This window comes from Salmonella sp. SAL-020, from assembly GCF_017372215.1.
Classification (GTDB): Bacteria; Pseudomonadota; Gammaproteobacteria; order Enterobacterales; family Enterobacteriaceae; genus Salmonella; species Salmonella enterica.
In genome coordinates this window covers 403,700-457,786 of sequence record NZ_CP071690.1, presented here as the reverse complement: position 1 = coordinate 457,786, position 54,087 = coordinate 403,700, and the positions used below count along the sequence as shown (strand labels likewise).

70 protein-coding genes (2 of these 70 only partly in view) are annotated in these 54,087 nt (G+C 52.6%); 17 read left to right on the top strand and 53 right to left on the bottom strand.

The window, feature by feature from the left end; genetic code table 11:
• Positions 1-869, top strand: partial view of a Trk system potassium transporter TrkA gene (gene trkA, locus J1G48_RS02150; protein ID WP_000691374.1) — the 3' portion only. Its footprint begins 508 nt before the window's first position; 869 of the gene's 1,377 nt are visible here — the last part of the coding sequence; the start codon falls outside the window, past its left edge; the stop codon is at positions 867-869.
• A 141-nt stretch (positions 870-1,010) separates the two neighbouring features.
• Positions 1,011-1,424: a large-conductance mechanosensitive channel protein MscL gene (mscL, locus tag J1G48_RS02145; RefSeq protein WP_000008119.1), complete on the top strand. Its 414-nt coding sequence runs from the start codon at positions 1,011-1,013 to the stop codon at positions 1,422-1,424.
• On the opposite strand, the gene J1G48_RS02140 is transcribed toward mscL, so the two are convergent.
• The 31 genes from J1G48_RS02140 to rpsJ all read right to left on the bottom strand — a co-directional run bounded on the left by J1G48_RS02140 (position 1,360) and on the right by rpsJ (position 16,252).
• The gene (locus J1G48_RS02140) at positions 1,360-1,629 is read right to left on the bottom strand and encodes an alternative ribosome-rescue factor A (protein WP_001576530.1); all 270 of its coding nucleotides are present in this window, start codon (positions 1,627-1,629) and stop codon (positions 1,360-1,362) included. The two genes, mscL and J1G48_RS02140, sit on opposite strands and share 65 nt — an antisense overlap.
• A gap of 57 nt (positions 1,630-1,686) precedes the next feature.
• Complete coding sequence (gene zntR / locus J1G48_RS02135; protein WP_000285590.1) at positions 1,687-2,112, bottom strand: Zn(2+)-responsive transcriptional regulator; 426 nt, start codon at positions 2,110-2,112, stop codon at positions 1,687-1,689.
• A gap of 10 nt (positions 2,113-2,122) precedes the next feature.
• Positions 2,123-2,491, bottom strand: coding sequence for a DUF1992 domain-containing protein (locus tag J1G48_RS02130; protein WP_000266515.1), 369 nt, complete (start codon positions 2,489-2,491; stop codon positions 2,123-2,125).
• Positions 2,492-2,598: 107 nt separating this feature from the next.
• Complete coding sequence (gene rplQ, locus J1G48_RS02125; RefSeq protein WP_001216370.1) at positions 2,599-2,982, bottom strand: 50S ribosomal protein L17; 384 nt, start codon at positions 2,980-2,982, stop codon at positions 2,599-2,601.
• A gap of 40 nt (positions 2,983-3,022) precedes the next feature.
• Entirely contained in the window at positions 3,023-4,012 is a 990-nt protein-coding gene (gene rpoA, locus J1G48_RS02120) for a DNA-directed RNA polymerase subunit alpha (protein ID WP_001162094.1), read from the bottom strand.
• A gap of 25 nt (positions 4,013-4,037) precedes the next feature.
• Complete coding sequence (gene rpsD, locus J1G48_RS02115) at positions 4,038-4,658, bottom strand: 30S ribosomal protein S4 (RefSeq protein ID WP_000135226.1); 621 nt, start codon at positions 4,656-4,658, stop codon at positions 4,038-4,040.
• 33 nt (positions 4,659-4,691) lie between these two features.
• Entirely contained in the window at positions 4,692-5,081 is a 390-nt protein-coding gene (gene rpsK / locus J1G48_RS02110) for a 30S ribosomal protein S11 (RefSeq protein ID WP_001029758.1), read from the bottom strand.
• Positions 5,082-5,097: 16 nt separating this feature from the next.
• A complete protein-coding gene (gene rpsM, locus J1G48_RS02105; RefSeq protein WP_000090780.1) occupies positions 5,098-5,454 on the bottom strand; it encodes a 30S ribosomal protein S13 in 357 nt (118 codons plus the stop codon).
• 146 nt (positions 5,455-5,600) lie between these two features.
• Positions 5,601-5,717, bottom strand: coding sequence for a 50S ribosomal protein L36 (gene rpmJ, locus J1G48_RS02100; RefSeq protein WP_000868187.1), 117 nt, complete (start codon positions 5,715-5,717; stop codon positions 5,601-5,603).
• Between the two features lie 31 nt (positions 5,718-5,748).
• A complete protein-coding gene (secY, locus tag J1G48_RS02095; RefSeq protein ID WP_001118864.1) occupies positions 5,749-7,080 on the bottom strand; it encodes a preprotein translocase subunit SecY in 1,332 nt (443 codons plus the stop codon).
• 7 nt (positions 7,081-7,087) lie between these two features.
• Complete coding sequence (gene rplO / locus J1G48_RS02090) at positions 7,088-7,522, bottom strand: 50S ribosomal protein L15 (protein WP_001238917.1); 435 nt, start codon at positions 7,520-7,522, stop codon at positions 7,088-7,090.
• 3 nt (positions 7,523-7,525) lie between these two features.
• On the bottom strand, positions 7,526-7,705 hold the full coding sequence (gene rpmD, locus J1G48_RS02085; protein WP_001140434.1) for a 50S ribosomal protein L30: 180 nt from the start codon (positions 7,703-7,705) through the stop codon (positions 7,526-7,528).
• A 3-nt stretch (positions 7,706-7,708) separates the two neighbouring features.
• Positions 7,709-8,212 carry a 30S ribosomal protein S5 gene (gene rpsE / locus J1G48_RS02080; protein ID WP_000940121.1) on the bottom strand — a complete coding sequence of 168 codons (504 nt, stop codon included), beginning with the start codon at positions 8,210-8,212 and terminating at the stop codon, positions 7,709-7,711.
• Positions 8,213-8,226: 14 nt separating this feature from the next.
• Positions 8,227-8,580, bottom strand: coding sequence for a 50S ribosomal protein L18 (rplR, locus tag J1G48_RS02075; protein ID WP_000358956.1), 354 nt, complete (start codon positions 8,578-8,580; stop codon positions 8,227-8,229).
• Between the two features lie 9 nt (positions 8,581-8,589).
• The gene (gene rplF, locus J1G48_RS02070; protein WP_000091939.1) at positions 8,590-9,123 is read right to left on the bottom strand and encodes a 50S ribosomal protein L6; all 534 of its coding nucleotides are present in this window, start codon (positions 9,121-9,123) and stop codon (positions 8,590-8,592) included.
• Positions 9,124-9,135: 12 nt separating this feature from the next.
• A complete protein-coding gene (rpsH, locus tag J1G48_RS02065; RefSeq protein ID WP_000062611.1) occupies positions 9,136-9,528 on the bottom strand; it encodes a 30S ribosomal protein S8 in 393 nt (130 codons plus the stop codon).
• A gap of 33 nt (positions 9,529-9,561) precedes the next feature.
• Positions 9,562-9,867, bottom strand: a complete 306-nt coding sequence (rpsN, locus tag J1G48_RS02060; RefSeq protein WP_001118932.1) for a 30S ribosomal protein S14 — start codon at positions 9,865-9,867, stop codon at positions 9,562-9,564.
• A gap of 14 nt (positions 9,868-9,881) precedes the next feature.
• Positions 9,882-10,421: a 50S ribosomal protein L5 gene (rplE, locus tag J1G48_RS02055; protein WP_001096206.1), complete on the bottom strand. Its 540-nt coding sequence runs from the start codon at positions 10,419-10,421 to the stop codon at positions 9,882-9,884.
• A 14-nt stretch (positions 10,422-10,435) separates the two neighbouring features.
• The gene (rplX, locus tag J1G48_RS02050) at positions 10,436-10,750 is read right to left on the bottom strand and encodes a 50S ribosomal protein L24 (protein WP_000729185.1); all 315 of its coding nucleotides are present in this window, start codon (positions 10,748-10,750) and stop codon (positions 10,436-10,438) included.
• Positions 10,751-10,760: 10 nt separating this feature from the next.
• The gene (gene rplN, locus J1G48_RS02045; RefSeq protein ID WP_000613954.1) at positions 10,761-11,132 is read right to left on the bottom strand and encodes a 50S ribosomal protein L14; all 372 of its coding nucleotides are present in this window, start codon (positions 11,130-11,132) and stop codon (positions 10,761-10,763) included.
• A gap of 163 nt (positions 11,133-11,295) precedes the next feature.
• Entirely contained in the window at positions 11,296-11,550 is a 255-nt protein-coding gene (rpsQ, locus tag J1G48_RS02040; RefSeq protein WP_000130101.1) for a 30S ribosomal protein S17, read from the bottom strand.
• Positions 11,550-11,741, bottom strand: a complete 192-nt coding sequence (gene rpmC / locus J1G48_RS02035) for a 50S ribosomal protein L29 (RefSeq protein ID WP_000644742.1) — start codon at positions 11,739-11,741, stop codon at positions 11,550-11,552. The genes rpsQ and rpmC overlap by 1 nt, the downstream gene beginning before the upstream one ends.
• Positions 11,741-12,151: a 50S ribosomal protein L16 gene (rplP, locus tag J1G48_RS02030; protein ID WP_000941208.1), complete on the bottom strand. Its 411-nt coding sequence runs from the start codon at positions 12,149-12,151 to the stop codon at positions 11,741-11,743. The genes rpmC and rplP overlap by 1 nt, the downstream gene beginning before the upstream one ends.
• 12 nt (positions 12,152-12,163) lie before the next feature.
• Positions 12,164-12,865, bottom strand: a complete 702-nt coding sequence (gene rpsC, locus J1G48_RS02025) for a 30S ribosomal protein S3 (protein ID WP_000529945.1) — start codon at positions 12,863-12,865, stop codon at positions 12,164-12,166.
• Between the two features lie 17 nt (positions 12,866-12,882).
• Positions 12,883-13,215, bottom strand: a complete 333-nt coding sequence (gene rplV / locus J1G48_RS02020; protein WP_000447529.1) for a 50S ribosomal protein L22 — start codon at positions 13,213-13,215, stop codon at positions 12,883-12,885.
• 14 nt (positions 13,216-13,229) lie between these two features.
• Positions 13,230-13,508 carry a 30S ribosomal protein S19 gene (rpsS, locus tag J1G48_RS02015; RefSeq protein ID WP_001138115.1) on the bottom strand — a complete coding sequence of 93 codons (279 nt, stop codon included), beginning with the start codon at positions 13,506-13,508 and terminating at the stop codon, positions 13,230-13,232.
• A gap of 16 nt (positions 13,509-13,524) precedes the next feature.
• A complete protein-coding gene (rplB, locus tag J1G48_RS02010) occupies positions 13,525-14,346 on the bottom strand; it encodes a 50S ribosomal protein L2 (protein WP_000301869.1) in 822 nt (273 codons plus the stop codon).
• Positions 14,347-14,363: 17 nt separating this feature from the next.
• Complete coding sequence (gene rplW / locus J1G48_RS02005; protein WP_000617546.1) at positions 14,364-14,666, bottom strand: 50S ribosomal protein L23; 303 nt, start codon at positions 14,664-14,666, stop codon at positions 14,364-14,366.
• The gene (rplD, locus tag J1G48_RS02000; RefSeq protein ID WP_000424395.1) at positions 14,663-15,268 is read right to left on the bottom strand and encodes a 50S ribosomal protein L4; all 606 of its coding nucleotides are present in this window, start codon (positions 15,266-15,268) and stop codon (positions 14,663-14,665) included. Before rplD ends, rplW begins: the two co-directional genes overlap by 4 nt.
• Before the next feature lie 10 nt (positions 15,269-15,278).
• Entirely contained in the window at positions 15,279-15,908 is a 630-nt protein-coding gene (gene rplC, locus J1G48_RS01995; RefSeq protein WP_000579838.1) for a 50S ribosomal protein L3, read from the bottom strand.
• A 32-nt stretch (positions 15,909-15,940) separates the two neighbouring features.
• Positions 15,941-16,252, bottom strand: coding sequence for a 30S ribosomal protein S10 (gene rpsJ / locus J1G48_RS01990; RefSeq protein WP_001181005.1), 312 nt, complete (start codon positions 16,250-16,252; stop codon positions 15,941-15,943).
• 379 nt (positions 16,253-16,631) lie between these two features.
• Here rpsJ and hopD point away from each other — a divergent pair, with 379 nt between their 5' ends.
• A complete protein-coding gene (hopD, locus tag J1G48_RS01985; RefSeq protein WP_000495848.1) occupies positions 16,632-17,099 on the top strand; it encodes an A24 family peptidase in 468 nt (155 codons plus the stop codon).
• Here hopD and bfr read toward each other — a convergent pair.
• The 11 genes from bfr to fkpA all read right to left on the bottom strand — a co-directional run bounded on the left by bfr (position 17,096) and on the right by fkpA (position 25,410).
• Positions 17,096-17,572: a bacterioferritin gene (bfr, locus tag J1G48_RS01980; protein ID WP_000675530.1), complete on the bottom strand. Its 477-nt coding sequence runs from the start codon at positions 17,570-17,572 to the stop codon at positions 17,096-17,098. The two genes, hopD and bfr, sit on opposite strands and share 4 nt — an antisense overlap.
• 72 nt (positions 17,573-17,644) lie before the next feature.
• Complete coding sequence (gene bfd / locus J1G48_RS01975) at positions 17,645-17,839, bottom strand: bacterioferritin-associated ferredoxin (protein WP_000289082.1); 195 nt, start codon at positions 17,837-17,839, stop codon at positions 17,645-17,647.
• A 184-nt stretch (positions 17,840-18,023) separates the two neighbouring features.
• On the bottom strand, positions 18,024-19,208 hold the full coding sequence (gene tuf, locus J1G48_RS01970; RefSeq protein ID WP_000031748.1) for an elongation factor Tu: 1,185 nt from the start codon (positions 19,206-19,208) through the stop codon (positions 18,024-18,026).
• A gap of 71 nt (positions 19,209-19,279) precedes the next feature.
• A complete protein-coding gene (gene fusA, locus J1G48_RS01965; protein ID WP_000124693.1) occupies positions 19,280-21,394 on the bottom strand; it encodes an elongation factor G in 2,115 nt (704 codons plus the stop codon).
• Between the two features lie 96 nt (positions 21,395-21,490).
• Complete coding sequence (gene rpsG / locus J1G48_RS01960; RefSeq protein ID WP_001138043.1) at positions 21,491-21,961, bottom strand: 30S ribosomal protein S7; 471 nt, start codon at positions 21,959-21,961, stop codon at positions 21,491-21,493.
• 95 nt (positions 21,962-22,056) lie between these two features.
• Positions 22,057-22,431, bottom strand: a complete 375-nt coding sequence (rpsL, locus tag J1G48_RS01955) for a 30S ribosomal protein S12 (RefSeq protein WP_000246815.1) — start codon at positions 22,429-22,431, stop codon at positions 22,057-22,059.
• A 125-nt stretch (positions 22,432-22,556) separates the two neighbouring features.
• Positions 22,557-22,844, bottom strand: a complete 288-nt coding sequence (gene tusB, locus J1G48_RS01950; protein WP_000903399.1) for a sulfurtransferase complex subunit TusB — start codon at positions 22,842-22,844, stop codon at positions 22,557-22,559.
• A gap of 7 nt (positions 22,845-22,851) precedes the next feature.
• The gene (gene tusC / locus J1G48_RS01945; RefSeq protein ID WP_000820705.1) at positions 22,852-23,208 is read right to left on the bottom strand and encodes a sulfurtransferase complex subunit TusC; all 357 of its coding nucleotides are present in this window, start codon (positions 23,206-23,208) and stop codon (positions 22,852-22,854) included.
• Positions 23,208-23,594 (bottom strand): sulfurtransferase complex subunit TusD, encoded by a 387-nt coding sequence (tusD, locus tag J1G48_RS01940; RefSeq protein WP_001268011.1) that lies wholly within the window; start codon positions 23,592-23,594, stop codon positions 23,208-23,210. Before tusD ends, tusC begins: the two co-directional genes overlap by 1 nt.
• Positions 23,594-24,316 carry a transcriptional regulator gene (locus J1G48_RS01935; protein WP_000091471.1) on the bottom strand — a complete coding sequence of 241 codons (723 nt, stop codon included), beginning with the start codon at positions 24,314-24,316 and terminating at the stop codon, positions 23,594-23,596. The genes tusD and J1G48_RS01935 overlap by 1 nt, the downstream gene beginning before the upstream one ends.
• A 275-nt stretch (positions 24,317-24,591) precedes the next feature.
• Positions 24,592-25,410 carry an FKBP-type peptidyl-prolyl cis-trans isomerase gene (fkpA, locus tag J1G48_RS01930; protein WP_000838225.1) on the bottom strand — a complete coding sequence of 273 codons (819 nt, stop codon included), beginning with the start codon at positions 25,408-25,410 and terminating at the stop codon, positions 24,592-24,594.
• A 219-nt stretch (positions 25,411-25,629) separates the two neighbouring features.
• Between fkpA and J1G48_RS01925 the strand changes: the two genes are divergently transcribed.
• Positions 25,630-25,848 (top strand): protein SlyX, encoded by a 219-nt coding sequence (locus tag J1G48_RS01925; protein WP_001152701.1) that lies wholly within the window; start codon positions 25,630-25,632, stop codon positions 25,846-25,848.
• Positions 25,849-26,036: 188 nt separating this feature from the next.
• On the opposite strand, the gene slyD is transcribed toward J1G48_RS01925, so the two are convergent.
• The 4 genes from slyD to kefG all read right to left on the bottom strand — a co-directional run bounded on the left by slyD (position 26,037) and on the right by kefG (position 29,288).
• Positions 26,037-26,627 (bottom strand): peptidylprolyl isomerase, encoded by a 591-nt coding sequence (gene slyD / locus J1G48_RS01920; RefSeq protein ID WP_000861341.1) that lies wholly within the window; start codon positions 26,625-26,627, stop codon positions 26,037-26,039.
• 94 nt (positions 26,628-26,721) lie between these two features.
• Positions 26,722-26,922, bottom strand: coding sequence for a YheV family putative zinc ribbon protein (locus J1G48_RS01915; protein WP_001007735.1), 201 nt, complete (start codon positions 26,920-26,922; stop codon positions 26,722-26,724).
• A 9-nt stretch (positions 26,923-26,931) separates the two neighbouring features.
• Positions 26,932-28,737: a glutathione-regulated potassium-efflux system protein KefB gene (gene kefB / locus J1G48_RS01910; RefSeq protein ID WP_000398135.1), complete on the bottom strand. Its 1,806-nt coding sequence runs from the start codon at positions 28,735-28,737 to the stop codon at positions 26,932-26,934.
• The gene (kefG, locus tag J1G48_RS01905) at positions 28,737-29,288 is read right to left on the bottom strand and encodes a glutathione-regulated potassium-efflux system ancillary protein KefG (RefSeq protein WP_000081820.1); all 552 of its coding nucleotides are present in this window, start codon (positions 29,286-29,288) and stop codon (positions 28,737-28,739) included. Before kefG ends, kefB begins: the two co-directional genes overlap by 1 nt.
• Positions 29,289-29,553: 265 nt before the next feature.
• On the opposite strand from kefG, the gene J1G48_RS01900 reads away from it, so the two are divergent.
• Together J1G48_RS01900 and J1G48_RS01895 are read left to right on the top strand one after the other, a co-directional pair.
• A complete protein-coding gene (locus J1G48_RS01900) occupies positions 29,554-31,461 on the top strand; it encodes an ABC transporter ATP-binding protein (RefSeq protein WP_000634748.1) in 1,908 nt (635 codons plus the stop codon).
• Positions 31,462-31,623: 162 nt separating this feature from the next.
• Positions 31,624-31,845 carry a hypothetical protein gene (locus tag J1G48_RS01895; RefSeq protein WP_001054040.1) on the top strand — a complete coding sequence of 74 codons (222 nt, stop codon included), beginning with the start codon at positions 31,624-31,626 and terminating at the stop codon, positions 31,843-31,845.
• A 1-nt stretch (position 31,846) separates the two neighbouring features.
• Here J1G48_RS01895 and J1G48_RS01890 read toward each other — a convergent pair whose 3' ends face one another.
• A complete protein-coding gene (locus J1G48_RS01890) occupies positions 31,847-32,158 on the bottom strand; it encodes a monooxygenase (RefSeq protein WP_000047691.1) in 312 nt (103 codons plus the stop codon).
• Between the two features lie 197 nt (positions 32,159-32,355).
• On the opposite strand from J1G48_RS01890, the gene J1G48_RS01885 reads away from it, so the two are divergent.
• The 3 genes from J1G48_RS01885 to J1G48_RS01875 are packed head-to-tail and all read left to right on the top strand — an operon-like array spanning position 32,356 to position 34,558.
• Entirely contained in the window at positions 32,356-33,423 is a 1,068-nt protein-coding gene (locus J1G48_RS01885; RefSeq protein ID WP_001214115.1) for a hydrolase, read from the top strand.
• Positions 33,420-33,638 (top strand): YheU family protein, encoded by a 219-nt coding sequence (locus tag J1G48_RS01880; RefSeq protein WP_000586567.1) that lies wholly within the window; start codon positions 33,420-33,422, stop codon positions 33,636-33,638. Before J1G48_RS01885 ends, J1G48_RS01880 begins: the two co-directional genes overlap by 4 nt.
• Positions 33,639-33,688: 50 nt before the next feature.
• Entirely contained in the window at positions 33,689-34,558 is an 870-nt protein-coding gene (locus tag J1G48_RS01875; protein ID WP_001274690.1) for a phosphoribulokinase, read from the top strand.
• 95 nt (positions 34,559-34,653) lie between these two features.
• On the opposite strand, the gene J1G48_RS01870 is transcribed toward J1G48_RS01875, so the two are convergent.
• Positions 34,654-35,058, bottom strand: coding sequence for an OsmC family protein (locus J1G48_RS01870; protein WP_001148919.1), 405 nt, complete (start codon positions 35,056-35,058; stop codon positions 34,654-34,656).
• A 307-nt stretch (positions 35,059-35,365) separates the two neighbouring features.
• Between J1G48_RS01870 and crp the strand changes: the two genes are divergently transcribed.
• Both crp and J1G48_RS01860 read left to right on the top strand, forming a co-directional pair.
• The gene (gene crp / locus J1G48_RS01865) at positions 35,366-35,998 is read left to right on the top strand and encodes a cAMP-activated global transcriptional regulator CRP (protein ID WP_000242758.1); all 633 of its coding nucleotides are present in this window, start codon (positions 35,366-35,368) and stop codon (positions 35,996-35,998) included.
• Positions 35,999-36,046: 48 nt separating this feature from the next.
• Complete coding sequence (locus J1G48_RS01860; protein ID WP_000269312.1) at positions 36,047-38,134, top strand: YccS/YhfK family putative transporter; 2,088 nt, start codon at positions 36,047-36,049, stop codon at positions 38,132-38,134.
• A 42-nt stretch (positions 38,135-38,176) separates the two neighbouring features.
• On the opposite strand, the gene J1G48_RS01855 is transcribed toward J1G48_RS01860, so the two are convergent.
• The 5 genes from J1G48_RS01855 to ppiA all read right to left on the bottom strand — a co-directional run bounded on the left by J1G48_RS01855 (position 38,177) and on the right by ppiA (position 41,515).
• The gene (locus J1G48_RS01855) at positions 38,177-39,394 is read right to left on the bottom strand and encodes an aspartate aminotransferase family protein (RefSeq protein ID WP_000190037.1); all 1,218 of its coding nucleotides are present in this window, start codon (positions 39,392-39,394) and stop codon (positions 38,177-38,179) included.
• Between the two features lie 85 nt (positions 39,395-39,479).
• Complete coding sequence (gene pabA, locus J1G48_RS01850) at positions 39,480-40,043, bottom strand: aminodeoxychorismate synthase component 2 (protein WP_000601880.1); 564 nt, start codon at positions 40,041-40,043, stop codon at positions 39,480-39,482.
• Between the two features lie 31 nt (positions 40,044-40,074).
• Positions 40,075-40,677, bottom strand: a complete 603-nt coding sequence (locus J1G48_RS01845) for a putative adenosine monophosphate-protein transferase Fic (RefSeq protein WP_001280665.1) — start codon at positions 40,675-40,677, stop codon at positions 40,075-40,077.
• The gene (locus J1G48_RS01840) at positions 40,667-40,834 is read right to left on the bottom strand and encodes a YhfG family protein (RefSeq protein WP_001519136.1); all 168 of its coding nucleotides are present in this window, start codon (positions 40,832-40,834) and stop codon (positions 40,667-40,669) included. The genes J1G48_RS01845 and J1G48_RS01840 overlap by 11 nt, the downstream gene beginning before the upstream one ends.
• Before the next feature lie 108 nt (positions 40,835-40,942).
• Positions 40,943-41,515, bottom strand: a complete 573-nt coding sequence (gene ppiA, locus J1G48_RS01835; RefSeq protein WP_000920480.1) for a peptidylprolyl isomerase A — start codon at positions 41,513-41,515, stop codon at positions 40,943-40,945.
• Positions 41,516-41,791: 276 nt separating this feature from the next.
• Here ppiA and tsgA point away from each other — a divergent pair, with 276 nt between their 5' ends.
• The 6 genes from tsgA to bigA form a co-directional block, all read left to right on the top strand.
• A complete protein-coding gene (gene tsgA, locus J1G48_RS01830) occupies positions 41,792-42,973 on the top strand; it encodes an MFS transporter TsgA (RefSeq protein WP_000185217.1) in 1,182 nt (393 codons plus the stop codon).
• 262 nt (positions 42,974-43,235) lie between these two features.
• Positions 43,236-45,779 carry an NADPH-nitrite reductase large subunit gene (gene nirB / locus J1G48_RS01825; protein ID WP_000049249.1) on the top strand — a complete coding sequence of 848 codons (2,544 nt, stop codon included), beginning with the start codon at positions 43,236-43,238 and terminating at the stop codon, positions 45,777-45,779.
• Positions 45,776-46,102 carry a nitrite reductase small subunit NirD gene (gene nirD, locus J1G48_RS01820; RefSeq protein WP_000084813.1) on the top strand — a complete coding sequence of 109 codons (327 nt, stop codon included), beginning with the start codon at positions 45,776-45,778 and terminating at the stop codon, positions 46,100-46,102. Before nirB ends, nirD begins: the two co-directional genes overlap by 4 nt.
• Positions 46,103-46,297: 195 nt before the next feature.
• A complete protein-coding gene (gene nirC, locus J1G48_RS01815; protein WP_000493576.1) occupies positions 46,298-47,107 on the top strand; it encodes a nitrite transporter NirC in 810 nt (269 codons plus the stop codon).
• 11 nt (positions 47,108-47,118) lie between these two features.
• Complete coding sequence (gene cysG, locus J1G48_RS01810) at positions 47,119-48,492, top strand: siroheme synthase CysG (RefSeq protein ID WP_000349897.1); 1,374 nt, start codon at positions 47,119-47,121, stop codon at positions 48,490-48,492.
• A gap of 328 nt (positions 48,493-48,820) precedes the next feature.
• Positions 48,821-54,087: the 5' portion of an autotransporter adhesin BigA gene (bigA, locus tag J1G48_RS01805; RefSeq protein ID WP_012543403.1), read on the top strand. 514 nt of this gene lie beyond the right edge of the window; the window shows 5,267 of its 5,781 coding nt (coding positions 1-5,267); its start codon is at positions 48,821-48,823; the stop codon falls past the right edge of the window.

The window sequence follows — 54,087 nt, the reverse complement described above, 5'->3', positions numbered from 1 at the left end:
CGCTCTCGACAATGCGAGAACATATGCCGCATATCGATACTCGCGTTGCCGCAATTTTCCGCCATGACAGACCAATCCGTCCTCAGGGCTCGACTATCGTGGAAGCAGGGGATGAAGTCTTCTTTATTGCGGCTTCACAGCATATCCGTGCAGTAATGAGCGAATTACAGCGTCTGGAAAAACCCTACAAGCGCATCATGCTGGTGGGCGGCGGCAATATCGGCGCCGGGCTGGCAAGGCGTCTGGAAAAAGACTATAGCGTTAAATTGATCGAACGCGATCAACAACGCGCCGCAGAACTGGCTGAGAAACTGCAAAACACGATCGTCTTTTTTGGCGACGCCTCCGATCAGGAATTGCTGGCGGAGGAGCATATTGATCAGGTCGATCTCTTTATCGCGGTCACTAACGATGATGAAGCCAATATCATGTCCGCGATGTTGGCCAAGCGGATGGGCGCCAAAAAAGTGATGGTGTTGATTCAGCGTCGAGCTTATGTCGATCTTGTGCAGGGTAGCGTTATAGATATTGCGATTTCTCCGCAGCAGGCCACCATCTCTGCATTACTGAGCCATGTGCGTAAAGCGGATATCGTCGGCGTTTCCTCACTACGTCGCGGAGTTGCCGAAGCCATCGAAGCCGTCGCGCACGGCGATGAAAGCACTTCCCGCGTGGTTGGCCGCGTCATTGACGAAATAAAACTGCCGCCAGGCACCATTATTGGCGCGGTCGTTCGTGGTAATGATGTCATGATTGCTAATGACAATTTGCGCATTGAACAAGGCGATCACGTCATTATGTTTTTGACCGATAAAAAGTTTATTACCGACGTCGAACGTCTGTTCCAGCCAAGTCCTTTCTTCCTCTAATTTAAGGGGCGCTCATTCAGCGCCCTTTTTAATTCCCTTTATTTATCAAGGTTTAATTTATTTCGCTAAACAGAAGCCGTAAATGGAAAATGCCTTAGCATTTGTTAAACTTATAACGTCAGCTGCATAGGGAGAATAAAAATGAGTTTTATTAAAGAATTTCGCGAATTCGCGATGCGCGGGAATGTTGTGGATTTGGCAGTGGGTGTCATTATTGGCGCGGCATTCGGTAAGATTGTTTCTTCACTGGTTGCCGATATCATTATGCCGCCGTTGGGATTGTTAATCGGCGGGATCGACTTTAAACAATTTGCTTTTACGTTACGCGAAGCGCAGGGAGATATTCCGGCGGTCGTCATGCATTACGGCGTGTTTATCCAGAACGTATTTGATTTTGTGATTGTGGCCTTTGCTATCTTTGTTGCCATTAAGCTTATCAACAGACTCAACCGTAAAAAAGCAGAAGAGCCGGCAGCTCCGCCAGCGCCTTCTAAAGAGGAAGTGCTATTGGGCGAAATCCGCGATCTGCTGAAAGAACAAAATAACCGTTCTTAATAAGCAGAAGGCCAGTGGTAAAAAAGTTACTTACTTTCTTGCCACTGGCCTCCCAGTTCCCTCGATTACCGTGTTTACCTTTGCGCAGATAGCTTCCTTTGCCTTTCTTATTTTTTTCAACGCGTTGCCTGAAAAGGGGATCGTGCAGTAATGCCTCAATGGCATTGTCCTTTATCTGCCCTTTCTTATGTTGATAACGACTCATAATGTCTCCCGATTGTATAAATTAACGGCTCGAGTGTAGCCCCGCCGGTTCAATAAATCAACATCCTGATTTCGCTCCACTGGCCCCCTGTTCCAGGGCTTCCAGAATGGAACAATAGACGCTACTGTGGGCCGTTCCGCAACAAGCATCATTAAGCCTTTGTAACGAACGCTGCATCGTTTGCAGTTCCGCAATCCTGGCTTCAACCTCCTGCAATCGCTCTTGCACAATACTTTTTGACTCCTGACAGGTATGGTGCTCAGGATCAATTCGGATCGATAAAAGCTCGCGGATCGAGTCGAGCGTGAAACCCAACTGTCGCGCATAACGAATAAACTTGAGACGCTGCAGATCGGTTTCGGTATACAGACGAAACCCGCCTTCAGTACGTACCTCATGATCCATCATCTGCTGTTTTTCATAGTAGCGAATGGTATCAGGCGTTACGTCTGCCAGCTTTGCCAGCTCACCAATGCGATACATACAAGCTCCGTTAATTATCGTTGATTTTATGCAGCAGTTTTTCTGCATACTCACCGTGTAAAAAGTCGGTACTCAACCCAGCCTGCCGAAGTTTTAGTTCAAGCAGGGAGAGCTGGCGACTAACCTGATGGTATCGAGGGTCATCTTCCCGGATACTGTTGAGGATATCAAGTAACTGAATAGCGTCTCTGCGCTGCTCCAGTTCAGGGGGAAGACAGCCCGCATTCTTGAGTAAGCGATAACCCGCACGAAGTTCCGCCGGCACATGAGAATCATCATCCAGAATAAGCGGCTCGCCACGGCCAGGCAAATTATCAAACTCGCCTTTACGCTGTGCCTCGATAATATGACGCTCTGCCCACTGGTCAAGTAACCACATACGTCGCTCCAGGGATTGAACGAAAAGAATACAATTATTGTAGATATGTGGGGTTCAGGAGGATATAAAAAAACCCGCCGAAGCGGGTTTTTTTACGTTACTACAGATTACTCTGCAGCAGCTTCTGTTTTCTCTGAACGATCAACCAGCTCGATGTATGCCATCGGCGCGTTGTCGCCTGCACGGAAGCCACACTTCAGAATGCGAGTGTAACCACCGGCGCGGCTCGCGAAACGCGGGCCCAGCTCGTTAAACAGTTTTGCCACGATCTCGTTATCACGAGTACGGGCGAATGCCAGACGACGATTAGCAACGCTATCAGTCTTGGCAAGAGTAATCAGCGGCTCAACTACGCGACGCAGCTCTTTCGCTTTAGGCAGGGTCGTCTTGATGATTTCATGACGAACCAGTGAACCTGCCATGTTGCGGAACATAGCCTGGCGATGGCTGCTGTTGCGGTTCAGTTGACGACCACTCTTACGATGGCGCATGACCTTATCCTTCTCAGTAAAACCTTAACCTGTGATCCGGTTACTCGTCAGCGATGCTTGCCGGTGGCCAGTTTTCTAGGCGCATACCCAGAGACAGTCCACGGGAAGCCAGCACGTCTTTAATCTCGGTAAGAGATTTTTTACCCAGGTTAGGCGTCTTAAGAAGCTCAACCTCGGTACGCTGTACCAGATCACCGATATAGTGGATAGCTTCTGCCTTGAGGCAGTTAGCAGAGCGGACAGTCAATTCCAGATCGTCAACAGGGCGCAGCAGGATCGGATCGAATTCTGGTTTCTCTTCTTTCACTTCCGGTTGACGTACATCACGTAAATCAACGAAAGCTTCCAGTTGTTCAGCCAGGATGGTTGCCGCACGACGAATCGCCTCTTCAGGATCGATTGTGCCGTTGGTTTCCATTTCGATGACCAGCTTGTCCAGGTCGGTACGCTGTTCTACACGCGCTGCTTCAACATTGTAGGCAATACGCTCTACAGGGCTGTAGCAGGCGTCGACCAGCAGACGGCCGATTGGGCGCTCATCTTCTTCCGAATGAATTCGGGTAGAAGCCGGCACATAACCACGACCGCGCTGAACTTTGATACGCATACTAATAGACGCGTTTTCATCGGTCAGGTGGCAGATCACGTGCTGCGGCTTGACGATTTCGACATCCCCATCATGGGTGATATCGGCTGCAGTCACAGGGCCAATGCCAGATTTATTCAAGGTAAGAATAACTTCATCTTTACCCTGAACTCTCACCGCCAGCCCTTTCAGGTTGAGCAGGATTTCCAGGATGTCTTCCTGAACGCCTTCTTTGGTGCTGTACTCATGTAGTACACCATCAATCTCAACCTCGGTCACCGCGCAACCCGGCATCGATGAGAGCAGAATACGGCGCAGTGCGTTACCCAGAGTATGGCCGAAGCCACGCTCTAAAGGCTCAAGGGTCACCTTGGCGTGCGTCGAACTCACTTGCTCGATATCTACCAGGCGCGGTTTTAGAAACTCTGTCACAGAACCCTGCATTGTGTCCTCTCTTTGGTACTAAGCTTTACTTGGAGTAAAGCTCGACGATCAGGTGTTCGTTAATGTCCGCAGACAGATCAGAACGCTCAGGCTTACGCTTGTACGTACCTTCCATCTTGCCAGCATCAACTTCCAGCCAGGTTGGCTTTTCACGCTGCTCAGCCAGCTCCAGAGCGGCTTTCACGCGAGACTGCTTCTTCGCTTTCTCACGAATGCTAACAACGTCATTCGGACTAACCTGATAAGAAGCGATGTTAACAACACGACCGTTTACCATAATTGCTTTATGGCTAACCAGCTGACGTGCTTCTGCACGAGTGGCGCCGAAGCCCATACGGTATACAACGTTGTCCAGACGACCTTCCAGCAGAGCCAACAGGTTTTCACCGGTGTTGCCTTTCAGACGTGCTGCTTCTTTGTAGTAGTTACGGAACTGACGCTCCAGCACACCGTAAATGCGGCGAACTTTTTGCTTTTCACGCAACTGCACACCATAGTCAGACAGACGCGGCTTACGCGCACCGTGCTGGCCAGGAGCTTGTTCAATTTTACACTTGGTATCGATCGCGCGAACGCCAGACTTAAGGAATAAGTCGGTGCCCTCACGACGGCTCAGCTTGAGCTTAGGACCCAAATATCTTGCCATTTTCTTTCTCCAACTAACCTGGAAAACGAAGCGTTATACGCGACGTTTTTTCGGCGGACGACAACCGTTATGAGGGATCGGAGTCACATCAGTAATATTAGTGATGCGGAAACCAGCGGCGTTCAGAGCACGAATAGTAGATTCGCGGCCTGGACCCGGACCTTTAACCATAACTTCCAGATTCTTGATACCGTATTCTTTCACGGCGTCAGCGCAACGCTCTGCTGCAACCTGAGCTGCAAACGGAGTGGATTTGCGAGAACCACGGAAACCGGAACCACCGGCTGTTGCCCAACCCAGCGCATTACCCTGACGATCGGTAATAGTCACGATGGTGTTGTTGAAAGAAGCATGGATATGAGCCACGCCGTCAGAGACTTGTTTTCTTACACGTTTACGTGCGCGAACTGGTGCCTTTGCCATTATTCAATCACCCCGATTATTTCTTGATCGGTTTGCGCGGACCCTTACGGGTACGAGCGTTGGTCTTGGTACGCTGACCGCGAACCGGGAGACCACGACGATGACGCAAACCGCGATAGCAACCAAGATCCATCAGGCGCTTGATGCTCATGCTGATTTCACGGCGCAGATCACCTTCAACGACAAATTTGGCAACTTCGTCACGCAGCGTGTCGATTTGTTCTTCAGACAGCTCACTGATCTTAACATTTTCAGCGATACCCGCTGCAGCCAGGATGGCTTTAGAACGGGTCTTGCCGACACCGTAGATCGAAGTTAACGCGATCACGGCGTGTTTCTGATCAGGAATGTTAATGCCTGCTATACGGGCCACTATGCACTCCTACTATTTAATATGTACGTACCATGCTGAAAAGCCCGTTTTCAGGATACTCAAATGGAAACGTACAGACATACAAAAGATTGGCTGGCTAATCTAGCCAGCTCAACCCAACTTTGCAAGAAAAATATGCGAAAAAATCAGCCTTGGCGCTGTTTATGCTTCGGCTCGGCACTGCAAATCACACGGATGACACCATCACGCTTAACGATTTTGCAGTTACGGCATAATTTCTTGACGGAAGCACGAACTTTCATTTTTACTCTCCGTAACTTCTCAGGCGACCAATTAACGGCCGTAGCCTTTCAGGTTCGCCTTCTTCAATGCAGACTCATACTGACTGGACATCATCAGAGTTTGCACTTGAGCCATAAAGTCCATAATCACGACAACAACGATAAGCAGTGAGGTCCCACCGAAGTAGAACGGCACTTTCATTGCATCACGCATGAACTCCGGGATCAGGCAGATAAAGGTAATATACAGCGCACCAACCAAGGTCAGGCGGGTCATTACTTTATCGATATACTTCGCCGTTTGCTCTCCCGGACGAATTCCTGGTACAAATGCACCGGACTTCTTCAGGTTATCTGCTGTTTCACGCGGGTTGAAAACCAACGCCGTGTAGAAGAAACAGAAGAAGATGATTGCAGACGCATAGAGTAACACATAAAGCGGTTGCCCAGGCTGCAAATACAGCGAAATTGTTGTCAGCCAGTTCCAACCAGTACCGCCCCCGAACCATGACGCGATGGTCGCCGGGAACAGAATAATACTGGAAGCGAAGATTGCCGGGATTACCCCCGCCATATTCACTTTCAGCGGTAAATGTGTGCTCTGTGCAGCATAGACACGACGACCTTGCTGACGTTTGGCGTAGTTTACCACAATACGGCGTTGACCACGTTCAACGAATACTACAAAGAACGTCACTGCAAATACTAATACTGCAACCAACAGCAACACGAGGAAGTGCAGGTCGCCTTGACGCGCTTGCTCGATAGTATGGGCAATGGCTGGCGGGAGTCCCGCAACGATACCAGCGAAGATGATGATTGAGATACCGTTACCGATACCGCGCTCAGTAATCTGTTCGCCGAGCCACATCAGGAACATCGTCCCTGTAACCAGACTTACAACAGCGGTGAAATAGAATGCAAAGCCTGGATTCATCACCAGGCCCTGCATACCAGGCATATTCGGCAAACCGGTAGCAATACCGATCGACTGGAATATCGCCAGCACCAGAGTACCGTAACGGGTGTACTGGCTGATCTTACGACGACCAGACTCCCCTTCTTTCTTAATTTCTGCCAGCGTTGGATGAACCACCGTCAACAGCTGGATAATGATCGACGCCGAAATATACGGCATGATCCCCAGGGCAAAGATAGAAGCACGGCTGAGAGCACCACCAGAGAACATGTTAAACATTTCAATGATGGTGCCTCGCTGTTGCTCAAGCAGTTTGGCAAGTACAGCGGCATCAATACCAGGGATCGGAATAAAAGAGCCAATACGGAACACAATCAGCGCGCCGATAACAAACAGCAGTCTGCGTTTCAGCTCACCTAAGCCACCTTTGGCACTTTGAAAATCTAATCCCGGTTGTTTAGCCATCTGCTACTTATTCCTCGATTTTACCGCCAGCAGCTTCGATAGCAGCACGAGCGCCTTTAGTAACACGCAGGCCACGAACAGTTACCGGAGTAGTGACTTCGCCAGCCAAGATCACTTTCGCGAACTCGATCTGGATACCGATAATGTTTGCCGCTTTCAGCGTGTTCAGGTCTACAACGCCGCCTTCTACTTTCGCCAAGTCAGACAGACGAACTTCGGCTGTAATCGCTGCTTTGCGAGAAGTGAAGCCGAATTTCGGCAGACGACGGTACAGAGGCATCTGACCACCCTCGAAACCGCGACGTACGCCACCGCCAGAACGAGACTTCTGACCTTTGTGACCACGACCACCGGTTTTACCGAGGCCAGAACCGATACCACGACCCAGGCGTTTACCCGCCTTTTTGGAGCCTTCGGCCGGAGACAGAGTATTTAAACGCATCTCTTACTCCTCAACTTTAACCATGAAGGAAACCGCGTTGACCATACCACGAACAGCAGGAGTATCCTCGCGCTCTACGGTGTGACCAATACGACGCAGACCCAGGCCAAGCAGCGTTGCCTTGTGTTTCGGCAGACGACCGATTGCACTGCGGGTTTGAGTAATTTTAATAGTCTTTGCCATGGTTTATTTCCCCAGAATTTCTTCAACGGATTTACCACGCTTGGCAGCGACCATTTCTGGAGAATTCATATTTTCCAGGCCATCAATAGTTGCACGAACCACGTTGATCGGGTTGGTGGAACCGTATGCTTTAGCCAGAACGTTATGAACCCCAGCAACTTCCAGAACGGCGCGCATTGCACCACCGGCGATGATACCGGTACCTTCGGAAGCTGGCTGCATGAATACACGAGACCCCGTGTGAACACCTTTAACCGGGTGCTGCAGGGTGCCGTTGTTCAGCGCGACGTTAATCATATTGCGACGGGCTTTTTCCATCGCTTTCTGGATCGCTGCTGGAACTTCACGCGCTTTACCGTAACCAAAACCTACGCGACCGTTACCATCGCCTACTACAGTCAGAGCTGTGAAGGAGAAAATACGACCACCTTTAACGGTTTTAGATACGCGGTTTACCGCGATCAGCTTTTCCTGCAGTTCGCCAGCTTGTTTTTCGATGTGAGCCATCTTACACCTCTACCTTAGAACTGAAGGCCAGCTTCACGGGCAGCATCTGCCAGTGCCTGGACACGACCATGATATTGGAACCCGGAACGGTCAAAGGACACATCTTTGATGCCTTTTTCCAGAGCGCGTTCAGCGACAGCTTTACCCACAGCTGCAGCCGCGTCTTTGTTACCGGTGTACTTCAGTTGTTCAGCGATAGCTTTTTCTACAGTAGAAGCAGCTACCAGAACTTCAGAACCGTTCGGTGCAATTACCTGTGCGTAAATATGACGCGGGGTACGATGTACCACCAGGCGAGTTGCGCCCAGCTCTTTGAGCTTGCGGCGTGCGCGGGTCGCACGACGGATACGAGCAGATTTCTTATCCATAGTGTTACCTTACTTCTTCTTAGCCTCTTTGGTACGCACGACTTCGTCGGCGTAACGAACACCCTTGCCTTTGTAAGGCTCAGGACGACGGTAGGCGCGCAGATCTGCTGCAACCTGGCCGATCACCTGCTTATCAGCGCCTTTCAGCACGATTTCAGTTTGAGTCGGACATTCAGCAGTAATACCTGCCGGCAGCTGATGGTCAACCGGGTGAGAGAAACCTAAAGACAGGTTTACTACATTCCCCTTAACCGCTGCACGATAACCTACACCAACCAGCTGCAGCTTCTTAGTGAAGCCTTCGGTAACACCGATAACCATTGAGTTCAGCAGGGCACGCGCGGTACCAGCCTGTGCCCAACCGTCTGCGTAACCATCACGCGGACCGAAGGTCAGTGCATTATCTGCATGTTTAACTTCAACAGCATCGTTGAGAGTACGAGTCAGCTCGCCGTTTTTACCTTTGATCGTAATAACCTGACCGTTGATTTTGACATCAACGCCGGCAGGAACAACGACCGGTGCTTTAGCAACACGAGACATTTTTTCCTCCGATTAGGCTACGTAGCAGATAATTTCGCCACCAAGACCAGCCTGGCGCGCTGCACGATCAGTCATAACACCTTTAGAGGTAGAAACAACTGCGATACCCAGACCGGCCATAACTTTCGGCAGCTCATCTTTACGTTTGTAGATGCGCAGACCTGGGCGGCTGACACGCTGAATGCTTTCTACAACAGCTTTACCCTGGAAATACTTAAGAGTCAGTTCCAGTTCCGGCTTGGTGTCGCCTTCAACTTTAAAATCTTCAATAAAACCTTCTTCCTTCAGCACGTTGGCAATTGCCACTTTCAGCTTGGAGGAAGGCATGGTGACCGCAGCTTTGTTCGCGGCCTGACCGTTACGGATACGGGTCAGCATATCCGCGATCGGATCTTGCATGCTCATCTGTCTTTACTCCCGTGATTCAATTGGTGACAATTACCAGCTAGCCTTTTTCAGACCCGGAATTTCACCGCGCATAGCGGCTTCACGGACCTTAATACGGCTCAACCCGAACTTCCGCAGGAAAGCGTGCGGACGACCAGTTTGACGGCAGCGGTTACGCTGACGTGACGGGCTGGAATCACGCGGCAGAGTCTGCAGCTTAAGAACCGCATTCCAACGATCTTCGTCGGTTGCGTTCACATCAGAGATGATCGCTTTCAGTTCAGCGCGTTTCGCGAAGTATTTATCAGCTAAAGCTACGCGTTTTACTTCGCGTGCTTTCATTGATTGCTTAGCCATTTAGTAACCCTACCTTACTTGCGGAACGGGAAGTCAAAGGCAGCCAGCAGAGCACGGCCTTCTTCGTCAGATTTCGCAGTAGTGGTAATGGTAATATCCAAACCACGAACGCGGTCGACTTTATCGTAGTCGATTTCTGGGAAGATGATCTGCTCACGGACACCCATGCTGTAGTTACCACGACCGTCGAATGACTTAGCGGACAAGCCACGGAAGTCACGGATACGAGGAACAGCAATAGTGATCAGGCGCTCAAAGAACTCCCACATGCGTTCGCCACGCAGAGTTACTTTACAGCCGATCGGATAGCCCTGACGGATTTTGAAGCCTGCAACAGATTTGCGTGCTTTGGTGATCAACGGTTTTTGACCGGAGATTGCTGTCAGGTCTGCTGCTGCGTTATCCAGCAGTTTCTTGTCAGCGATCGCTTCACCAACACCCATGTTCAGGGTGATCTTCTCGACCCGAGGGACTTGCATGACAGAATTGTAGTTAAACTCAGTCATGAGTTTGTTAACTACTTCGTCTTTGTAGTAATCATGCAGTTTCGCCATCGTACTACTCCAAATTACTTGATAGTTTCGCTGTTAGACTTGAAGAAACGGACTTTTTTGCCGTCTTCGAATCTAAAGCCTACACGGTCAGCCTTGCCGGTTGCCGCATTGAAGATTGCAACGTTAGAAACCTGAATTGCAGCTTCTTTTTCAACGATGCCGCCCGGTTGGTTCAGAGCCGGAACCGGCTTCTGGTGTTTCTTAACCAGGTTGATACCTTCAACAATGACCTTGCCGGAAGACAGGACATTCTTAACTTTACCGCGTTTACCTTTATCTTTACCGGTTAACACGATAACTTCGTCATCACGACGGATTTTCGCTGCCATGATTCGCTCCTTAGAGTACTTCTGGTGCCAGAGAGATAATTTTCATGAACTTCTCGTTACGAAGTTCACGAGTTACCGGCCCAAAAATACGCGTACCGATAGGCTGCTCGCTGTTATTGTTTAAAATAACGCATGCATTACCATCGAAGCGAATGACAGAACCGTCCGGGCGACGAACACCCTTCTTGGTGCGCACCACTACCGCCTTCAGCACATCACCTTTTTTGACCTTACCACGCGGAATCGCTTCTTTGATGGTGATCTTAATGATGTCGCCTACGCCTGCGTAGCGACGGTGCGAGCCACCCAGAACCTTGATACACATTACGCGACGTGCACCGGAGTTGTCGGCGACGTTCAGCATAGTCTGTTCTTGGATCATTTTAGTGCTCCGCTAATGTCAACTACTACTGAGACCCGAAAATCAGGTCGTTAAAAAAACCCCATATCGAGGGCGCGGCATTATAACACCGCAAATCAGATATGGGTAGAAAAAATAAACGGCCCATCGCTGAGCCGTTTATTCGTTGAGAATGCGTACTGTATTACAGAACCGCTTTCTCTACAACGCGAACCAGAGTCCAGGATTTAGTCTTGGACAGCGGACGGCATTCGCGGATTTCAACCACGTCGCCGATACCGCATTCGTTGTTCTCGTCATGTACGTGCATTTTGGTCGTACGCTTGATGAATTTACCGTAGATCGGGTGTTTCACAAAACGTTCGATAGCAACAACAATGGATTTCTCCATTTTGTCGCTAACCACGCGACCTTGCAGAGTACGGATTTTATCGGTCATTACGCACCCGCCTTCTCAGTCAGTAAAGTCTTAACGCGTGCGACATCACGACGCACTTGCTTCAACAGGTGAGACTGTTGCAGCTGGCCACTTGCAGCCTGCATACGCAGGTTGAACTGCTCACGCAGCAGGTTCAGTAGCTCGGTGTTCAGCTCTTCAACGCTCTTCTCACGCAGCTCTTTTGCTTTCATTACATCACCGTCTTAGTTACAAAGGTGGTTTTAATCGGCAGTTTCGCTGCTGCCAGCTTGAATGCTTCACGGGCCAGCTCTTCCGGTACGCCGTCCATTTCATACAGGACTTTACCCGGCTGAATCAAGGCAACCCAATACTCCACGTTACCTTTACCTTTACCCATACGCACTGCCAGCGGCTTTTCAGTGATCGGTTTGTCCGGGAATACACGGATCCAGATCTTACCTTGACGCTTAACTGCACGGGTCATAGCACGACGTGCTGCTTCGATCTGACGGGCAGTCAGACGACCACGGCCAACAGCTTTCAGGCCGAAGCTGCCGAAGCTAACATCCGCGCCTGCAGCCAGACCACGGTTGCGGCCTTTGTGCATTTTACGGAATTTTGTACGCTTTGGTTGTAACATCAGCGACGCTCCTTATTTACGGCCTTTACGCTGCTGCTTTTTCGGTTGAGCAGCCGGTTTTTCCGGTTGTTCAACAGCAGCCATACCACCCAGGATCTCGCCTTTGAAGATCCACACTTTAACGCCGATTACACCATAAGTGGTGTGCGCTTCAGAGGTGTTGTAGTCGATGTCAGCACGCAGAGTGTGCAGAGGTACGCGACCTTCGCGGTACCATTCGGTACGTGCGATTTCCGCGCCGCCCAGACGGCCGCTAACTTCAACTTTGATACCTTTAGCGCCCAGACGCATGGCGTTCTGTACAGCACGCTTCATCGCACGACGGAACATCACGCGACGTTCCAGCTGAGAAGTGATGCTGTCAGCAACCAGTTTAGCGTCCAGTTCAGGTTTACGAACTTCGGCGATATTGATCTGTGCAGGAACGCCAGCGATATCCGCTACGACCTTACGCAGTTTTTCTACGTCTTCACCTTTTTTACCGATAACGATACCCGGGCGAGCGGTGTGAATAGTCACACGGATGCTCTTAGCCGGACGCTCGATAACGATACGAGATACAGACGCTTTAGCCAGTTCCTTCGTCAGGTACTGACGTACTTTAAAATCGCTGTCCAGGTTGTCAGCGAATTCTTTGGTGTTCGCAAACCAGGTAGAGTTCCATGGTTTTACAATACCCAGGCGAATACCATTAGGATGTACTTTCTGACCCATTGCTAGTCTCCAGAGTCTCAGCGATCGGACACAACCACAGTGATGTGGCTGGTGCGCTTCAGGATGCGATCTGCACGACCTTTTGCACGCGGCATAATGCGCTTCATGCTCGGGCCTTCGTCTACGAAAATTTTCGTAACTTTCAGATCGTCAATGTCAGCGCCATCGTTGTGTTCAGCGTTAGCAATGGCAGATTCCAGAACTTTCTTGACCAGTACAGCCGCTTTCTTGTTGGTGTAGGTCAGAATATCCAGAGCCTGCGACACTTTCTTACCGCGAATCAGGTCAGCAACAAGGCGAACCTTCTGAGCAGAAGAACGAGCATGGCGATGTTTAGCGATAGTTTCCATCTCTTCCTCCTACCTTATTTCTTCTTCGCTTTTTTATCAGCAGCGTGGCCGCGATAAGTACGAGTCGGTGCGAATTCACCCAGTTTGTGACCGACCATTTCGTCGGAAACAAATACCGGAACGTGCTGACGACCATTATGGACAGCGATGGTCAAACCGATCATGTTAGGAAAGATCGTTGAACGACGGGACCAGGTGCGCAGGGGCTTCTTGTCTCCGCTTTCCACCGCTTTCTCTACCTTCTTCAGCAAGTGCAGGTCAATAAAAGGACCTTTCTTGAGAGAACGTGGCATGGCTTATCCTCTAAAATTATTTGCTACGGCGACGTACGATGAATTTATCAGTACGCTTGTTGCTGCGGGTCTTCTTACCTTTGGTCTGAACGCCCCACGGAGTTACCGGGTGCTTACCAAAGTTACGACCTTCACCACCACCATGTGGGTGGTCTACTGGGTTCATCGCAGTACCGCGAACGGTAGGACGAACGCCACGCCAGCGTGCAGCACCTGCTTTACCCAGAACGCGCAGCATATGCTCAGCATTGCCAACTTCGCCCAGGGTTGCACGGCAGTCTGCTTCGACTTTACGCATTTCACCAGAACGCAGACGCAGGGTGACATAAGCGCCATCGCGAGCAACGATCTGAACGTAAGTACCAGCGGAACGCGCCAGCTGACCGCCTTTACCTGGTTTCATTTCTACGTTATGAACGGTAGAACCAACCGGGATATTGCGCATCGGCAGGGTGTTGCCTGCTTTGATTGCAGCATCAACGCCAGACTGAATCTGGTCGCCAGCTTTCAGGCCTTTCGGGGCCAGGATGTAACGGCGTTCGCCGTCTTTGTACAGAACCAGCGCGATGTTCGCGGAACGGTTCGGATCGTACTCAAGACGTTCAACAACTGCCGGAATACCGTCTTTGTTGCGTTTGAAGTCAACAATACGATAAGCCTGTTTGTGACCACCACCGATATGACGAGTGGTGATACGGCCATTGTTGTTACGACCACCGGATTTGCTGTTTTTTTCAACCAGCGGAGCAAAAGGTTTGCCCTTGTGCAGCTCTGGGTTGACCACTTTAACGACGTGGCGACGACCCGGAGATGTCGGTTTACATTTAACAACTGCCATTGTATTACTCCTCCGACTTACTCAGCGCCACCGACGAAGTCCAGATTCTGGCCTTCTTTCAGGGTGACGTAAGCTTTTTTCCAGTCGCTACGACGACCGATACGCTGTCCGTGACGTTTAACTTTCCCTTTAACGACCAGGGTGTTAACGACTTCGACTTCGACTTCAAACAGTTTCTGCACAGCAGCTTTGATTTCTGCTTTGGTCGCGTCTTTAGCAACTTTGAGAACGATGGTGTTAGTTTTTTCCATCGCAGTAGACGCTTTTTCAGAAACGTGCGGTGCGCGCAGCACCTTCAGCAGACGTTCTTCACGAATCATGCCAGCATCTCCTCAACTTGCTTAACAGCATCAGCAGTCATTACGACTTTGTCGAAGGCGATCAGGCTAACCGGGTCGATACCAGTCGCATCGCGTACGTCAACCTTGTGCAGGTTACGTGCGGCCAGGAACAGGTTCTCGTCCAGCTCACCGGTGATGATCAGCACATCTTCCAGAGCCATGTCTTTCAGTTTCTGTGCCAGCAGCTTAGTTTTCGGCGCTTCTACAGAAAACTTCTCGACAACGATCAGACGATCCTGACGTACCAGTTCGGACAGGATGCTTTTCAGCGCGCCGCGGTACATCTTCTTGTTAACTTTTTGACTGTGGTCCTGCGGACGAGCAGCGAAGGTCACGCCACCGGAACGCCAGATCGGGCTCTTGATAGAACCTGAACGCGCACGGCCAGTGCCTTTCTGGCGCCACGGTTTTTTACCGGAACCAGTTACTTCAGCACGAGTCTTCTGAGCACGAGTACCCTGACGAGCACCAGCTGCATAAGCAACAACAACCTGGTGAACCAGCGCTTCGTTGAAATCACGACCGAAGGTAGTTTCGGAAACAGTCAGCGCGCTCTGCGCGTCTTTCAATACTAATTCCATTGCTATCCCCTTACGCCTTCACAGCTGGTTTAACGATCAGGTCGCAACCGGTTGCACCCGGAACACCACCCTTAACCAGCAGCAGGTTGCGCTCAGCGTCAACGCGTACTACGTCAAGGCTCTGAACGGTTACGCGCTCATTACCCATCTGACCTGCCATTTTCTTGCCTTTGAACACTTTGCCCGGAGTCTGGTTCTGACCGATAGAACCCGGAACGCGGTGAGACAAGGAGTTACCGTGAGTAGCGTCCTGGGTACGGAAGTTCCAGCGCTTAACGGTACCAGCGAAACCTTTACCTTTAGAGGTACCGGTTACGTCAACTTTTTTAACGTCAGCAAACAGTTCAACGCTGATGCTCTGACCTACGGTGTATTCTTCGCCTTCAGCCAGACGGAATTCCCACAGACCACGGCCAGCTTCTACGCCAGCTTTAGCAAAGTGACCCGCTTCCGGCTTGGTGACACGGTTAGCTTTTTTAGCACCCGTAGTAACCTGAACAGCGCGGTAGCCATCGTTAGCCAGGTCTTTAACCTGAGTAACACGGTTTGCTTCAACTTCGATTACGGTTACTGGGATAGAGACGCCATCTTCAGTGAAGATGCGGGTCATACCCACTTTTTTACCGACTAAACCAATCATTGTATCAACCTCTCAATCGCTCGATGACCTGATTAACCCAGGCTGATCTGCACGTCTACACCGGCAGCCAGGTCCAGACGCATCAGAGCATCAACGGTTTTCTCGGTTGGCTCAACGATGTCAACCAGACGCTTGTGAGTGCGAATTTCGTACTGATCGCGCGCATCTTTGTTAACGTGCGGAGAGATCAGAACGGTAAAGCGCTCTTTGCGGGTCGGCAGCGGGATCGGACCGCGAACCTGCGCACCAGTGCGCTTGGCAGTCTCGACGATTTCCGCGGTTGATTGATCGATCAGACGATGATCAAACGCTTTCAGGCGGATACGGATTCTTTGGTTCTGCATGAGACCAGAGCTCCAATTATTTTATAAACGAAAATGATTACTCCTCACACCCATTACGATTGATGGGAGAGTGTAACCGTTCTTACGTAGCTCCCCGATTGGGAGCATTGTTAAATAGCCAAATCGGCTATTCGAGGTTCAAATCGAACCTGCCGTCAATTACGACAAGCCCGCGCATTATACGTAAATCTCAGCCTGACGCAAGTGTCGGATAGAAATTAAGCGCTTTATTCTTATGCGAGCATGATTCCAGATGGTACGCATGGGATGGCAACGCGCACCTTTTCTTTGGAAGGCATCAGGCAAACCTGGCAATACGTCGTTGTCGCTGTCGCATAAATCTATAAAGCTGAGCACAAGCCTTGACGAGGATTTGCTTATGTTTGTTGCCCTCCCCTTTCTCATTTTTTATGCGTCGTTCTCTTTATTACTTGGCATATACGACGCGCGTACCGGTCTGCTGCCTGACCGGTTTACCTGTCCATTACTGTGGGGTGGTCTGCTTTATCACCAGATTTGCCTGCCGGAGCGTTTACCGGATGCGCTTTGGGGTGCTATCGCCGGCTATGGCGGATTCGCGTTAATTTACTGGGGCTATCGCCTGCGTTATCAGAAAGAGGGGCTTGGATATGGCGACGTCAAGTACCTCGCTGCCTTAGGGGCATGGCATTGTTGGGAAACACTGCCGTTACTGGTTTTCCTTGCCGCTATGTTGGCCTGTGGCGGGTTTGGCGTCGCGCTACTGGTGAGAGGTAAATCGGCATTAATAAACCCGCTACCTTTTGGGCCATGGCTGGCGGTGGCGGGTTTCATAACAGGTTGGAAAGTTTTCTTTCCAGACGGTTAATCGGTAACCTTAATTTGTGATTGCAGATAATTTTGCATACCAAGTTTGGCAATCAAATCCAGCTCAGTTTCCAGCCAGTCGATGTGGCCTTCCTCGTCGGCAAGAATTTCAATCATCATATCCCGGCTAACATAGTCATGAACGCTATCGGCATAGGCTATTGCCTCACGTAGATCTTTTGCGCCTTCCAGTTCGAGCCGGAGATCCGATCGTAGCATCTCTTCGACATCTTCACCGATGCCCAGCTTGCCCAGATCCTGTAGGTTCGGTATGCCTTCCAGAAATAAAATACGCTCAATATACTTATCGGCGTGTTTCATCTCATCAATGGATTCATGGTACTCAACATCATTAAGCCGGGTCAGCCCCCAGTTTTTGAACATACGGGCATGAAGAAAATACTGATTAATTGCGACAAGCTCATTTCCCAATAGTTTATTGAGATAATTTATGATTTTAACATCACCTTTCATTTTATAGTCCCTCCGCTTCCACTCTCTAGAGCGTAGATGGGGCTACAGGGATGTCAAAAAAAAGAGTGTGACTCAGGCGATCTCTTTAAATTCCGGCATTTGCGTTAACTCATCCTGCATCACTTCTCGCGCGGCGCGAATACACTTACCACATTGATTTCCCACAGGAATAAATTTACGCAACTGTTGAAATGACTGTGGATGAAATTGTCGTACAGCCTGGCGGATTTTTTTATCGCTTATACCATTACACAAACAAACGTACATGATCGCTCCCGTTCAATTTCCGCACAAAGTGTAAATGAGAATGGTTATGATTACAATAGCACAAAGCGATTTACGCCACGGGAGAAGCGTTAAAAAGGGTGAATAAATATAACAGCGGCTAAATAGCAGGCAACAAAAAGGGCGCCGAAGCGCCCTCTTCAATTCAAAACTAATTAACGAGTAATTAGCCCAGAACTTTAGCAACAACGCCCGCGCCAACGGTACGGCCGCCTTCACGGATTGCGAAACGCAGACCGTCGTCCATCGCGATCGGGTGGATCAGGGTAACAACCATTTTGATGTTGTCGCCCGGCATTACCATCTCTACGCCTTCCGGCAGTTCGATGGTGCCAGTCACGTCAGTAGTACGGAAGTAGAACTGCGGACGGTAGCCTTTGAAGAACGGAGTATGACGGCCGCCTTCATCTTTGGACAGAATGTACACTTCAGATTCGAACTTGGTGTGCGGCTTGATGGTGCCCGGCTTAGCCAGTACCTGACCACGTTCGATTTCTTCACGTTTGATACCACGCAGCAGAACACCTACGTTCTCACCGGCACGGCCTTCGTCCAGCAGTTTGCGGAACATTTCAACGCCAGTACAGGTAGACTTCTGAGTCTCTTTGATACCAACGATTTCAACTTCTTCGCCCACTTTGATGATACCGCGTTCTACACGACCGGTAACAACGGTACCACGACCGGAGATGGAGAATACGTCTTCGATCGGCAGCAGGAACGGCTTGTCAATCGCACGCTCTGGTTCCGGGATGTAAGAATCCAGGAAGCCAGCCAGTTCGATGATTTTCGCTTCCCACTCTGCGTCGCCTTCCAGCGCTTTCAGAGCAGAACCACGAACGATCGGAGTGTCGTCGCCCGGGAAGTCGTACTGAGACAGCAGTTCGCGAACTTCCATCTCAACCAGTTCCAGCAGCTCTTCGTCATCAACCATGTCGCATTTGTTCAGGAACACGATGATGTACGGAACGCCTACCTGACGACCCAGCAGGATGTGCTCACGGGTCTGCGGCATCGGGCCGTCAGTCGCAGCAACAACCAGGATCGCGCCGTCCATCTGAGCAGCACCGGTGATCATGTTTTTAACATAGTCGGCGTGCCCCGGGCAGTCTACGTGTGCGTAGTGGCGGGTCGGGGTATCGTATTCAACGTGAGAAGTGTTGATGGTGATACCACGCGCTTTTTCTTCCGGCGCGTTATCGATCTGGTCGAATGCACGAGCAGCACCGCCGTAGGTTTTAGCCAGTACGGTGGTGATTGCAGCGGTCAGGGTAGTTTTACCGTGGTCAACGTGGCCGATGGTGCCGACGTTAACGTGCGGTTTTGTACGTTCAAATTTTTCTTTAGACACGGCTATATTCCTTACTATAGCGCTCTCCCCTTCAGGAGAGAGCACGGGATTTTGGTTTTTAACCCTGCGGCTTATTTACCACGGGCTTCGATTACGGCCTGAGCAACGTTGTTCGGCGCATCATCATACTTCAGGAATTCCATAGTGTACGATGCGCGACCTTTGGTCAGAGAACGCAGCTGAGTTGCATATCCGAACATTTCAGACAGCGGTACTTCAGCGTGGATCTTAACGCCTGTAACTTCAGATTCCTGACCTTTGAGCATACCACGACGGCGGCTAAGGTCGCCGATAACGTCACCGGTATTCTCTTCAGGTGTTTCTACTTCAACCTTCATGATCGGCTCAAGCAGAACTGGTTTTGCTTTCTTAAAGCCTTCTTTAAAGGCGATAGACGCAGCCAGTTTAAACGCCAGCTCAGAGGAGTCAACGTCATGGTAAGAACCGAAGTGCAGACGCACACCGAGATCAACTACCGGATAACCCGCCAGCGGGCCAGATTTCAGCTGCTCCTGGATGCCTTTATCAACGGCCGGGATGTATTCGCCAGGAATTACACCACCTTTGATGTCGTTGATGAACTCGTAACCTTTCGGGTTAGAGCCCGGCTCCAGCGGGTACATGTCGATAACAACATGACCATACTGACCGCGACCACCAGACTGTTTCGCGTGTTTACCTTCGATGTCGGTAACTTTCGCGCGAATCGCTTCGCGGTAAGCAACCTGAGGTTTACCCACGTTAGCTTCAACGTTGAATTCACGCTTCATACGGTCAACGATGATATCCAGGTGAAGTTCACCCATACCAGCGATGATGGTCTGGTTAGATTCTTCATCAGTCCATACGCGGAATGACGGGTCTTCTTTCGCCAGACGGCCCAGAGCCAGACCCATTTTTTCCTGGTCAGCTTTGGTTTTCGGTTCTACCGCGATGGAGATTACCGGCTCAGGGAATTCCATACGTTCCAGAATGATCGGGTTTTCCGGATCACACAGGGTGTCACCGGTAGTCACGTCTTTCAGGCCGATAGCAGCCGCGATGTCGCCCGCGCGAACTTCTTTGATCTCTTCACGTTTGTTGGCGTGCATCTGAACGATACGACCGAAACGCTCACGTGCGGTTTTCACGGAGTTCAGTACGGTATCACCAGAGTTAACCACACCGGAGTACACACGGAAGAAGGTCAGGTTACCCACAAACGGGTCGGTAGCGATTTTGAACGCCAGCGCAGAGAACGGCTCGTCGTCGCTTGCGTGACGCTCAGCCGGAGTATCTTTACCGTCGTCCAGAATACCGTTGATCGCAGGTACGTCTACCGGGGATGGCAGGTAATCAATTACCGCATCCAGCATCGCCTGAACACCTTTGTTCTTGAATGCAGAACCACAGGTTACCAGGATGATTTCGTTGTTCAGAACGCGCTGACGCAGAGCTTGTTTGATCTCTTCTTCAGTCAGTTCTTCACCACCCAGGTATTTTTCCATCAGCTCTTCAGAAGCTTCTGCGGCGGACTCGATCAGGTTCTGGTGCCATTCGTTAGCCAGGTCCTGCATGTCAGCCGGGATATCTTCGTATTCGAAGGTAACGCCCTGGTCGGCATCGTTCCAGTTGATGGCTTTCATTTTCACCAGGTCAACAACGCCGGTGAAACCTTCTTCAGCACCAATTGCCAGCTGCAGCGGAACCGGGTTCGCGCCCAGACGGGTTTTGATCTGACCAACAACTTTCAGGAAGTTCGCGCCCATGCGGTCCATTTTGTTAACGAACGCAATGCGCGGAACTTTGTATTTGTTTGCCTGACGCCATACGGTTTCAGACTGCGGCTGAACACCACCAACTGCGCAGTAAACCATTACCGCACCATCGAGAACACGCATGGAACGTTCTACTTCGATAGTGAAGTCAACGTGCCCCGGGGTGTCGATGATGTTGATGCGATGCGGTTCATACTGCTTAGCCATACCAGACCAGAATGCAGTAGTCGCTGCGGAGGTGATAGTAATACCACGCTCCTGCTCCTGCTCCATCCAGTCCATGGTAGCTGCGCCGTCATGAACTTCACCGATTTTGTGGTTTACACCGGTGTAGAACAGAATACGTTCGGTAGTAGTGGTTTTACCGGCGTCGATGTGCGCACTGATACCGATATTACGGTAGCGTGCGATGGGTGTTGTACGAGCCATTTGATTCCTCGTTGATATCTTTAGGCGTTCAGTTAAGTTATCCAAAACGGGCGACTTACCTGAAGCGCCCGCCTGGTGACTATGACTCCGAAGGGATTACCAACGGTAGTGTGCGAACGCCTTGTTGGCTTCTGCCATACGGTGAACGTCTTCACGTTTCTTAACTGCAGTACCTTTGTTTTCTGCAGCGTCAGAAAGTTCGTTCGCCAGACGCAGAGCCATGGATTTATCACCGCGTTTACGAGCAGCTTCTACGATCCAACGCATTGCCAGAGCATTACGACGGACCGGACGGACTTCAACTGGTACCTGATAAGTAGAACCACCTACACGGCGGGATTTAACTTCTACAGTCGGGCGAACGTTTTCGAGAGCGACTTCGAAAGCTTCCAGTTCAGATTTACCAGAACGCTGAGCCAGGGTCTCCAGCGCGCTGTATACGATTGATTCTGCAGTAGATTTTTTACCATCTACCATCAGGATATTGACAAATTTAGCCAGCAGTTCTGATCCGAACTTCGGATCCGGCAGAATTTTACGCTGACCAATGACGCGACGACGTGGCATGGAAATACTCCGTTGTTAATTCAGGATTGTCCAAAACTCTACGAGTTTAGTTTGACATTAATTTAAAACGTTTGGCCTTACTTAACGGAGAACCATTAAGCCTTAGGACGCTTCACGCCGTACTTAGAACGAGCTTGCTTACGGTCTTTAACGCCGGAGCAGTCAAGCGCGCCACGAACGGTGTGGTAACGAACACCCGGGAGGTCTTTAACACGACCGCCACGGATCAGGATCACGGAGTGCTCCTGCAGGTTGTGACCTTCACCACCGATGTAGGAAGTCACTTCAAAACCGTTAGTCAGACGAACACGGCAAACTTTACGCAGTGCGGAGTTCGGTTTTTTAGGAGTGGTAGTATATACACGAGTACATACGCCACGTTTTTGCGGGCATGCTTCCAGCGCAGGCACGTTGCTTTTCGCAACTTTGCGAGCACGTGGTTTGCGTACCAGCTGGTTAACTGTTGCCATTAAATAGCTCCTGGTTTTAGCTTTTGCTTCGTAAACACGTAATAAAACGCCCTCACACAATATGAGGACGCCGAATTTTAGGGCGGTGTCGAAAAGGTGTCAAGAAATATACAACGATCCCGCCATCACCAGGCCATCTGGTTGGCATACTTAACCGTGAGTCTGACAAAATCAGTATAGTCAACCCTGACGACACTGTCTGAAATTTGACCACCCAGGCCGCGGGCGTCAATGTCTTCTTTCAAGGCATAGACCGTTATGGGGGCATCGCGCAGACTTTCAAGGAAGCGGTTACCTTCAATCGCGACGGTAACGCCATCCTGGAGCAACAAAAGCGCATCGCCCTCTTTTAGCAGGCGCAGCAAAGCGGGAAAATCAACGCTCGAAGCGCAATGAGGTAAGGTATGCAGCATAAACGCCTCAGAATCTCAGGATGACATCATAGTTGCCAAGCTCGCGGCGTAACGCCACGGGTTCCAGCGGCGTGGCGTCTACCACAAAATTAACGTTCTCCAGACCACGCTCGCGCAGCGATGCCGCGCAGATCCAGCATTGATCAATATCGTACAAATCAAAGAGCTTGAAAGTAGCAATATAGTCACGCGCCAGCACAGCGTCTGGTTTTTGTCCCGGTAATAACTGAAAGACGCCGTCGCTGATAAAAAAGACGCCCAGCGCTTCCGTTAGCGCTGACGTCGCCAGCAGCGCATCCAGTCCTTCACGGCCTGAGGCGCTGCCGTGCGGCGCGGTGGAAAAGACAAATGCAATACGTTTCATTAAAACTGCACCACCCGATCGCAGGTGAGAGATGCCTCCGCCAGCGCGCCCAGCCCGCTTAGCGTAAAGCCCGGCTGAAGATTGGCGGACGGCAACTCCAGTCTGCCGGCTTCAGTTTCATCAATAATACCGCGACGAAGCGCCGCCGCGACACAGATGTTCAGCGCTACGCCATGCTGCGTATTCAATTTCTGCCAGGCGCGTACCAGATCATATTCATCGCTCGCCGGCGAGGTCAGGAGATTGGCGTTATAGACACCTTCCCGATAGAAAAAGACGCTGGCTAACTCATGCCCCTCATTGAGCAGCGCGTGGGCGAACTGCAATGCGCTGCTGGCCTGCTGGGTGCCATATGCCGGCCCGGTGACCATAATGGCATAACGCATTATTTATCCTGCCCCTGAAAATCGCCGCTTTTGAACTGGCGAATATAGAGGTAAACCGTGTGTTTTGAGATATTCAGACGATCGGCTACCTGGTTAATGGCGTCTTTAATATCGAAAATGCCTTTTTCGTACAAGTTAAGGACGATCTGACGATTTTTCGCATTGTTAGAGACATTACGATCGGCATTCACTTCTTCGATCGTGAACTCCAGCGTCTGGGTGACTAAATCTTCGACTGAGGAGGCAAAATTAACCGCTGAGCCGACTTCCGGCGTTTCCGGCGGAATAAAGGTATTCATAATCTGTGAAAATGGCACATCAAGATTCATGTTGATGCACAGTAGACCAATGACGCGCTGCTCGCGGTTGCGAATGGCAATCGTCAACGACTTCATCAAGACACCGCTTTTCGCGCGCGTGAAATAGCATTTCGACACGCTACTGTCCGCCCCTGTCATGTCGTGCAACATACGCAACGCCAGGTCGGTAATCGGCGAGCCAATTTTACGGCCCGTATGTTCGCCATTGGCAATACGAATGGCTGAACATTTTAGATCCTGCAAAGAGTGCAATACGATTTCACAATGGGAACCTATAAGCATCGCTAACCCGTCCACTACCGCTTCGTAGGATTTCAGAATATCGAAGTCGGTTTGCTCGAAGGGACGCTGATCCAGCAAATCAAGTTCACTGGTTTCGTTGGTTAAAAGCGACCTGGACATGAAAAAAAACACTCCTTTTCAGGAGCCTGTCGTTATGTTTTCAGGGCAGGCTCATTATTTACGCGGATGATTAAATTAATACAGTGAGGGTTCATCTTTCCAGTACTAATTTGCTCGTCTATTTCAGACTACGTGTGCGTTGGCGGTCATTCAGCCTACGGTCTCGCCCTTAACGACCAGCGCAAGCGCCGTTATCCGCAAATCAAATTATGGTGAGTAATATATCCGGCCTGAATAAAAAAACCGCCGCTATTACAAGCGGCGGCTCTCAGTTTTTATTTTTTAGCAGCATCTGCGGCTTTAGCGTCAGCCGCATCGGCAGGTTTAGCATCCGCTTTCGGCGCTGGTTTGATATCCAGCAGCTCTACGTCGAATACCAGGGTGGAGTTCGCCGGGATACCCGGGACGCCCGTTTTACCGTAGGCCAGCGCCGGTGGGATAACCAGCTTGATCTTGCCGCCTTTCTTAATATTTTTCAGGCCTTCAGTCCAGCCAGGGATAACGCCGTCCAGACGGAAGGAGAGCGGTTCGCCGCGCGTGTAAGAGTTATCAAACTCTTTACCGTCGATCAGCGTACCTTTGTAGTTCACCACAACGGTATCGCTATCTTTCGGCGCCTCGCCTGTGCCTTCTTTCTCTACTTTGTAAAGCAGACCGGTAGAGGAGGTTTTCACGCCTTTCTCTTTAGCAAAAGCGTCACGGAACGTTTTACCTTTTGCTTCGTTATCGGCAGCGTCTTTTTCCATCTTCGCCTGAGCAGCGCTCTTCACACGTGCTTCAAACGTCTGCAGCGTTTGCTCAATTTCCTGATCGGACAGTTTGCTCTTATCGGCAAAGGCATCCTGAACGCCGGCAATCAACTGATCTTTATCCAGTTTGATGCCCAACTTTTCCTGCTCTTTAAGCGAATTTTCCATGTAACGACCCAGCGAGGCGCCCAGCGCATAAGCCGCTTTTTGATCGTCGTTTTTAAATGCTGCTTTGCTATCAGCGGTAGCTGCCGGTTTCGCCGCATCAGCAGCAAAAGTGATCGGTGCGTGCATAGCAACGGCCATCGTCGTTGCCAGCAGCGTGGCTTTAAACAGTGATTTCATCCATATCTCCAGGGCCGGGGCATCTCGCCCCATGTTAACTTACGTAAGAAGCGTACTATAAATCGTTGCAGAACAAATCAACATACGAACACGCCCTATTATCACTTCTTTTCAGACTCTTTTTGTTTAAATTAGTTTCGTAGGGCGCGTAATGGTTGCTGTGAAAGCCGGTAAAGTTAAGTAGAATCCGCCGACGGAGACAACATAAAGAGGTACATCATGCAGGATATCACGATGGAAGCTCGTCTGGCTGAACTGGAAAGCCGTCTGGCGTTCCAGGAGATTACCATAGAAGAACTAAACCTGACGGTAACCGCACATGAAATGGAGATGGCGAAGCTGCGCGATCATCTGCGTTTGCTCACGGAAAAGTTAAAAGCCAGTCAGCCGTCAAATATCGCCTCTCAGGCAGAAGAAACGCCGCCGCCGCATTATTGAGACGAAAAAAAAGCGGGGTTAACCCGCTTTTTTTGTGCCCGATGATTTATCGAACCAATGATAATACCCTAAGGATTTCGAGTCACAGCAAGGCGGCAAGCTTGAAAATTCCCCGGGAGCATAGATAACTATGTGACCGGGGTTTGAAAGCGTAGCCAACACCGCGGTGGCTTGAAAGACGACAGGGATTAATGGCAACCGCAACCGCCTTTACCACCACCGCCGCAGCAGCCTTCGCCGCCGTGCTCGTGACCATGGTCATGACCATGACCGCCACAGCAACCGTCTTCACCGTGATCGTGGTGGTGATCGTGCGCGCCGTGAACATGACCGTGAGCCAGTTCTTCTTCAGTCGCTTCACGAATCGCAACAACTTCTACGTTAAATTTCAGATTCTGGCCCGCCAGCATGTGGTTACCATCAACCACAACGTGATCGTCTTCCACTTCGGTAATCTCTACCGGTACCGGGCCCTGGTCGGTTTCCGCCAGGAAACGCATCCCTACCTGCAGTTCATCAACGCCCATAAAGACGTCTTTAGGCACACGCTGCACCAGATTTTCGTCATACTGGCCGTAAGCGTCGTTCGCACCAACAGCGACATCAAATTTGTCGCCAACTTCATGGCCTTCCAGCGCCGTTTCCAGGCCAGAGATCAGAGAGCCGTGGCCGTGCAGGTAATCCAGCGGCGCACTCACCGGAGACTCATCAACCAACACACCGTCTTCTGTACGTACCTGATAGGCCAGGCTGACCACCAGGTCTTTTGCTACTTTCATGATATCTCCTGAGCATGGGAAGAATAGTGGCGCAGATTGTAGCGGAATTCTGCAGCCGTGTACCCCTTAGCTTAAAAAAACCTGCGGCATATCGCTAGTCCGGATGAAAAATCCCAATCACTTGCTCTTCTTTGCGAACATGCTCGCGAACGTCTTTATCCGCCTCCCGCATTTGATGCCCGCACTTAACGCATTCAACAATATCGACATTATTTTCACGCCACATCGCCATTGTGTCCTGCGCCTGACAGGCTGGACATTTCGCGCCTGCAATAAAACGTTTACGGATTGCCATTGTTCACCTCTACTCAAATTCATCCCAGCCATCCAGCTGGCGACGCTCCTGTTGCATTTCGCGCTGAAAAATCTCCTCCAGCTCGCGTCGGGCCTCTCTGGCGCGCGAAATCTGTACCATGTCGCTATGCTCCGGGATCAGCTCCCGCAGCATTCGCATATCCAGCCGACGAAAATGCAACTGCGCGCGTTGCGCCTGATGCGGATGCATACCTAACGACACCAGAGTTTTACGTCCCAGTTCCAGCGCGCTGGAAAACGTTTCACGGGAAAACTGCGTGACGCCAGCCTGTAATAACTCATGGGCCTCCACACGTCCACGCGCTCGCGCAAGAATATGCAGATGAGGAAAATGCTGCTGACACAACTCCACCAGCTTCATCGTGTCTTCCGGTTCATTACACGTGATGACTATCGACTCCGCCGCTTCCGCGCCCGCAGAACGCAGCAGCTCGACTTGTGTAGCGTCGCCGTAATACACTTTATAACCATATTTGCGCATCAGATTAACGGCGCCGATATCGCGTTCCAGCACGGTGATACGCATCTTATTCGCCATCAATAAGCGAGCGATCACCTGACCAAAACGGCCAAAGCCGACGACAATTACCTGGGGCTTATCATCCTCAACCCACGGCTTTTCATCATTCTCTTCCGGGCCATTAAGGCGGCGCGATAACCACTTATCAATCCCTTTCATCAGTAGCGGCGTGGTCATCATTGATAACGTGACAGTCACCAATAATAACGCCATCTGATCGCCCTGAAACAGGCGCTGAGAAGAGGCGGTAGAAAAGAGCACAAAAGCGAACTCGCCCCCCTGACTCAGCACGCTGGCAAACTGCATCCGTTCAGAACTTCTTATTCCATATAGCCGCGCCAGCAGATACAGCGTCAACATTTTTATGACGACCAGAATAACAACGCTCGCCGCCACCCACAGTAAATGGGTATAAAGTACGCCGAGATTTAGCGACATACCGACGGAGATAAAGAACAGCCCAAGCAGTAAACCTTTAAAGGGATCGATAGCGTTTTCCAGCTCATGCCGGTATTCACTCTCTGCCAGTAAAACGCCGGCAATGAAGGTTCCCAGGGCCATCGACAGTCCCAGCGCATCCATAAATAAGGCGGCGCTCAACACCAGCAACAGCGTCGCGGCAGTGAAGACCTCCCGCACGCCAGACGCAGCAATAAAACGAAATACCGGGCGCAGCAGGTAACGACCGCCAATCAGCATTACCGCGAAAGCCAGTACCTTCATTGCCACTTTAAACCAGTCGAAATGCTCGTCGGCCGATCCCGCCAATAAAGGCACCAACGCCAGCGCGGGGATCACCGCTAAATCCTGAAACAGTAAGACGGAAAACCCTAACTGCCCGGACTCGCTACGATTCATGCCTTTCTCGCGCATCAGTTGTAGCGCCATCGCCGTCGAAGACATCGCCAGGCCAATCCCGCCGACGACCGCCGCCTGCCATAAGAAATCAGCAAGCATCAATAATCCCGCCAGCACCGCCGCGCTTAACAGCACCTGAGCAGCGCCGACGCCGAAGATAGAGCGCCGCAGTTGCCAAAGCCGGGACGGATTGAGTTCGAGACCAATGATAAACATCAGAAACACGACGCCCAGTTCGGAGAAGTGAAGAATTTCGTCGACGTCGCTGATGAAGCCCAGTCCCCACGGACCAATCGCGATTCCCGCCAGCAAATACCCTAGCACCGCGCCGATGCCCAGCCTGGCGGCTAACGGCACCGCCGCCACCGCCGCGAAGAGGAACAACACTCCCGCGGTCAATAAATCAGCACCTTCCATCAATAGCCTCCCGCGCTCACAGGATTCGCCAGCCACTCGCCATAGGCTTTCGCATGACTGGCCAGCGTCTGCGGCGACTGGCGGCGCGCCCAGTACACAATAATGGGCGGCATCCAGTGCATCCGACACATGGCCGCGGTCAGTTCAAAGGGGCGGAGTACATCGCTCATTGGATAGCGGTTTAGCGCGTCATACCGGTAAGCGCTCTCCGGCTCGCCGGTCGTAATCACGCTACGCCAGTACTTTCCCACCAGTTGGTTTCCCCCTGGTCCGCTGGCGAACCCCCGACTCAAAACGCGATCAAGCCATTCTTTCAGTAAAGCCGGACAGCTATAGGTGTAAAGGGGATGCTGAAAAACAATGACGTCGTGCTCACGTAACAGGGCTTGTTCATAGGGCGTGTCGATAAAAAAATCAGGATAGCGCGCATAAAGATCGTGCACGGTTACGTTATTGTGCTGTATGGCCGGTTTAAGCAGTACCCGGTTAGCAACCGAGTCCTGAGATTCCGGATGGGCATACAACAGCAAGACTTTCGCTGGCTGAGACATCAATCCCCCTCCCGGTTGTTTTGGGTCGATACATGCCATTCTTCAGGCCGCTTCTACGTTGACAGCGTTTGTTCAACTCAGGAACGTACTCTATGTCCGCCGCTGGGGATTAATGAGAGATATTCTTGTCCCTCACCAAAGGCGGCCTGAATGATTTTGTGTATCGTTGTTGTTTTGAGCTACCATTGCGCTCCAGCGCGGCGGTACGCCCGAATATTACATTATCATAATGATAAATTAACATAGTCTGAACATACGGCGCCTTATGATTGTTTTCTCCTCGTTACAAATTCGTCGCGGCGTGCGCGTCCTACTGGACAATGCCTCGGCTATCATTAATCCAGGCCAGAAAGTCGGCCTGGTGGGTAAAAACGGCTGCGGTAAATCTACCCTGCTGGCATTGCTAAAAAATGAAATCAGCGCCGATGCCGGGAGTTTTACCCTGCCCGGAACCTGGCAATTAGCGTGGGTGAATCAGGAAACACCTGCGTTGCCTCAGCCAGCGATTGAGTATGTCATTGACGGCGACCGTGAATACCGGCAGCTGGAGGCGCAGCTTAACGACGCCAACGAACATAACGACGGACATGCTATCGCCTCCATACATGGCAAGCTGGACGCCATCGACGCATGGACCGTTCGTTCGCGCGCCGCCAGCCTGCTACACGGTCTCGGCTTCTCTAACGATCAGCTGGAACGTCCGGTCAGCGACTTTTCCGGCGGCTGGCGGATGCGCCTTAACCTGGCCCAGGCGCTGATTTGCCGTTCCGATTTACTGCTGCTCGACGAACCGACCAACCACCTCGATCTGGATGCCGTTATCTGGCTGGAAAAATGGCTGAAGAGCTATCCGGGCACCCTGATTCTGATCTCCCACGATCGCGATTTTCTTGACCCGATAGTGGATAAAATTATCCATATCGAACAACAGACTCTGTTCGAGTACACCGGCAACTACAGCGCGTTTGAAGTTCAGCGCGCCACGCGCCTGGCGCAGCAGCAGGCGATGTATGAGAGTCAGCAGGAGCGTGTGGCGCATCTGCAAAGCTACATCGACCGTTTCCGCGCCAAGGCCACCAAGGCCAAGCAGGCGCAAAGCCGTATCAAGATGCTGGAGCGTATGGAGTTGATTGCGCCGGCTCATGTCGACAACCCGTTCCATTTCAGCTTCCGCGCGCCGGAAAGCCTGCCGAACCCGCTGCTGAAAATGGAAAAAGTCAGCGCAGGTTATGGCGATCGCATCATTCTGGAATCCATCAAGCTGAACCTGGTGCCCGGCTCGCGTATCGGCCTGCTGGGCCGCAACGGCGCGGGGAAATCGACGCTGATCAAGCTGCTGGCGGGCGAACTGGAACCGTTGCACGGTGAAATCGGCCTCGCCAAAGGCATTAAGCTCGGCTACTTCGCCCAGCACCAACTGGAGTTCCTGCGCGCCGATGAATCCCCGTTGCAGCATATGGCGCGTCTGGCGCCGCAGGAACTGGAGCAGAAGCTGCGCGACTATCTCGGCGGCTTCGGTTTCCAGGGCGACAAAGTAACGGAAGAGACGCAACGTTTCTCCGGCGGCGAGAAAGCGCGCCTGGTACTGGCGCTGATCGTCTGGCAGCGTCCAAATCTGCTGTTGCTCGATGAACCGACCAACCACCTGGATCTCGACATGCGTCAGGCGCTCACCGAAGCGCTGATTGATTTCGAAGGCGCATTGGTCGTCGTGTCGCACGACCGCCACCTGATTCGCTCCACCACTGACGACCTCTATCTGGTTCACGACAAAAAGGTCGAACCGTTCGACGGAGACCTGGAAGATTATCAGCAATGGCTGAGCGACGTGCAGAAACAGGAAAACCAGGCCGACAACGCGCCGAAGGAAAACAACGCCAACAGCGCTCAGTCACGCAAAGATCAGAAGCGTCGCGAAGCCGAGCTACGCACTCTGACGCAACCGCTGCGTAAAGAGATTACCCGTCTGGAAAAAGAGATGGAAAAGCTCAACGCCCAATTAGCGCAGGCGGAAGAGAAGCTCGGCGACAGCAGCCTGTATGACCCCAGCCGTAAAGCGGAGATGACCGAGTGTCTGCAACTGCAGGCCAGCGCCAAATCCGGGCTGGAAGCGTGTGAAATGGCATGGCTTGAGGCGCAGGAGCAGCTTGAGCAGATGATGCAGAACGACTAAGAGCCTATCCCATTAGGCTATTTTATTCGCCATTTTAGGGCCGGGCAGTGCTCGAAATCCTCACGTACTATGTGTACGCTCCGGTTTCTGCGCGCTGTCCGGCCCCAAACTGGCTTCAACAATTACGCCTACTGGGATAGGCTCTAACGCACGGGGCGGACGATGAACCTGTCAATTACCGATGACATTACCTTCCGCAAGCTCACCATCTTAATGATGCTTGTGGAGAAGGGTAACATCGCCCGCACCGCCGAGGCGCTGCACACGCTGAAAGAGAACGTTCGTTGTCCGCTGTTCGTCCATAAAGGCCTCTTCGGTACTCGTCCCGATATAAAGGTTACCGTTGCGGTCGGCAGCACCGGAACAGAAGGCTGCGTTATGTGATTTAGCGGCAAAGGTTGCCGTGATTTATTTTCGTCAGCGCGTCGTTCACGCCAAATAATTTAAACGTCACCTCATCAACGCCAAGATTTTTCAGACGCGCAGTGTGTTTTTTAATATAAGCCCGCGCCGTTTCTTCGGATTCAAACAAGTAAATGCCGCCAGCTTGCTGGTTTTTCTCGCTTTCTGTCCAGATTTTCCAGATGAAGCCCGGCTCCTCATTGATAGACTCCGCCAGCCCGACCAGTTGCTGAGTCATCTCCTCGCCAAAAGGGCCGCTAAAGTTAAAATGGATCTGTAAAAGTGTCTTCGACATGCCTTCTCCTTGAGTCACATAACTATCGTGTTGCCACACTACCACGATTAATTCGGCTGATGCAGAGGTTCACGCGATTTCTGTGGGGTATTGCGCGCGCCTTGCATACCGCCCCCTCTGGTGAAATGAGGCGCAATTTTATTTCGCCAGACGACCAATTGAACGTAAAATCACATATTGACTAATCTGTGAACCTTATGCGCGGTATAGTATTGTTTCCAATTATCAATTGTTCTGGTGCTATGGTTGAGATCACGTCCACAGAAATGACCCCGCCTGTCAATGACTCGCATGAATTTATTCCCATGCGTGGCATTCGTAATCGCCATTTACAAACTATGCTGCCGCGCTTAATCCGCCGCAAAGTGAAGTTCAACGCCCACTGGCAGCGGCTGGAGCTACCGGACGGCGATTTTGTCGATCTGGCATGGAGCGAAGAACCGCAACAGGCAAAGCATAAACCGCGGCTGGTGGTCTTTCACGGTCTGGAAGGCAGCCTGAACAGCCCCTATGCCCACGGGCTGATTGAGGCGGCGCAAAAGCGCGGCTGGCTGGGCGTGGTGATGCACTTTCGCGGCTGTAGCGGCGAACCCAACCGTCTGAATCGTATTTACCACTCCGGTGAAACGGAGGACGGAGCCTGGTTTTTACGCTGGCTACAGCGGGAGTTCGGCGCCGTTCCGACAGCCGCCGTGGGCTATTCGCTCGGCGGTAATATGCTGGCGTGCCTGCTGGCGAAAGAAGGCCGCGATATTCCCATCGAGGCGGCGGTAATTGTTTCTGCACCTTTCGTTCTCGAAGCCTGTAGCTACCACATGGACAAAGGGTTTTCCCGCGTCTATCAGCGTTATTTGCTTAATCTGTTAAAAGCGAATGCGTCACGCAAGCTGGCGGCGTACCCCGGGTCGCTGCCGGTGAATCTGGCGCAACTGAAATCAATGCGCCGTATTCGCGAGTTTGACGACCTGATCACCGCGAAAATTCACGGCTTTGCCGACGCCATCGACTACTATCGTCAGTGTAGCGCCATGCCGTTGCTTAACCAGATTGCTAAACCGACGCTGATTATTCACGCTAAAGACGATCCGTTTATGGATCATCATGTGATCCCTAAAGCGGAAGATCTGCCCCCGCAGGTGGAGTATCAGCTAACTGAGCATGGCGGACACGTAGGATTTATCGGCGGTACGCCGCTGCGCCCTGAAATGTGGCTGGAACGCCGAATTCCTGACTGGCTGACAACGTACCTGGAGGCGTCATCATGATCATTCCCTGGCAGGGGCTCGCCCCCGACACGCTGGACAACCTGATCGAAAGCTTTGTGTTGCGCGAAGGCACCGATTATGGTGAACATGAACGTTCGCTTGAACAAAAAGTCGCTGACGTAAAACTCCAACTGCAATCCGGCGAGGCCGTGCTGGTATGGTCTGAATTACATGAAACGGTCAATATTATGCCGAAAAAGCAGTTTCGCGAATAAAACGCCTTTGCCGACAATACATTATTCTAAAGCTCAATCATGGAGTTGCCATGTCAGCCAAACATCCGGTGATAGCAGTAACAGGGTCAAGCGGCGCGGGGACCACCACCACCAGCCTCGCGTTTCGTAAAATTTTCGCGCAGTTAAATCTGCACGCCGCCGAGGTGGAAGGCGACAGTTTTCATCGTTACACCCGCCCGGAAATGGATATGGCGATCCGCAAAGCGCGTGACGCCGGGCGGCATATCAGCTATTTCGGGCCTGAAGCCAATGACTTCAGCCTACTGGAACATACCTTTATTGAGTACGGGCAGACGGGTAAAGGCCAGTCGCGTAAATATCTGCATACCTATGATGAAGCCGTACCGTGGAATCAGGTTCCCGGCACGTTTACCCCCTGGCAGCCGCTTCCCGAACCGACCGATGTGCTGTTTTATGAAGGACTGCACGGCGGCGTCGTCACCCCGCAACATGATGTCGCGCGTCATGTTGATCTGTTGGTTGGCGTGGTGCCTATCGTCAACCTCGAGTGGATTCAGAAACTGATTCGCGACACCAGCGAGCGCGGACACTCCCGTGAAGCGGTGATGGATTCCGTGGTGCGTTCCATGGACGACTACATCAATTACATTACGCCGCAGTTCTCGCGTACCCATATCAACTTCCAGCGCGTACCGACCGTCGACACGTCCAATCCGTTCGCCGCAAAGGGTATTCCCTCGCTGGATGAGAGTTTTGTGGTGATCCATTTCCGCAATCTGGAAGGGATCGATTTTCCCTGGCTCCTAGCGATGCTCCAGGGCTCGTTCATTTCTCACATTAATACATTAGTGGTGCCGGGCGGCAAAATGGGGCTGGCGATGGAGCTGATTATGTTGCCGCTGGTGCAGCGATTAATGGAAGGCAAAAAAATCGAATAACCGTGGTGAAATGCCCGATGGCGCTACGCTTATCGGGCCTACGAGATAAAAACGGGTAGGCCGGATAAAGCCACGCCGCCATCCGGCATCACATGTTACGCCGCAATCACTTCATACGAATGGGTAATATTGACCGCTTTTTCCAGCATTAGCGCCACCGAGCAATATTTTTCCGCGGAGAGATCGACAGCGCGCGCGACGGCAGCCTCTTTCAGATCGCTGCCGGTAACGATAAAATGCAGATTAATGTGCGTAAACAGGCGCGGCGCGTCTTCCCGGCGCTCGGATGTCAGCTTCACTTCGCAGTTGGTGACATTCTGACGGCCCTTTTGCAGGATTGATACCACATCAATAGCGCTACATCCGCCAGCCGCCATTAATACCATCTCCATCGGACTCGGCGCTTTGTCACCGGAGTTACCATCCATTAAAATCTGGTGGCCGGAGGAGGACTCTCCGAGGAACGTGAGCCCTTCAACCCACTTTACACGCGCTTGCATATTTCGTAACTCCAATGTTTCAATTTTCCTGAAAGATTACGCGCATACAACAAAAGTCGCAATGGAAGGCGACCTGGGTCATGCTGAAGCGAGACACCAGGAGACACACGGCGAAAGCTATGCTAAAACAGACAAGATGCTACAGTAATACATTGACGTACTGCATGTATGCAGAGGACATCACATTACAGGCTACAATCTATTTTCGTAGCCCCCTTCCCAGGTAGCGGGAAGTATATTTTTGCAACCCCAGAGACAGTGCCGTTTTCTGGCTCTGGAGACAGCTTATAACAGAGGATAACCGCGCATGGTGCTTGGCAAACCGCAAACAGACCCGACTCTTGAATGGTTCTTGTCTCATTGCCACATTCATAAGTACCCGTCAAAGAGCACGCTGATTCACCAGGGTGAAAAAGCAGAAACGCTGTACTACATCGTTAAAGGCTCCGTGGCAGTGCTGATCAAAGATGAAGAAGGGAAAGAAATGATCCTTTCTTATCTGAATCAGGGTGATTTTATTGGTGAACTGGGCCTGTTTGAAGAAGGCCAGGAACGCAGCGCCTGGGTACGTGCGAAAACCGCATGTGAGGTCGCTGAAATTTCCTACAAAAAATTTCGCCAATTAATCCAGGTCAACCCGGATATTCTGATGCGCCTCTCTTCCCAGATGGCTCGTCGCTTACAAGTCACCTCTGAAAAAGTAGGTAACCTCGCCTTCCTTGACGTCACCGGGCGTATCGCTCAGACGCTGCTGAATCTGGCGAAACAGCCCGATGCCATGACGCACCCGGATGGGATGCAGATCAAAATCACCCGTCAGGAAATCGGCCAGATCGTCGGCTGCTCCCGCGAAACCGTTGGTCGTATTTTGAAAATGCTGGAAGATCAAAACCTGATCTCCGCGCATGGCAAGACCATCGTCGTCTACGGCACCCGTTAATTCCGTCAGAATGGCGCGTTTTATCATGCGCCATTTTTGTTTGCATCGATGTGGCGAAGACTGATTTATCACCCAGAGATTAATTACGCACTACGGCAAACGCTGGTGCTGTGTCTGCCTGTGGCTGTCGGTTTATTGATAGGCCAGCTACACCTGGGCTTGCTTTTCTCTCTCGTTCCCGCCTGCTGCAACATTGCAGGTCTGGATACCCCGCACAAACGTTTTTTTAAACGCCTGATCATCGGCGCGTCGCTGTTCGCCGGATGCAGTCTGGTAACGCAACTTCTGCTGGCGGAATCCATCCCCCTGCCGTTGATCCTGACCGGGCTCACGCTGGTGCTTGGCGTGACGGCGGAAATTAGCCCGCTTCACGCGCGGTTACTGCCAGCGTCGCTGATTGCCGCCATCTTTACCCTGAGTCTTGCAGGATACATGCCCGTCTGGGAGCCGCTGCTCATTTATGCGCTGGGCACGCTATGGTACGGCGTGTTTAACTGGTTTTGGTTCTGGCTATGGCGCGAACAGCCGCTGCGCGAGTCATTGAGTTTGTTATACCGTGAACTGGCCGATTATTGCGAAGCGAAATACAGCCTGCTCACCCAACATATCGATCCGGAAAAAGCGCTGCCTCCCCTGCTGATACGCCAGCAAAAAGCGGTCGATCTCATTACCCAGTGTTACCAACAGATGCATATGCTTTCGGCGCACAACAATAATGATTACAAGCGCCTGTTACGGGCTTTTCAGGAAGCGATGGATTTGCAGGAGCACATCTCCGTCAGCTTGCATCAGCCGGAAGAGGTACAGAAACTGGTAGAACGCAGCCATGCGGAAGAGGTGATTCGCTGGAATGCGCAAACGGTCGCCGCCCGTCTGCGCGTGCTGGCGGATGACATTCTTTATCATCGTCTGCCGACGCGCTTCTCCATGGAAAAACAGATTGGCGCTCTGGAGAAAATCGCCAATCAGCATCCTGAAAATCCGGTAGGCCAGTTCTGCTATTGGCACTTCAGTCGAATCGCCCGTGTGCTGCGTACTCAGCGGCCGCTGTACGCCCGCGACCTGATGGCCGATAAACAGCGTCGTTTGCCGCTACTTCCGGCGCTGAAAAATTATATGTCTCTTAAATCACCGGCGCTACGCAACGCCGGACGCATCAGCGTGATGATGAGCATCGCCAGTCTGATGGGCAGTGCGTTGCACCTGCCTAAACCGTACTGGATACTCATGACGGTGCTGTTTGTCACCCAAAACGGCTATGGCGCGACGCGCGTACGTATTCTGCACCGTTCAGTCGGAACGCTGGTCGGCCTGGTGATTGCCGGCGTCACGCTGCACTTACATATTCCCGAAAGCATTACGCTGGCGGTCATGCTGGTACTAACGCTGGCAAGTTATCTGATTATTCGTAAAAACTACGGCTGGGCGACGGTCGGCTTTACGGTGACGGCGGTATACACCATCCAGTTACTGACGTTAAACGGAGAGCAGTTTATTGTGCCGAGGCTGATCGATACGCTGATTGGCTGTTTAATTGCCTTTGGCGGCATGGTCTGGCTGTGGCCGCAATGGCAAAGCGGGCTATTACGTAAAAACGCCCATGATGCGCTGGAAGCCGATCAAGAAGCTATCCGACTGATCCTCAGTAACGATCCGCAGGCCACCCCGCTCGCTTATCAAAGAATGCGGGTCAACCAGGCGCATAACACGTTATTCAACTCGTTAAATCAGGCAATGCAGGAACCCGGATTCAATACCCACTATCTGTCGGATATGAAACTGTGGGTCACGCACAGCCAGTTTATTGTCGAGCATATCAACGCTATGACGACGCTGGCGCGGGAACACACCATGCTGACGCCTGATCTGGCGCAGCGCTATCTGGAATCTTGCGAGATTGCGATTCAGCGCTGCCAGCAGCGCCTGGAGTACGACAGGCCAGGCGGCTCCGGCGATGTCAATATTCTGGAGTCGCCGGACATGCCGTCACATGGCTTATTGAGCACTCTGGAACAACATTTACAGCGCATCATTGGCCATCTGAACACCATGCACACCATTTCGTCGATGGCCTGGCGTCAGCGTCCGCATCACGGTATCTGGCTGAGTAAGCGGCTACGGGATACAAAAAGTTAAGACCGACTGCCGGATGCGCTACGCTTATCCGGCAATCTGCCATCAGGCAACCACCTTCCCTACCGCCTGCGCAAAGCGCTGCATTCCTTCATTGATATCCGCATCTTCCACCACCAGCGACGGGGCAAAACGCATCACGTCGGCTCCGGCATTGAGCACCATCACGCCGGCCTCCGCGCCTGCGTACAGAAAATCGCGCGCCCGATCTTTGTACTTCGGCTTCAGTTCCGCGCCAATCAGCAGCCCCATGCCGCGAATATCGCTGAAAATGTCAAATTGCTCGTCAATCGCCTGCAAATGTTGCACAAACTGTTGCCGCTTAGTGTGAATGCCTTGTAGTACTTCTGGCGTATTAATAATATCGAATGCCGCGCCAGCCACCGCACAGGCCAGCGGATTACCGCCATAGGTTGAACCATGCGAACCGACATGGAAGGCCGAGGCTATTTCCTGCGTGGTCAGCATGGCGCTCACCGGAAAACCGCCGCCTAACGCTTTGGCGCTGGTGAGGATATCCGGCGTGACGCCGTAGTGCATATAGGCAAACAGGTCTCCGGTGCGCCCCATCCCGCACTGCACTTCATCAAACACCAGCAACGCCTGATGCTCGTCACACAGGTCGCGTAACCCTTTGAGGAATTCCGGTGTAGCCGCCTGCACGCCGCCTTCACCCTGAATCGGCTCGACCACCACCGCGCAGGTGTGGTCATCCATTACCGCTTTCACCGCATGAAGATCATTGAAGGGAACGTGAATAATATCGGCGGGTTTCGGCCCAAAGCCGTCGGAATATTTCGGCTGCCCGCCTACAGAGACGGTAAACAAGGAACGGCCATGAAAGGCGTTATGGAAGGCAATGATTTTCGTTTTGAACGGGCTATGGCGCACGCAGGCATAATGACGCGCCAGTTTAAAAGCGGTTTCGTTCGCTTCGGTGCCAGAATTCATAAACAGCACGCGCTCGGCAAACGTGGCGTCGATCAGTTTACGTCCCAGACGCAACGCCGGTTCATTGGTAAAAACGTTACTGGTATGCCACAAGGTTTCCCCCTGGGATTTCAGCGCCTCGACCAGTGCCGGATGGCAATGGCCCAGCACAGTCACTGCAATCCCGCCGGCGAAATCGATATACTCTTTGCCCTGCTGATCCCATACGCGGCTGCCTTTACCTTTGACCGGAATAAAGTCCGCCGGTGCATAAACAGGCAGAATCACCTCATCAAAAGTTGCGCGCGTAATAGCCGTTTGTTCAGTTGCCATATCATTACCACCCGGTTAAGTAGAAATGCCAGTGAAATTATAATCACAAAATATGAATAAAAAATCACTCAATAGCAACCACAAATCAACGCCGGAGGAAATTTTTCAGCAGAGCGTGTCCTTGTTCGCTGAGAATACTTTCCGGGTGGAACTGCACGCCTTCCAGATCCCACTCGCGGTGGCGAATGCCCATAATCTCCTGCGTTTCGCTCCAGGCGGTGATCTCAAAACACTCAGGCAACGTGGCAGGGTCGACAATCAGCGAGTGGTAACGTGTCACGGTTAACGGGCTGGGCAATCCCCGAAACACGCCCTGTCCATTATGCGTAACAGGTGACGTTTTACCGTGCATCACTTTCGCTGCCCGCACCACCGACGCGCCAAAGGCCTGCGCCATCGCCTGATGACCCAGGCAAACGCCCAGCATCGGAATACGTCCGGCATAATGGCGGATGACCGCCAGTGAAATGCCAGCGTCATTCGGCGTACAGGGGCCAGGAGAGATAACGATTTTTTGCGGGTTCAAAGCGTCAATGTGCGCCAGCGTCAGCGCATCATTGCGCCGGACCTGCACTTCCGCGCCCAGTTCACAAAAATACTGGTAGAGGTTCCAGGTAAAGGAATCATAGTTATCGATAAGCAGGATCATGGCGGCTCCGGGTGAGTAGAACCGCACTATTTTACTCAGTTTCGCGAGCTTCGCTTATCGCTTTCTGAAAAATCGCCTGCAAAGCGGAGAGATCGCCCATCGCGCCGCTCTGGTTCGCCTGCTTCCATGTTTCAACCGCAATACCTTGCCAACTCAGCGCATAGCCTGCATGTAACGCCAGCTGTTCAAAGAAGATGCGCTGCGCCAGCCCGCTCCCCAAACGAAACGGATGAAGCACGTTAATTTCACAGTAGTAATGCGCCAGCCGCTCGACAAACTTCTCGTGCGCCAGACCGACCAGATAGCCCTCTTCTTCCAGATCCTGCATCAGAGCATTGCCCTCTTTTTCGATATAGGCAAAGTGGCAGAAACGGGTATCGCCCTGGTAAATATCGACCTCCCGCAGTTGCCCTGCCCAGTCGAAAATATCCTGATAGAGCTGGCGATGAATCGCGCACAGATGAGGCAAGCCGCGTATCAGCGGCCCCAGTTCAATCGTGGCGGCGCGGAGCGCGGTCATTTCGTATGCCGCTTGCGCCAGTCGCTGGGCCTGATGAATCCCCAGCCGATTACGCATCACGTTCAGCCCCGGATAGAGGTACGGATCGCGCCCTTCGCCAAATTTATCGCTCATAGTGCCTCCGAAGCTCGTCAAGACGTGCCAGCGCTTCATCGGCGGTCAGGGTTACTAAGGGGATCTCAATACCTTCGAGACGGCGGCTTTGCTGGAAGTTAACGTTGCGCCGCTGTTCCCAAAAGCGTGACTTTTGTTTATCGGTAAGTTTCTTCACCGGGCCTCCCTGAATATGTCTGTGCTTGACCACAAGTATAAGCAGCAATTTCAGGTTACGCTGAGACAGGGAGAAAACGCGGGCGGCTCGCGCCCGCGCAGGCATGTTTTATGGCAGGACTTTCGCGGAAAGGATAACGACTGGTTTTGTCGGCACATTCTGATAAGGCCCGACATCGTGCGTCGGTACCTGTGAGATTTTATCGGCGACATCCATACCTTTTACCACTTTACCAAATACCGCATAGCCAAAGTCGCGCTGGCCGTGGTCGAGAAAAGCGTTATCCGCGACGTTAATAAAGAACTGGCTGGTGGCGCTGTCTTTATCTGCGGTGCGCGCCATCGCGATCGTGCCGCGAGTATTACGCAGACCGTTGTCGGCTTCATTCTTAATCGGCGGATTCGGTTTCTTCTGCTGCATCTGCTCGTTAAAACCACCGCCCTGAATCATAAAGCCAGGAATAACTCGGTGAAACGTAGTGTTGTTATAGAAACCACTGTTGACGTAATCGACAAAGTTTTTCACAGAAATCAGCGCTTTCTGGCTGTTCAGCTCCAGCTCAATATTCCCGGCGGAGGTGGTTAACAGCACATGAGGATCACCTTTTGCTGCCAACGCTACGGGAGAAAGAGCAGAAAGAGCGAAAACAGCTGCGACAGCCGCCAGAGTCGATTTGAGCATGAGATTTCCTTAAAGAGAGCAGAAATAAAGCAAGTGGAATGATTCTAAAGAGCCTTCCTGGGCCAGGCCAGCCCTTTACCTAATTTTACGTACATGAAACAAATGTAACGTTACGACGCAACGCCTTGTCCTTGCAATATGATGTGACAAACATCACATTAAAAAATGTAATGAACATTACTATCACTAATAATTATTTAAATACATCACAAAAACGCCTAAAATCTGCCCGCTTAACGCGCCCTCCACGCGCTTCACTTCTCTTCAAGGCCAGACATGACTAACAGCAACCGCATCAAGCTCACATGGATCAGCTTTCTTTCCTACGCCCTGACCGGGGCGCTGGTGATTGTCACCGGGATGGTGATGGGAAATATCGCAGACTATTTTCATCTGCCCGTTTCCAGCATGAGTAACACCTTTACTTTTCTGAACGCCGGGATTTTGATCTCGATCTTCCTCAACGCGTGGCTGATGGAAATCGTCCCGCTGAAAACACAGCTACGCTTTGGTTTTATCCTGATGGTGCTGGCGGTGGCCGGGCTGATGTTCAGCCATAGCCTGGCGTTGTTCTCAGCGGCGATGTTTGTGCTGGGGCTGGTCAGCGGGATCACCATGTCGATTGGCACCTTCCTGATTACGCAACTGTATGAAGGGCGTCAGCGCGGTTCCCGACTGCTGTTTACCGACTCCTTCTTCAGCATGGCGGGGATGATTTTTCCTATGGTCGCCGCCTTCCTGCTGGCGCGTAGTATTGAGTGGTACTGGGTCTACGCCTGCATCGGCCTGGTCTACCTGGCGATTTTCATCCTGACCTTCGGCTGTGAATTTCCGGCGCTGGGTAAACATGCGCAGCACTCTCAGGCGCCTGTCGCCAAAGAAAAATGGGGCATTGGCGTACTGTTTCTGGCCGTCGCCGCGCTGTGCTATATCCTCGGTCAATTAGGCTTTATCTCCTGGGTGCCGGAATACGCCAAAGGCCTCGGCATGAGCCTGAATGACGCCGGGGCGCTGGTGAGTGATTTCTGGATGTCCTATATGTTTGGCATGTGGGCGTTCAGCTTTATCCTGCGCTTTTTCGATCTGCAACGCATTCTGACCGTACTGGCGGGTATGGCGGCGGTACTGATGTATCTGTTTATTACCGGCACGCAGGCGCATATGCCGTGGTTTATTCTGACGCTGGGCTTCTTCTCCAGCGCCATTTATACCTCCATCATTACGCTGGGATCGCAGCAAACGAAAGTGGCCTCGCCTAAGCTGGTTAACTTTATTCTGACCTGCGGCACTATCGGAACGATGCTGACCTTCGTCGTCACCGGCCCGATTGTAGCGCACAGCGGCCCACAGGCGGCGTTACTCACCGCGAATGGTCTGTATGCAGTGGTCTTTGTGATGTGCTTTGCGCTCGGCTTTGTCTCCCGTCATCGTCAGCATAGCGCGCCGGCTACGCATTGATAATCCTTGCCGGATGGCGACATCGCCCTCCGGCACTCTATCCCCCCTCCTGACGGGGTAGGCCTGTTGGCCTAAAAACCCCTCATTTTGTATGTCATTTGTACAAACCTGAAAAGCCTGACAATTCCGCCACTTATAAAAATCCAGACAAATCAGCCACATACCCATTAAGAGGTATATAAAGGTGAATTTGATTTACATCAATAAGCGGGGTTGCTGAATCGTTAAGGTAGGCGGTAATAGAAAAGAAATCGAGGCAAAAATGAGCAAAGTCAGACTCGCTATTATCGGTAATGGTATGGTCGGCCACCGCTTTATTGAGGATCTCCTTGATAAATCCGACGCTAGCCTGTTCGACATTACCGTGTTCTGTGAAGAACCCCGTAAAGCCTATGACCGTGTCCACCTGTCATCCTACTTCTCTCACCACACCGCGGAAGAGCTCTCTCTGGTGCGTGAAGGATTTTACGAGAAGCACGGCGTAAAGGTACTGGTTGGCGAACGCGCAATTACCATTAACCGTCAGGAGAAAGTGATTCACTCCAGCGCGGGTCGTACCGTTTATTATGACAAGCTGATCATGGCGACCGGTTCCTATCCGTGGATCCCGCCGATTAAAGGCTCCGAAACCCAGGATTGCTTCGTTTACCGTACCATTGAAGACCTCAACGCTATCGAAGCCTGCGCCCGTCGCAGCAAGCGCGGGGCGGTGGTCGGCGGCGGTCTGCTGGGGCTGGAAGCCGCTGGCGCGCTGAAAAACCTCGGCGTGGAAACGCACGTCATTGAATTTGCGCCAATGCTGATGGCGGAACAACTCGATCAAATGGGCGGCGAGCAGCTACGTCGCAAGATCGAAAGCATGGGCGTGCGTGTACACACCAGTAAAAACACGCAAGAGATTGTTCAGCAGGGTAACGAAGCGCGTAAGACTATGCGTTTTGCCGACGGCAGCGAGCTGGAAGTCGATTTCATCGTCTTCTCTACCGGTATTCGCCCCCGCGACAAGCTGGCTACCCAGTGCGGTCTGGCCGTCGCGCAGCGCGGCGGGATCGTGATTAACGACACCTGCCAGACGTCTGACCCAGATATCTACGCTATCGGCGAGTGCGCCAGTTGGAACAACCGCGTTTACGGTCTGGTCGCACCAGGCTATAAAATGGCCCAGGTCGCCGTTGACCATATCCTCGGCAGTGAAAACGCCTTTGAAGGGGCGGATCTCAGCGCCAAGCTGAAGCTGCTGGGCGTGGACGTCGGCGGCATCGGCGACGCGCATGGCCGCACGCCGGGCGCGCGTAGTTACGTTTACCTCGATGAAAGCAAAGAAGTCTACAAACGTCTAATTGTCAGCGAAGATAACAAAACGCTGCTCGGCGCAGTACTGGTCGGCGACACCAGCGATTACGGCAATTTGCTGCAACTGGTACTGAACGCCATCGAACTGCCGGAAAACCCGGATTCGCTGATCCTGCCGTCGCACGCGGGCAGTGGTAAACCCGCTATCGGCGTGGATAAACTGCCGGACAGCGCGCAGATCTGCTCCTGCTTCGATGTGACTAAAGGCGATCTGATCGCCGCTATCAATAAAGGCTGCCATACCGTGGCGGCGCTGAAAGCGGAAACCAAAGCCGGAACCGGCTGCGGCGGCTGCATCCCGCTGGTGACGCAGGTACTGAACGCCGAACTGGCGAAACAGGGTATTGAAGTCAACAACAACCTGTGCGAGCACTTTGCTTATTCTCGTCAGGAACTGTTCCACTTAATCCGCGTGGAAGGTATCAAAACCTTTGAAGAACTGCTGGCGAAACACGGTAAAGGCTACGGCTGCGAAGTGTGTAAGCCGACCGTCGGTTCGCTGCTGGCGTCGTGCTGGAACGAATACATCCTCAAGCCGCAGCACACGCCGCTACAGGATACTAACGATAACTTCCTGGCGAATATCCAGAAAGACGGTACTTACTCGGTGATCCCGCGCTCGGCGGGCGGCGAAATCACCCCGGAAGGTCTGGTGGCCGTGGGGCGTATCGCCCGCGAGTTTAACCTCTATACCAAAATTACCGGTTCTCAGCGTATCGGTCTGTTTGGCGCGCAAAAAGACGATCTGCCGGAAATCTGGCGTCAGTTGATTGAAGCCGGTTTCGAAACCGGTCACGCGTACGCCAAAGCGCTGCGGATGGCGAAAACCTGCGTCGGCAGCACCTGGTGCCGCTACGGCGTGGGCGACAGCGTCGGTTTCGGCGTGGAGCTGGAAAACCGCTACAAAGGCATTCGTACCCCGCACAAAATGAAATTCGGCGTCTCCGGCTGTACCCGTGAATGTGCGGAAGCGCAGGGCAAAGATGTGGGTATCATCGCCACGGAGAAAGGCTGGAACCTGTACGTCTGCGGTAACGGCGGGATGAAACCGCGTCATGCGGATCTGCTGGCAGCCGATCTCGATCGCGACACGCTGATCAAGTACCTCGACCGCTTTATGATGTTCTACATCCGTACTGCCGACAAACTGACCCGTACCGCGCCGTGGCTGGATAATCTGGAAGGCGGCATCGAGTACCTGAAATCGGTCATCATCGACGATAAGCTGGGCCTGAACGAACATCTGGAAGAAGAGATGGCGCGCCTGCGCGCAGCGGTGGTCTGCGAGTGGACAGAAACCGTTAACACCCCATCCGCACAGGTTCGCTTTAAGCACTTTATCAACAGCGACAAACGCGACCCGAACGTCCAGGTTGTGCCTGAACGTGAACAGCATCGTCCGGCCACGCCGTATGAACGTATCCCGGTCACTCTGGTGGAGGAAAACGCATGAGCCAGTGGCAAAACATCTGCAAAATCGATGACATCCTGCCGGGAACCGGCGTCTGCGCGCTGTTAGGTACTGAACAAGTCGCGATTTTCCGTCCTTACCATAGCGATCAGGTGTTCGCGATCAGCAACATCGACCCGTTCTTTGAGGCCAGCGTGCTGTCTCGTGGACTGATTGCGGAACACCAGGGCGAACTGTGGGTCGCCAGCCCGCTGAAGAAACAGCGCTTCCGCCTGAGCGATGGTTTGTGCATGGAAGATGAGCAGTTCTCTGTGAAACAGTACGACGCGCGGGTAAAAGACGGCGTGGTGCAGTTGCGCGGTTAATTATTTTTGGGAGGCGCAACGCCTCCCCTTTTTTGTATTTTTTTTCATTTTAATTGTTATCACAAAATCATTTGTACTGCATCGCGGCGGCAACTGAGCAAATCCCCAGGAACATAGTTCACTATGTGACTGGGGTGAGCGAGGGCAGCCAACAAAGAGGCAGTGCAAAGGATGAAGTGAGAAAAGGATAATCAAATGTTTACAGACACTATCAATAAGTGTGCGGCTAACGCTGCGCGCATCGCACGCCTGTCGGCGAATAATCCGCTCGGCTTCTGGGTCAGTTCGGCAATGGCCGGGGCTTATGTCGGTCTCGGCATCATTCTTATTTTCACCCTCGGCAATCTGCTCGACCCGTCCGTGCGTCCTTTGGTGATGGGAGCGACCTTCGGTATCGCCTTAACGCTGGTCATCATCGCAGGTTCCGAACTGTTTACCGGCCACACCATGTTCCTGACGCTGGGCGTCAAAGCAGGCACCATCAGCCACGGTCAAATGTGGGCTATCCTGCCGCAAACCTGGCTCGGCAACCTGGTCGGTTCCGTGTTTGTCGCCCTGCTTTACAGCTGGGGCGGCGGCAGTTTGTTGCCGGTCGATACCAGTATCGTTCACTCAGTCGCGCTGGCGAAAACCACCGCGCCCGCCACGGTACTGTTCTTCAAAGGCGCGCTGTGTAACTGGCTGGTTTGTCTGGCAATCTGGATGGCGATTCGCACCGAAGGCACGGCAAAATTTCTTGCTATCTGGTGGTGTCTGCTGGCGTTTATCGCTTCCGGCTACGAGCACTCCGTCGCGAATATGACGCTGTTTGCCCTCTCCTGGTTTGGTCATCACAGCGACGCCTATACCCTGTCCGGAATCGGACACAATCTGTTATGGGTCACTCTGGGCAATACTTTGTCCGGCGTCGTGTTCATGGGATTGGGTTATTGGTATGCTACGCCGAAATCGGAGCGTCCTGTTCCGCAAAAAACCAACCAAATTAAGGTTACAGCCAACCATTAAGGGGTAATGTCGTGGACCATTTGCCTATATTTTGTCAATTACGCGACCGCGACTGTCTGATCGTCGGCGGTGGCGATGTCGCAGAACGCAAAGCACGGTTACTGCTGGAAGCAGGCGCACGTTTAACGGTCAATGCGCTAACCTTCATTCCACAGTTCACCGTATGGGCAAATGAAGGCATGTTGACTCTGGTTGAGGGTCCGTTCGACGAAACGCTTCTCGACTCGTGTTGGCTGGCGATCGCGGCCACTGATGACGATACCGTCAACCAGCGCGTCAGCGACGCGGCGGAGTCACGCCGTATCTTCTGCAACGTGGTGGATGCGCCGAAAGCCGCCAGCTTTATCATGCCCTCCATTATTGACCGCTCGCCGCTGATGGTCGCCGTCTCCTCGGGCGGCACTTCCCCGGTACTGGCGCGTCTGCTGCGCGAGAAACTGGAATCGCTGCTGCCGCAGCATCTGGGGCAGGTCGCGCGCTATGCCGGGCAACTCCGCGCCCGGGTGAAAAAGCAGTTTGCCACGATGGGCGAGCGTCGTCGCTTCTGGGAAAAATTTTTCGTCAATGACCGGCTGGCGCAGTCGCTGGCGAATGCCGATGAGAAAGCGGTTAACGCGACAACCGAACGCCTGTTTAGCGAACCGCTGGATCACCGTGGCGAAGTCGTGCTGGTCGGCGCCGGGCCGGGCGATGCCGGACTGCTGACGCTGAAAGGGTTACAACAAATCCAACAGGCGGATATCGTGGTTTACGATCGCCTCGTCTCCGACGACATTATGAACCTGGTACGCCGCGATGCCGATCGGGTCTTTGTGGGGAAACGCGCGGGTTACCACTGCGTCCCACAGGAAGAAATCAACCAGATCCTGCTGCGTGAAGCGCAAAAAGGTAAACGCGTGGTACGCCTGAAAGGCGGCGATCCCTTTATCTTTGGTCGCGGCGGCGAAGAGCTGGAAACGCTGTGTCATGCCGGTATTCCTTTCTCGGTAGTGCCAGGGATTACCGCGGCTTCCGGCTGCTCCGCCTACTCCGGTATTCCGCTAACCCATCGCGATTACGCCCAGAGCGTACGTCTGGTCACCGGTCACCTGAAAACCGGCGGCGAGCTGGACTGGGAAAACCTGGCGGCAGAAAAACAGACGCTGGTGTTCTACATGGGGCTGAATCAGGCAGCGACTATCCAGGAAAAACTGATCGCATTCGGTATGCAGGCCGATATGCCGGTTGCGCTGGTAGAAAACGGTACCTCCGTGAAGCAACGCGTCGTCCACGGTGTGCTGACGCAGCTTGGTGAATTAGCGCAACAGGTTGAAAGCCCGGCGCTGATTATCGTTGGCCGGGTCGTTGGCTTACGCGATAAATTAAATTGGTTCTCTAATTATTAATTAAAATAACGCCCTGAATAACAGGGCTTTATTTTACAACTACTCGTAATCTCAAATTATTTTTACTTAAAAGTGAATTAAGAAATCAACTTTAAATACACCAGAAAAATTTAAATAGTAATAATTCTGCCTAAAAACCCTTTTACTCGTCAAATTCACCCCTTATTCATTCATACAATAAATAACACCGTTAAGCACTCAATTTGACCTGACCTGGTTATCGGGTGATAAAATAAACACTAAAGCATAATTTTTCTTCTGGCCATTTCATCATTGCCTGTACCGCTCTCTGCATATGTTTAGTACGCAAGGAAAATATTAATTAAGGATGAACCCTATGCAAAAGAAAAAACTTATTTCTATCGCTATCGCTTTAACGCTACAAAGTTATTACATTCCGGCCATCGCCGCAGAAAATAACGATGATGAAAAAGAATGTCCCAGTAATATCTCCTCCCTGCCTAAAGAAAAACGCGCAAAACTTTCACCGACCTGCCTTGCTACACCTGAAAATGATAATCACTGGGGCTGGGTTGCTGGCGGCGTTGCTGCACTGGTCGCAGGTGTGGCTATTGGCGTTGAAAATAACGGTGGCGGAGATTCTAATCATTCTTATACCCCCCCTACGCCCGATAATGGCGGCGATGACAATGTGATCCCGCCCGACGATAGCGGCGATGACGATGTAACCCCACCCGACGATAGCGGCGATGACGATGTAACCCCGCCCGACGATAGCGGCGATGACGATGTAACCCCGCCTGATGATAGCGGCGATGACGATGTAACCCCGCCCGACGATAGCGGCGATGACGATGTGACCCCGCCCGACGATAGCGGCGATGACGATGTGACCCCGCCTGACGATAGCGGCGATGACGATGTAACCCCGCCCGACGATAGCGGCGATGACGATGTGACCCCGCCCGATGATAGCGGCGATGACGATGTAACCCCGCCCGATGATAGCGGCGATGACGACGACACGCCCCCAGATGACTCTGTTATTACCTTCAGCAACGGCGTCACCATCGATAAAGGCAAAGACACCCTGACCTTCGACAGCTTCAAACTGGATAACGGCAGCGTTCTTGAGGGTGCCGTGTGGAATTATTCAGAACAGGACAACCAGTGGCAGCTCACCACCGCGGACGGTAAAACGCTGAACGTCACCGGCTGGGACGTGACCGACGCCAATGCCGCCGTGATTGAAGGCACCCAGGAAAACGGTCTCTACTGGAAGTACGACAGCCGGGGCTATCTGATTATTGCCGACGATAACACCACCGTTATCAGCGGCGATGACCAGGCGCATAATTCCGATCGCGGCATGGATATCAGCGGCCAGGATCGCACCGGCGTGATTATTTCCGGCGATAGAACCGTCAACACGCTCACCGGGGACTCCAGTGTGACCGACGGTGCCACCGGCATGGTTATCTCCGGTGACGGCACCACCAACACCATTTCGGGCCACTCCACGGTGGACAACGCCACCGGCGCGCTGATTTCCGGCAACGGCACCACCACCAATTTCGCCGGTGACATTGCCGTGAGCGGCGGCGGTACCGCCATCATCATCGACGGCGACAACGCCACGATTAAGAATACCGGTACCTCTAACATCAGCGGCGCAGGCTCCACCGGCACCGTCATTGACGGCAATAACGCCCGCGTCAACAATGACGGTGATATGACCATCACCGACGGCGGCACCGGCGGCCACATTACCGGCGACAACGTGGTTATCGATAACGCCGGGAGCACTACCGTCAGCGGCGCAGACGCCACGGCGCTGTATATCGAAGGCGACAACGCGCTCGTTATCAACGAAGGTAATCAGACTATCTCCGGCGGCGCCGTCGGTACGCGCATTGACGGCGACGACGCCCATACCACCAATACCGGTGATATCGCGGTGGATGGCGCGGGCTCTGCCGCCGTGATTATCAACGGCGACAACGGCAGCCTGACCCAGGCGGGCGATCTGCTGGTCACCGACGGCGCGATGGGCATCATCACCTACGGCACCGGAAATGAAGCAAAAAATACCGGCAACGCCACCGTGCGTGATGCGGACTCGGTGGGTTTTGTGGTTGCAGGCGAAAAAAACACCTTCAAAAACAAAGGGGATATTGACGTCAGCCTTAACGGCACCGGCGCGCTGGTGAGCGGCGATATGTCGCAGGTTACGCTGGATGGCGATATTAACGTTGTCTCAGTCCAGGACAGCGAAGGCGTGTTTAGCTCAGCGACAGGGGTGAGCGTGAGCGGCGACAGCAACGCCGTTGATATCACCGGCAACGTAAATATCAGCGCCGACTACGGGCAGGATGACCTGGCTGCCGGGGCTCCCCCGTTAACTGGCGTTGTCGTCGGCGGCAACGGCAATACCGTTACCCTTAATGGCGCGCTGAATATTGATGACAACGATCTGTCCGCCGCCAGCGGACAATACCTGGACGTTGTTGGCCTGAGCGTAACAGGTGATGATAACGACGTTGAGATTGACGGCGGTATTAATATCACCCACAGCGAGGATCCACTTGATGGAACCTCTGCAGACATTACCGGCATCAGCGTCAGCGGTAACAGTACCGTTACGCTAAACGGTCATTCTACCATTGATACCAACACGGTAGTGGGGGGGCACGTTGTACTGGCGCGGGTCAACAACGGCGGCTCCCTGATTCTGGGTGATGACTCAGTTGTTGACGTTAATGTCAGTTATATACCCACAGGCTATTACACCTACAACGCGTTGCTGATGGCTGATGGCGAAGGCACATCAATTGAAAATAAAGGCGATATTACAAGCCATGGCGTGTATTCCGTCATTCGCGCAGATAACGGCTCGGAAGTCAGCAACAGCGGAGATATTCTGGTCTACGCGACCAGTAGCAACAGTAGTGAGGATCGTGCAGCCATCACAAGGGCTAGTGGCGAGGGATCGGCTGTTCATAACAAAGCCGGCGGCGATATCACCCTCATTTCTGATCAGACGCCGCAGGGCAGTGGCGGTATTGAAGTATACCCATTGAAATGGTACACCCACACCTTTTACGCCATGATGGCTTCGGATTATGGCGATGTCGTTAACGATGAGGGCGCCACGATCCATTTGCAGGGGGCAGGTGTATATGGCGTTACCGCCAGCCGAGGTAAAGCACTAAACGAAGGCGATATCTATCTGGATGGCCTTGTCCCGACGCTGGACGATGAAAATAACATCACCAGCACCAGCTACTGGCAGCCATCATCGCTCTATCTCACCAGCTCAGGAATGGTGGCGGGTTCCACCGATGCCGATGGCGACGCCACCGCCATCAACACCGGCAACATTACCGTCAACAACGCCGGGTTCGGCATGATGGCGCTTAATGGCGGCACCGCCATTAACCAGGGCGTGATCACCCTGACCGCCGATGACGGCGTGACCGGTCAGGCAGACGAGCTGGTCGGGATGGCGGCGCTCAACGGCGGCGTCGTCATCAACGACACCAGCGGCGTGATTAACATCGACGCCGATTACGGCCAGGCGTTTCTGAGCGACAGTTCCAGCTACATCATCAATAACGGCTCTATCAACCTTAACGGCAGCCCGATGGATGATACTGATTCACACATGGGCGGCACGCCAACGGACAAAATCTGGATTCAGTCTCTGCCCGGCAGCGGCGACAGCGACACCAGGACCTCCGACACAGGTTTCTTCACCGCCGGTACGCTGGCCAACTACGGTACTGAAACCCTGAACGGCGATGTGGACGTTAACGGGGGCTGGCTGTACAACGAAGCGGGCGCCTCGCTCACCGTCAACGGCACCGTGACGATTAACGGCGGGGCTAACGCGCTGGCTAACTACGGGACGCTGGACGCGGACGCTATTTCCACCTGGCACAGCCTCTTTAATGAAGCGGACGGCAGCATCACCACCGATCTGTTAACCCTTAATGGCGACGTTACTTTTTACAATAACGGCGATTTCACCGGCTCCATAGCGGGCACCAGCTACCAGCAGGAAATCGTCAATACTGGCGATATGACGGTGGCGGAAGATGGCAAATCGCTGGTCAGCGGCAGCTTCTATTTCTATAACGAAGAGGACGCAACGCTTACCAACAGCGGCAGCGCGGTGGAAGGCGGCGAGAACACCATCATCAATCTGACGCGCGCCAACGATTCGCTGACCCAGGTGAACAGCGGCACCATCACCGCCACTAACGGTTACAGCGCCATCACCACGGCCAACGGCAGCAATGACCCCAAATGGATCTGGAACACCGCAACCGGCGTGATTAACGGTATTAACCCGGATGCGCCGCTAATCAATTTGGGCCGCGGCTATAACTTCGGCAACCAGGGCACTATCAACGTGCAGGGCGATAACGCCGTGGCGATTAGCGGCGGCACCAGCAGTTATGTCATTAACCTGGTCAATAGCGGCACCATCAACGTCGGTACCGAGCAGGGCAAGGAGGACGGCACCAACGGCACCGGGCTTATCGGCATCAAGGGCAACGGTAATGCCACCACCATAAACAACACCGCAGACGGCGTGATCAACGTTTACGCGGATGACTCGTATGCGTTTGGCGGCAAGACCAAAGCCATCATCAACAACGGCGAAATCAACCTGCTGTGCGACAGCGGCTGCGACATCTACGCGCCGGGTACTACGGGCACGCAGAACGACCATAACGGGACAGCGGACATCGTCATCCCGGATGCGACTACCGCCCCGACCGAGGGCAGCATCCCGACGCCGCCAGCGGATCCCAACGCGCCGCAGCAGCTCTCCAACTATATTGTTGGCACCAACGCCGACGGTAGCTCCGGTACGCTGAAAGCCAATAACCTGGTGATTGGCGACAACGTGAAGGTGGATACCGGCTTTACCAGCGGTACGGCGGATACCACCGTGGTGGTGGATAACGCCTTCACCGGCAGCAATATCCAGGGCGCGGACAACATCACTTCCACCAGCGTGGTGTGGAACGCCCAGGGTAGCCAGGATGCCGACGGCAACGTTGACGTCACCATGACCAAAAACGCCTATGCCGATGTGGCCACCGACAGCTCGGTAAGCGACGTGGCGAGTGCGCTGGACGCCGGTTACACCAACAACGAGCTGTACACCAGCCTTAATGTGGGGACTACCGCCGAGCTGAACAGCGCACTGAAGCAGGTGAGCGGTGCTCAAGCCACCACGGTATTCCGTGAAGCCCGGGTGTTAAGCAACCGCTTTACCATGCTGGCCGACGCCGCGCCGCAGATCAAAGATGGCCTGGCGTTTAACGTCGTAGCGAAAGGCGACCCGCGCGCGGAGCTGGGCAACGACACCCAGTACGACATGCTGGCATTACGCCAGACGTTGGATCTCACCGCCAGCCAGAATCTGACGCTGGAGTATGGTATTGCGCGTCTGGATGGCGACGGTTCGAAAACCGCGGGCGATAACGGCCTGACCGGCGGCTACAGTCAGTTCTTTGGTCTGAAGCACAGCATGGCGTTTGATGAAGGTCTGGCGTGGAACAACAGCCTGCGCTATGACGTACATAACCTCGACAGCAGCCGTTCTGTCGCCTATGGCGA

Excerpts from the sequence above, each read along its gene's own strand:
- mscL (WP_000008119.1), top strand. The coding sequence starts at position 1,011 with ATGAGTTTTATTAAAGAATTTCGCGAATTCGCGATGCGCGGGAATGTT.
- J1G48_RS02140 (WP_001576530.1), bottom strand. The coding sequence starts at position 1,629 with ATGAGTCGTTATCAACATAAGAAAGGGCAGATAAAGGACAATGCCATT.
- zntR (WP_000285590.1), bottom strand. The coding sequence starts at position 2,112 with ATGTATCGCATTGGTGAGCTGGCAAAGCTGGCAGACGTAACGCCTGAT.
- J1G48_RS02130 (WP_000266515.1), bottom strand. The coding sequence starts at position 2,491 with ATGTGGTTACTTGACCAGTGGGCAGAGCGTCATATTATCGAGGCACAG.
- rplQ (WP_001216370.1), bottom strand. The coding sequence starts at position 2,982 with ATGCGCCATCGTAAGAGTGGTCGTCAACTGAACCGCAACAGCAGCCAT.
- rpoA (WP_001162094.1), bottom strand. The coding sequence starts at position 4,012 with ATGCAGGGTTCTGTGACAGAGTTTCTAAAACCGCGCCTGGTAGATATC.
- rpsD (WP_000135226.1), bottom strand. The coding sequence starts at position 4,658 with ATGGCAAGATATTTGGGTCCTAAGCTCAAGCTGAGCCGTCGTGAGGGC.
- rpsK (WP_001029758.1), bottom strand. The coding sequence starts at position 5,081 with ATGGCAAAGGCACCAGTTCGCGCACGTAAACGTGTAAGAAAACAAGTC.
- rpmJ (WP_000868187.1), bottom strand. The coding sequence starts at position 5,717 with ATGAAAGTTCGTGCTTCCGTCAAGAAATTATGCCGTAACTGCAAAATC.
- secY (WP_001118864.1), bottom strand. The coding sequence starts at position 7,080 with ATGGCTAAACAACCGGGATTAGATTTTCAAAGTGCCAAAGGTGGCTTA.
- rplO (WP_001238917.1), bottom strand. The coding sequence starts at position 7,522 with ATGCGTTTAAATACTCTGTCTCCGGCCGAAGGCTCCAAAAAGGCGGGT.
- rpmD (WP_001140434.1), bottom strand. The coding sequence starts at position 7,705 with ATGGCAAAGACTATTAAAATTACTCAAACCCGCAGTGCAATCGGTCGT.
- rpsE (WP_000940121.1), bottom strand. The coding sequence starts at position 8,212 with ATGGCTCACATCGAAAAACAAGCTGGCGAACTGCAGGAAAAGCTGATC.
- rplR (WP_000358956.1), bottom strand. The coding sequence starts at position 8,580 with ATGGATAAGAAATCTGCTCGTATCCGTCGTGCGACCCGCGCACGCCGC.
- rplF (WP_000091939.1), bottom strand. The coding sequence starts at position 9,123 with ATGTCTCGTGTTGCTAAAGCACCGGTCGTTGTTCCTGCCGGCGTTGAT.
- rpsH (WP_000062611.1), bottom strand. The coding sequence starts at position 9,528 with ATGAGCATGCAAGATCCGATCGCGGATATGCTGACCCGTATCCGTAAC.
- rpsN (WP_001118932.1), bottom strand. The coding sequence starts at position 9,867 with ATGGCTAAGCAATCAATGAAAGCACGCGAAGTAAAACGCGTAGCTTTA.
- rplE (WP_001096206.1), bottom strand. The coding sequence starts at position 10,421 with ATGGCGAAACTGCATGATTACTACAAAGACGAAGTAGTTAACAAACTC.
- rplX (WP_000729185.1), bottom strand. The coding sequence starts at position 10,750 with ATGGCAGCGAAAATCCGTCGTGATGACGAAGTTATCGTGTTAACCGGT.
- rplN (WP_000613954.1), bottom strand. The coding sequence starts at position 11,132 with ATGATCCAAGAACAGACTATGCTGAACGTCGCCGACAACTCCGGTGCA.
- rpsQ (WP_000130101.1), bottom strand. The coding sequence starts at position 11,550 with ATGACCGATAAAATCCGTACTCTGCAAGGTCGCGTGGTTAGCGACAAA.
- rpmC (WP_000644742.1), bottom strand. The coding sequence starts at position 11,741 with ATGAAAGCAAAAGAGCTGCGTGAGAAGAGCGTTGAAGAGCTGAACACC.
- rplP (WP_000941208.1), bottom strand. The coding sequence starts at position 12,151 with ATGTTACAACCAAAGCGTACAAAATTCCGTAAAATGCACAAAGGCCGC.
- rpsC (WP_000529945.1), bottom strand. The coding sequence starts at position 12,865 with ATGGGTCAGAAAGTACATCCTAATGGTATTCGCCTGGGTATTGTAAAA.
- rplV (WP_000447529.1), bottom strand. The coding sequence starts at position 13,215 with ATGGAAACTATCGCTAAACATCGCCATGCTCGTTCTTCTGCTCAGAAG.
- rpsS (WP_001138115.1), bottom strand. The coding sequence starts at position 13,508 with ATGCCACGTTCTCTCAAGAAAGGTCCTTTTATTGACCTGCACTTGCTG.
- rplB (WP_000301869.1), bottom strand. The coding sequence starts at position 14,346 with ATGGCAGTTGTTAAATGTAAACCGACATCTCCGGGTCGTCGCCACGTC.
- rplW (WP_000617546.1), bottom strand. The coding sequence starts at position 14,666 with ATGATTCGTGAAGAACGTCTGCTGAAGGTGCTGCGCGCACCGCACGTT.
- rplD (WP_000424395.1), bottom strand. The coding sequence starts at position 15,268 with ATGGAATTAGTATTGAAAGACGCGCAGAGCGCGCTGACTGTTTCCGAA.
- rplC (WP_000579838.1), bottom strand. The coding sequence starts at position 15,908 with ATGATTGGTTTAGTCGGTAAAAAAGTGGGTATGACCCGCATCTTCACT.
- rpsJ (WP_001181005.1), bottom strand. The coding sequence starts at position 16,252 with ATGCAGAACCAAAGAATCCGTATCCGCCTGAAAGCGTTTGATCATCGT.
- hopD (WP_000495848.1), top strand. The coding sequence starts at position 16,632 with ATGTTTGTTGCCCTCCCCTTTCTCATTTTTTATGCGTCGTTCTCTTTA.
- bfr (WP_000675530.1), bottom strand. The coding sequence starts at position 17,572 with ATGAAAGGTGATGTTAAAATCATAAATTATCTCAATAAACTATTGGGA.
- bfd (WP_000289082.1), bottom strand. The coding sequence starts at position 17,839 with ATGTACGTTTGTTTGTGTAATGGTATAAGCGATAAAAAAATCCGCCAG.
- fusA (WP_000124693.1), bottom strand. The coding sequence starts at position 21,394 with ATGGCTCGTACAACACCCATCGCACGCTACCGTAATATCGGTATCAGT.
- rpsG (WP_001138043.1), bottom strand. The coding sequence starts at position 21,961 with ATGCCACGTCGTCGCGTCATTGGTCAGCGTAAAATTCTGCCGGATCCG.
- rpsL (WP_000246815.1), bottom strand. The coding sequence starts at position 22,431 with ATGGCAACAGTTAACCAGCTGGTACGCAAACCACGTGCTCGCAAAGTT.
- tusB (WP_000903399.1), bottom strand. The coding sequence starts at position 22,844 with ATGCTGCATACCTTACCTCATTGCGCTTCGAGCGTTGATTTTCCCGCT.
- tusC (WP_000820705.1), bottom strand. The coding sequence starts at position 23,208 with ATGAAACGTATTGCATTTGTCTTTTCCACCGCGCCGCACGGCAGCGCC.
- tusD (WP_001268011.1), bottom strand. The coding sequence starts at position 23,594 with ATGCGTTATGCCATTATGGTCACCGGGCCGGCATATGGCACCCAGCAG.
- J1G48_RS01935 (WP_000091471.1), bottom strand. The coding sequence starts at position 24,316 with ATGTCCAGGTCGCTTTTAACCAACGAAACCAGTGAACTTGATTTGCTG.
- fkpA (WP_000838225.1), bottom strand. The coding sequence starts at position 25,410 with ATGAAATCACTGTTTAAAGCCACGCTGCTGGCAACGACGATGGCCGTT.
- J1G48_RS01925 (WP_001152701.1), top strand. The coding sequence starts at position 25,630 with ATGCAGGATATCACGATGGAAGCTCGTCTGGCTGAACTGGAAAGCCGT.
- slyD (WP_000861341.1), bottom strand. The coding sequence starts at position 26,627 with ATGAAAGTAGCAAAAGACCTGGTGGTCAGCCTGGCCTATCAGGTACGT.
- J1G48_RS01915 (WP_001007735.1), bottom strand. The coding sequence starts at position 26,922 with ATGGCAATCCGTAAACGTTTTATTGCAGGCGCGAAATGTCCAGCCTGT.
- kefB (WP_000398135.1), bottom strand. The coding sequence starts at position 28,737 with ATGGAAGGTGCTGATTTATTGACCGCGGGAGTGTTGTTCCTCTTCGCG.
- kefG (WP_000081820.1), bottom strand. The coding sequence starts at position 29,288 with ATGTCTCAGCCAGCGAAAGTCTTGCTGTTGTATGCCCATCCGGAATCT.
- J1G48_RS01900 (WP_000634748.1), top strand. The coding sequence starts at position 29,554 with ATGATTGTTTTCTCCTCGTTACAAATTCGTCGCGGCGTGCGCGTCCTA.
- J1G48_RS01895 (WP_001054040.1), top strand. The coding sequence starts at position 31,624 with ATGAACCTGTCAATTACCGATGACATTACCTTCCGCAAGCTCACCATC.
- J1G48_RS01890 (WP_000047691.1), bottom strand. The coding sequence starts at position 32,158 with ATGTCGAAGACACTTTTACAGATCCATTTTAACTTTAGCGGCCCTTTT.
- J1G48_RS01885 (WP_001214115.1), top strand. The coding sequence starts at position 32,356 with ATGCGCGGTATAGTATTGTTTCCAATTATCAATTGTTCTGGTGCTATG.
- J1G48_RS01880 (WP_000586567.1), top strand. The coding sequence starts at position 33,420 with ATGATCATTCCCTGGCAGGGGCTCGCCCCCGACACGCTGGACAACCTG.
- J1G48_RS01875 (WP_001274690.1), top strand. The coding sequence starts at position 33,689 with ATGTCAGCCAAACATCCGGTGATAGCAGTAACAGGGTCAAGCGGCGCG.
- J1G48_RS01870 (WP_001148919.1), bottom strand. The coding sequence starts at position 35,058 with ATGCAAGCGCGTGTAAAGTGGGTTGAAGGGCTCACGTTCCTCGGAGAG.
- crp (WP_000242758.1), top strand. The coding sequence starts at position 35,366 with ATGGTGCTTGGCAAACCGCAAACAGACCCGACTCTTGAATGGTTCTTG.
- J1G48_RS01860 (WP_000269312.1), top strand. The coding sequence starts at position 36,047 with ATGTGGCGAAGACTGATTTATCACCCAGAGATTAATTACGCACTACGG.
- J1G48_RS01855 (WP_000190037.1), bottom strand. The coding sequence starts at position 39,394 with ATGGCAACTGAACAAACGGCTATTACGCGCGCAACTTTTGATGAGGTG.
- pabA (WP_000601880.1), bottom strand. The coding sequence starts at position 40,043 with ATGATCCTGCTTATCGATAACTATGATTCCTTTACCTGGAACCTCTAC.
- J1G48_RS01845 (WP_001280665.1), bottom strand. The coding sequence starts at position 40,677 with ATGAGCGATAAATTTGGCGAAGGGCGCGATCCGTACCTCTATCCGGGG.
- ppiA (WP_000920480.1), bottom strand. The coding sequence starts at position 41,515 with ATGCTCAAATCGACTCTGGCGGCTGTCGCAGCTGTTTTCGCTCTTTCT.
- tsgA (WP_000185217.1), top strand. The coding sequence starts at position 41,792 with ATGACTAACAGCAACCGCATCAAGCTCACATGGATCAGCTTTCTTTCC.
- nirB (WP_000049249.1), top strand. The coding sequence starts at position 43,236 with ATGAGCAAAGTCAGACTCGCTATTATCGGTAATGGTATGGTCGGCCAC.
- nirD (WP_000084813.1), top strand. The coding sequence starts at position 45,776 with ATGAGCCAGTGGCAAAACATCTGCAAAATCGATGACATCCTGCCGGGA.
- nirC (WP_000493576.1), top strand. The coding sequence starts at position 46,298 with ATGTTTACAGACACTATCAATAAGTGTGCGGCTAACGCTGCGCGCATC.